This is a genomic window from Paraprevotella xylaniphila YIT 11841 (assembly GCF_000205165.1).
Lineage (GTDB): Bacteria > Bacteroidota > Bacteroidia > Bacteroidales > Bacteroidaceae > Paraprevotella > Paraprevotella xylaniphila.
In genome coordinates this window covers 1-57,671 of the sequence record NZ_GL883824.1, presented here as the reverse complement: position 1 = coordinate 57,671, position 57,671 = coordinate 1, and the positions used below count along the sequence as shown (strand labels likewise).

Sequence of the window (57,671 nt, the reverse complement as noted above, 5' to 3'; positions counted from 1 at the left end):
ATTACGGTGTACGCCTTTTTGCCGGAGTATCCGTGGCTTTACTGCTTTGTGCCGGGGTATTGATTGTGACGATGTGTGTTCCTTTCCGGGCTCCTTTGGAGCCGTCATGGTGTACATTCGACCGTTTTTGGTTGCCTCGGGGATTCCGGCTCTTTATTCCTCTGGCAGGAGTGGCCTTTTCCGCCGGATTGATGTTGGGGCAATACCGGGATGCCGGATTTTACTTGTTTTTGGCTGTCGGTTTTTGGTTGGCTTTATGGGGGCATCACTTCTTTTTTAGGGGAAAGTTGCAAACGGAATTGGCAGTAGGATTCGTTGTTCTCTCGGCAAGTGCGTTGTTATGGGGATTGGGTGGCGATATGGAAGGAATGGAATGGAGCATTGCTTTATGCTTGGGAAGTGGCCTCGGTTTTGTGACTAGCCGGTACTTGCTTTCTTATATTCGTATTTGCGAGCATTGTGAGAGAGGAACGGCACAGACTTCTTACCTTTTGGGATGGGATGCCGGACTTTGGGCCGGGTATTCTGTTTCTTTCGGGTTGAGAACGGAAGTTGGGGAAACGATATATACTTATATAATGGGGGCTATATTCGTGGGAATGGGAATGTTTCATTTGTTTTGGACCAGGCTGTGGTATATGAGAAATAAACGGAAATAATATGTTTTTAAACATGTTTTCGATATTTGTTTAGATTTTATTATGTGTTTTTACAAAAATGTCATATCTTTGATACCCAAATGAGGGCGTTTTGTACACCTGATTAAAAAATATTGAATAATTAACCTAATGGAATGTAAAGTAGGCTATATTAGAGGACACGGATTCAGCACTTTAGAGGAGTTAGGGCTCCCAGTGAAAAAGTGCCAAAAATGTTGTGTGGGCACACTGCTTGTCAATTCCCGGCCAAGAGCCGGTGACAGGTTCGGTGTATGGCGTCATAACGATGTTTATATATTGAGTGAATAATAATCTATTAAAATATTAACCTAATGGAAATATGAAAGGCAGTAACATTAAAAGTAAAATGGGTCGTTTTACCTATTCTGCATGTGCGCTGTTCTTCGCCGGTGGTTTGTTAGTCTCTTGTGAGGACGAGCTTTTGACCGGAATGCCTTCGTGGTTGGGTAGCAGCATCTACGAAGAGTTGGAGAAGCGTGGGAATTATAAAACGATGTTGGAACTTATCAATGACAAGGATGTTTCGACCGTGGATGCAAACGGCGAGACAGAGTATGCCAGAACTTTACGTTTGACCGGTAGTAAGACGTTATTCGTTGCAAATGACGATGCTTTTACCCGATTCTTTCAGAACAATGTGTGGGGGGCCAAGTCTTATAGTGATTTGACACCTTCACAGAAAAAGTTATTGTTTAATTCTTCGATGATAAACAGTGCTTATCTGATAGAATTGATGTCGAGCACGCCTGGCAACGACCCTGCACCCGGGACTGTGATGCGCCGTTTTTCTTCGTTGAACCTGTATGATACGATTCCGCAGTTGCGCGCTTCGGATATGCCGGACAACGAATATTGGCAGTATTACCGTTCCAAGTATTCGGATGCGGGCGCAGAAAGTATGACCGTGTTCAGGGATAATACGACATCCCCGATGGTGCATTTCCTTTCGGCTTATATGTCGAATAAGTCGATTACGAACGATGACTTGAAGTTCTTGACCAATGGGGCTTGCGACAACACTTCAGAGTCGTATATCAACGGGCAGCGTCTGGTGGAGAGGGATATTACGTGCCAGAACGGTTACATTCAGGTGCTGGAAAACGTAATGAATCCTTTGACCAATATGGCCGAAGCTATTCATAACGACGGAGAACTTTCGACATTCAGTAAGATGTTGAATCGTTTTGCCGTACCGGTATATAATGAAGGATTGTCAAATACAGTCGGTGTGGATTCGGCATTTGTGTGGCGTTATTTGAATAACGGTTTTGATTTGGGAGTAGCGGGCGGAAACAATGCTTTGCTGACTTATAAGAATGTGGATTATGATGCAGCCAATGTCTTGTCTTACGATCCGGGATGGAACCAGTATAAGAACGGTTCTTCCAATGCTTCTATGAGCGAAGACATGGCAGTCATTGTCGCTCCTACGGATGCCGCTTTCGAGCGTTACTTCCAGTCCGGTGGTGGTGCCGCTTTGATTGACCGTTATAAATATGTAGACAGCATCCCGAACCACATCATCGTGAATATGTTGGACAACTTCATGAAGTATTCTCTGGTGGCTACAGTGCCTAGCAAGTTCAGTTCGGTGATGAATACGGCCCAATTGGAAATGGGACTTTCTGTGGGTGAACCGGGCGGACAGACGGGTATCGGTTCCTGCCTTATGGCCAACAACGGTGTGGTCTACAAGTCTAATGAGGTGTATAATATTCCGGAATACCAGTCTGTGGCTTTCCCCGCATCTTTGAATGATAACGACCGTAATACCAGAACGGATATCATGCGTTTTATCATCAATGAATTGGACTATCAGGCTTACCTGAATTCGATGGAAAGCATGTTCTTGTTCATTCTTCCCACCGATGAAGCGTTGAAAAACTATGTGGATCCGGTAGATTATCACAAGAACCAACCTACCATTACGGAGTTTTATTATGATTACAGTCCTTCATTGATTGGTAGCCGTATCAAATGTAAACGTTATAATGCAACGAAGAATGCAGACGGTACGTTGACACGAGGTGCAGAAATCACTAACCCTTGGAAAAACGGTAGTTCCGAATCTGATTACGTAACGAATCGTCTGAAAGATATCTTGGAGAATTCCATCATCGTACAGGATAAGTCTGCCACAACTTCAACGGGTAAGAGCGTATGGGTTACAAAGGGAGGTTGTCCGGTCATACTTGAAGGTACGGGGGCAAACATCCGTATTACCACTCCTTATCGTAAGGAACTAGCCGACCAGAATAGTAGTAATAGCCCTTATGAACTGAAAGTCCGTGAGGTGGAAGGTTATTATAATATGGGATCAAATCCCGATGGTAATGGAGAAACCTTTATCGTTGACATGGAGCCTATGATGTCTGCTTCAAAATCCGTTCCTGTTTTATTAAAGGAGTTGGCTACAAAGGATGAACGTTATAGCGAATTTGCTAATATGGTGGAAAATAGCACGTTAGTATCTCGGTTCTATAACATTACTACGAGCGGGTCTTCTTCTACAGGTGTAGCCAAGACCATTTCCAATGGTTTGACCCTCTCGGTCATGGAGAACTATAATTATACAGTGTATGCTCCGCCTACAGCAGAGATAGAGAAAATGTATGAGCATAACTTGCTTCCGGATTGGAGAGACGTGATTGAGTTGGAAGACAAGTTGGATGAAATCGAGAACAGTAATCCGCAGGAGGCTGAGCGATTGGAGGTTCAGATTGATAGCATGAATACATTGATTAACAACTTTATACGTTATCATATTCAGAATAGCTCGATTTATCTGACAGCTCCGGCCTCATCGGGTACTTACGAGACTTCTTATATGGGAGGAAGCCGTTTTGCCACGCTTACTGTGTCGAATAGCGGCCAAGCCGGTTCGGGAAGTATAGTCATCACTTGCAATGATGCCAATAAGATGGAAATTGAAGGGGAAGCTCCCCGGAAGGTTTTGGAAGGCAATTATTTTGCACGTGAGTACCGCTTCCGTTCCGGAGTAAGTTCAAGTGACGGTTCTTCGAGTGGTCCTATTGCATGTACGGATATTGAATCGGCAACCCGTATCTTCAACTCTTCTACGGCTGTTGTACATTTGATAGACAAACCGTTGCTTTATACAGAAGAATTGTCTAATGCTTACAATATGATTTCAGGTAATTAACCTTAATGATAAAGACAATGAAACAATTAAAATATTATTTCTTAATTTGCTGCCTGACGATTGCCACGGTAGTGAATGCTCAGGGAATAACGAGTGTGAGTGGGACGATTTCCGACTCCTTCGGGCCAGTCGTGGGGGCTGCTATTGTGGAAATGGACGCTTCTAACCGTAACATATCTGCCACAGTGACAGACTTTAACGGTAACTTTACCCTGAAAATCAAGAACCCTAATAATAAATTGAAAATTAGTTATGTGGGTTTGAAGACACAGGTGCTTCCTATTAATAAGAGGGTTTACCATGTGACGTTGGAGGATGCCATGGTATTGAAAACAGTGGAAATAAAAGCGAAGAAACGTGTGGAGTCTTCCGGTTTGGCCATTCCCGAGCGTGAGGTGTCTTTCGCTTCGCAGACTATCAATGCCAAGGAATTCGAGGGTTTGGGTCTGACTTCCGTAGATGAAGCTTTGCAAGGTCGTATCGCAGGTTTGGATATCGTGATGAACTCCGGTAACTTGGGTGCCGGTACGACGATGCGTTTGCGTGGTGCGTCTACCATCAGTACGTTGACGAGTAACGAGCCTTTGATTGTGGTGAACGGCGACGTTTGGAACGTGGATCAGAGTAACTTTGATGTACAAAACGCCAATGATGAGCAGTTCGCGCAATTATTGAACATCAATCCTGAAGACATCGAGAGTATCAGCGTCTTAAAGGATGCTGCTGCTACGGCTATCTGGGGTTCTCAAGGTGCAAACGGTGTGATTGAAATTAAGACGAAACGTGGTAAACGCGGAAAGCCGAAATTGACTTATTCTCTTCGTTTGACGGGTACATATCAGCCGGATGGGGTGGATTTGTTGACGGGTGACCAGTATACCATGTTATTGAAAGAAGCATATTTCAATCCTCGTTTGAGCGATGAGGCAGCTAATATCCCTGAGCTTAATTATATCACGGATAAGCGTGTGTTCTCTGAATGGCAGATGTTCAACAACAACACGGATTGGGTGAAAGAAGTGAAGCAAGTCGGTTTGCGTCAGAATCATTTCGTTTCCATAACCGGTGGTGGTGAGAAGGCGACTTTCCGTATATCCGGTGGTTACGACCATGAAACGGGTTCTATCATCGAGCAGAAGTTGGATCGTTTTACGACCCGTATGATGTTGGATTATTACGTGAGTGACCGTATCAAGATTATCAGTGACTTTGCTTTGACTTATACGGACAACCAGAAAAACTCTAATGACTTGTTGAACATTGCTTATAAGAAGATGCCGAACTTGGCTATATTCGAGGAAGATGAGCAAGGTAACTCTTTGGGACGTTATTACGAGATGTTGAAGGCCAAAGACGCATTGGAAGACCAACGTGGGTTGGTGAACCCGATTGCGAGTGCCAAGTATGCCAAGAATTCTTATACGACATACGCCATCGACCCGAAATTGGAGTTGCAATATGACTTCTTGGGTATAGATGAAACCAAGCACCGTTTGACTTATAACGGAAAGGTAATCATGAATGTGTTCAATGCATACGAAGACACCTATTATCCGCGTGAATTGTCTACGGACAACTGGAATGCCGACGGAGTGAGCAAGGCTACAAGCTATAGCTCCAAGAGTCTGGCCTTTACCACTACGCATACGTTGACTTTCGTGCCTCATTTCCTGAATGAAGACCATTCATTTATGACGATGGGACGTTTCCAGTTGGTTTCAGGTACGTCGAGTGACCAAAAGACGGAGGTGGCCGGTTTGCCAAACGGGATAGAGGCTCCGAGTGCCGGTGGTATTACCCCGGGGATGTCCAGTAATTTTAACCGTTGGAGAAGTCTTTATTATACGTTCTCTGCCCACTATGCTTATAAAGAAAGATACATTTTTGACGTATCAGCCCGTGTAGACGGTACAACCAAGTTCGGCCCGGGTAAGCGTTGGGGTGTCTTCCCTGCATTCTCAGGCCGTTGGAACATAATAGATGAGCCTTGGATGGAGGGTACGCGCAAGTGGTTGTCTATGCTTTCTATCCGTCCGGGATGGGGTATGACTGGTAATCAACCTAAAAAAGACTATCTGTATGTCAACCAATATAGTGCCGCCAGTAACTATTTCGGTGCTACCGGTATGGCTCCGAATAACTTGAAGTTGAACACCTTGCAGTGGGAAATGAAGTACACGTGGAACGTAGGTTTCGACTTGGGTTTTTGGGATGACCGTATCAAGGCTGACATTAACCTGTATACTCAGACCACCAAGGACATGTTGATGGAGAACGTGAGGATATCCAGTATCTCTGGTTTCACGAATTATCCTTACCAGAACGTAGGTGACATGAACAATAAAGGTTGGGAAATCAACTTGAACACCAACAAACTGATTCAGAAGGGTAAGTTCTGGATGGACTTGAATTTCACGTTTGCCAACAACAAGAATGAGATAACCCGCATGGATCCCCGTGTATTGGAAACTTTGAACAGTGACTGGGTGGCCGAAAACCGGAAACTCCTTCAACGTGTACAGGTGGACAATCCTTTTGGTGCCATTTACGGTTACCGTTGCAAAGGTGTCTATATGTATAATTATGATACTTATCTGCAGAAGGAACGCTTGGCGGCCGACGGTGATGCGGATGCCAAGGCTTTCATCGCCAATTTCAATAACAATGGGGGATGGACGGCTCCTTTGGTTTACAATGCGAACGGAGAAATCGTGCGTGACATGAAGGGTGACCCGTTGCAGATGATGTTCAATTATGTTTCAGGCGGTACCGGATATGAATTTAAGGGTGGAGATGCCATTTATGAAGATGTGAACCACGACGGTAACATCAACCAACTCGACTTGGTTTACTTGGGTAACTCATTGCCGAAGTTGACCGGTGGTTTCGGGTTTAAGTTCAATTATGGCGACTGGGCTTTGAATGCACAGTTCAACTACCGTGTGGATTACGACATTGTGAACCTTGCCCGCTTGGACATGGAGAGCATGAGTTCCAATAACAACCAGAGCCAGGCTGTGAACTACCGTTGGCGCAAGGAGGGCGACAGAACTTCTATCCCGCGTGCTTTGAGCGCAAGCGGTAACTTCGCGAACTATAATACGATGATCAGCGACCGCTTTGTGGAAGACGGAACGTTCCTGCGTCTGAACTATTTGCAGATTTCTTATAATATGCCGCAGAAGATGGTAAAGAAAATCGGTTTGAGCGGTTTGCGTTTCTATTTGAGTGGTAATAACCTTTTCTGCTTGACGAAGTATTCCGGCGTAGATCCGGAGTTGGGTTACGGAGGATATAGCGTGACGCAAGACAACGCGCAGACTCCGCGTGCCAAGTCATATACTTTTGGTGTCACAGTAGATTTCTAATTGATAATGCTATGAATAAGATGAAGAAAATATGGTTTAAATCAGCTTTTCTGGCCATGGTCGGAATGTCTATGACATCTTGTGGAGACTTTTTGGATATTTATCCGTTGACCATGGTGTATGAAGATAATTACTGGAATGAAAAGAACGACGTGGACCAGATTGTGACAGGTTGCTACACCCGTATGCAGGATGACGATTTTGTCCGCCGCCTGTTCATCTGGGGCGAGAGCCGTTCGGACAACACGCGCAAGGGGTTTCATCCTAAATTCAGCGCAACCTCGGCGGAAGGGTATATTTTGTCGGAAAATATCCTGTCGAATAATGCCTATACCGATTGGTCGAGTTTCTATTCTGTCATAGACCGCTGTAATCTGGTTATCCAAAAAGCACCGGAGGTGGCAGAAAAAGATCCGAATTATTTGCCGAGCGACGTTCAGGCAACGATTGCCGAGGTAACAGCTTTGCGTGCGCTTTGTTATTTCTATTTGGTACGTACGTTTAAGGATGTGCCGTATTATACGGAGGCCATTACCAATGACGAACAGGAGCTGAACCTGCCGGCTACGGATGGGGATGTCATCGTCCGGAACCTGATTAATGATTTGGTGGCTGTGTGGCCGGATGCGTTGAAGGCATGGCCGAAACAGTCCGGTAAGGATGTCAGTTACGGACGTATCACTCAGAATGCCATTTTCGCCATGTTGGCCGATATGTACCTGTGGATAGGGGATTACTCCAATGCGGAGAAATATGCCCAAATGGTAATCGATTACAAGACGGAATATTTCAAGAATAATTATTCTTCCTATTATATGGTGGGTGATTATCCTTTGATTCCGGATAATGACAATACCATCTTGTTGGCAGGTGTGGCTTATGAATATAACTTCGGTGAAGGTGGTGGTCCGGAGAGTATTTTTGAGTTGGATTTTTCCGAAAGTACGACGGATGGTTCAAAGGCGAATGATGTACCGGCCGAGTTTTTCAACCGCTTTTTCAAATCTAATGATAAAGACCCGAACTATGGGCAGTTCGCACCGGCAGAAGACCTTTGGAAAGAGTTATCTTCTCCGCAGATATTCTTGTCGAACAAAGACACGCGTATCAAGGAGTCCATCCATGTGGACAACGAGTCGAATCCGGAAATCGTGACCATTGCCAAATATGCTTATACGAGCATTAATCCGGGTCTTTCTTCCGGTAGTTCTTTGGCTTATGTGGAACGTATGACGAAAAATGATGCCAACTGGGTGTTCTACCGGGTGAGCGACATGATGCTGATTAAGGCGGAAGCTTTGATTTGCATGATGGGAGAAGAAGAATCTGAGCGAAATGACAGCTTGGGACAGGCTGCTTTCGATTTGATCAAGGCGGTTGCCGACCGTTCGGCACCGAATACTTCTTCCTCTTTGGTTTACAGCAATTATTCTACGAAATCGCAATTGATGGATTTGGTGTTCGACGAGCGTAGACGTGAGTTCTTGTTCGAGGGCAAACGTTGGTTTGATTTGGTGCGCCACAGTCGTCGTGACGGCAATACGGAATATTTGGTGGAAGCTGTGCAAAGCAAGTTTACGGAGAATGCGGCGACTGCCACCGGTAAGCTGAAGAACATAATGGCTATGTATTGGCCTTACAATTACGACGAATTGCAGGTTAACCATAATTTGAAGCAAAATCCTGCTTATCCGGAGGCCGGTGACTCTTTTGAATCAACAGGTAAATAATGATTATGAAGCAATTATTGAAAATATTGACATCCATTTGCACCGTTTTATTCTTGACGGTGCAGATGATTCTATTCACCAGTTGCAATGATGACTTGGCAGCCGACAGCTACTATACTTTTACGGGGGAGATGATGAGTGATTATTTGAAGAATCGTGAAGATTTCAGCCTGTTCAAGCGTATTGTCGAGCGTGCCGGCGAGATGGATTTCCTGTCGAGCCGTGGTTCCCGAACGTTTTATCCGGCTATCAATTCCGGAGTGGAAGCCTTTTTGAAGGAACGCGGCTACGCTTCTGTCGAGGACATGCCTGTCGAATTGTGCGATACGTTGGTGAAAGCCTGTTTGGTGGATAATAGCATCAAGTACACTTATAACTTTGCCGAAACGGAGCAAATCAATAATGAACTTGACTTGCCTTTGATTATCGTGACGGACGGGGATACAGTGGACGCGAATGGGATGACGTTAAGTGTCATCAACCGTCGTTCGGCCATTATCAATGAGTTGAAGAATGATTCTGTAGACAACGGAGTGGTTCATCCGGTGGATCGCGTATTGATACCGAATACCAGTTTGGGATCCAGTCTGTTGGATGAAAATCATGACGAATTCACGATTTATTACGAAGCGCTCAAGCGTACGGGATTGTTGGACTCGTTGGTTCACTATCGTGATGACAGTTATGAAATCTGGAAAGAGAATTACCCTGAATTCAAGAAGGAAATTTATTCCGGAGGTATTTTCAACGAAAACGATAAAGGCTATGCCTACCATGCCAAGCGTCCGGATCACCGTTACCAAGGTTTCACGTTGCTTATTGTTCCCGATGAGGTGCTGTATGAAAAATATAGCAATCGCTTCAACGCCAATATGACTTTGGACCAGAAGGTCGATGCGTTGTACGATTTGGCCGTGGAGAAATATAAAGATAATGCGGCTGCCAACATATTCGGTTTGAATGATGTGGATCCTGACGATTCGGAAAGGCGTACGTATAAGGAACGGTATTGGAACAAGGAGTCCTTGACCAGTCGTTACAATCCGTTGAACATGTTCTTGTCGTATCACATTTTGGACCGTTTGTTTGCCAGTACGGCCAAGTTGATAAACTGTTGGGGTACCAATACGGCATACGCCAACCCTACGGAGTGGATTTCCACCTTGTTGGATTATTCCATGATAAAGTTGGAGAGGGTATATGCCACTGTCGACAAGCAGGTAGAGCATCCGGGCAGTTACTATATCAACCATAGTACGGCTACGAGGTATAATTCTTATGACAGGGTGCGGGGTGCTTATTTGACTCAGCCAGGCGCAGAGAACTTCTCGTTGAACGTGTCTTACTTCTATTTGGACGATATTGTGGCTTATGACCAAACGATGCGCAATAACGTGATGAATACGAGGATGCGTATGGATTTTTATACAATATGGCCGGAATTGACCAATAATGACATTCGTTTGTGTGGAAATCCGACACAGGCTTACGGTGGCCACGACAATGACGAGAACGGTGGCGAAAACGGTGGGTTCAATTATTATATACCACCCGGCTATATGAAAAATTGTACATTTAGCGAGAATACCATTTTCTTCGTGCAGCGTCCTAAAACGCCTTGGTGGAACTGGGGCGGGGATGAGATTAACATCTTGGGAACGAGTTACGACGTGACTTTCCCGTTGCCTAATGTCCCTCCCGGCACGTATGAACTTCGTTTGGGATATCCGGGTATGTTGGATCGTGGTATTGCCCAAATTTATGTGGACGGCATTCCGCAGGGGATTCCTATCGATATGCGCTATCGTGCAGACGATGCATGAGTCGGTGGGTTGTATAATGGGACTACCGGTTTCCGGAATTCGGAAGAAAGTACTTCTGGTGTTTACACTACTGAGCAATTGGAAGAGAACGAACGTACGATGAAGAATAACGGTTATTATAGCGGGCCGAAGAGTTGCTTTACGGGGAATGACGGAACGGATGCTCCGAGATACAGCCCGAATAGTTGTACAATGATGTACAATAATGCCTATACTTTCCGTCGTAAGATTTGCGATGTAGAGATAAAACCCCATACAGACCATAAGATCCGTATTCGTTCCGTATTCACGCAAGGGAACAGAGGATGTTTCATTCTTGATTACATGGAATTGGTGCCCATAAGCATTTGCGGTGCCGGAGGTATCGGTGAGGATCTTTACTAATATTCACATTAAAACACTAAAGAAAAATGAAATTGAAATATTATATGCAGACAGGAGTTGTGGCGTTAATCGCCGCAACCACCGGTGTGTCCTGTACGGATACATGGGACGACCATTACAGTGTGAATGGTTCGGTGCCCGGTGCGACCCTGTGGGAAAACATGCTACTCGACGAGAGCATTCGTCCTTTCGTACGGGTGCTTGATTCTTGTGGCTATAAGGACATGTTGAACTCCAATCAGGTGTTTACCGTTTGGGCTCCCGAAATCACGGAGGAGGAAGCTCAGGAGTGGATTGAAACCTATAAGAGAGAGAAAAGCCTGGGAATCATTGATGACGATAATGCTACCTTGAACCAGTTTATCAGGAATCATATCGCCATGTACAATCAACAAGTTTCATCGTTGACGGAGGACGAGACTGTCAAGATGTTGAATGGCAAACGTCTGAACTTGACCAGTTCCATGCTCAATGGCGAAGTGAATATGGTGGGCAATGGTGTGCCCTCTTCCAATGGTATGCTTTATAAGGTGGACGGAGCCGCGACTTTCTTTCCCAACATTTGGGAGCGTATTCGTATGGATAGGGAGGGAGACCAAGGTTTGGACAGCGTGTCCAATTTCTTCCTTTCATGGAACCGTATAGAACTTGACGAAGAGGCCAGTGTGCCGGGCGGTATCGTGGACGGTGAGACTGTATATCTGGATTCCGTGATGTACAATTATAACAGGATATTTGATAATTTTGGACAAATTGATTCGGAGGATAGTTTATATTGGTTCGTAGCTCCTACCAATAAGGTTTGGAGAGAGCATATCGATCAGTATCGTTCCTATTTCGAATTTCACAAGAGTTTAGGTGAAGACGGCGATTCTTTGCAGAACCTCTATTCCCAATATATGTTGATTTACAGCTCGTTCTTCAATGTACGGGAGCAGGAATTGCCTTTCAACGAAGCAAATCCGGATTCCATCGTTGCCACGACCTATATGTCGTATTATCCGGATTTCTCCAAGTTCGAGTGGCCGATGCAGGCAGGTGGTTTGCTGCATGGCCTGACTCCTCAGGATTGTAGCAACGGCCGGTTGTATAAGGCTACGGATTGGCGCATACCTCCAACCAAGCTGATTTATATGCGTCCGATTCAGGTTGAAGCGGAATATGCTAATAATTATTCGACAGTGACGCTTTCGGGCGACTCTACTGCAATCCAGGTAAATGCGGTAGAGGCAACCAATGAGAATTTCAGGGTGTCAACGGGTGGTTACTTAGTGGTAAAGGATTCCCGTTCGGGACGTACCAACCAACCGGAAATTACCTTTAAGATTCCTAGCACGCTTTCCAATTGCCCGTATGACATCAAGGTCGTGTTTGCCTCTCCTTTGGCCGGAGACTCTTTGGCCAAGGAAGACGCACAGTTGAAGCGTCAGTTTACGGCTAAAATCAGATATTATTCGTCGAGGACCGGTGACATGATTGAAGGAAGCAATGCGCGGACTTTGTGCACGGACGTGGATGTCGATGCCACAAGGATGGACACCATAACGGTAACGGAAGGCTTTGAATTCCCGGTTTCTAACTTTGGAGAGGAAGATCCCAGGGTGTTGCTGACCATACAATCTATCAAGGGACGTACGGTACCGGACGGTTACAGTAAGGATTTGGCGATAGACTGTGTGATTTTCGAGCCACGTCCTACATCCGGTTCCGGAAGCGATGAAAATTGATTGTAGAACAATATTAGAGCATGAGTAATGAAAAGATATAGATTCTATTGTTTAGCATTGTTGATGGCAGGCACTTTGGGGGGCTATGCCCAGGAAGAGGCTGCTACCGACACCGTGACTGCGGCCAGACCTGCCAGTCCGATCAAGAAAAATGTAAAGACACGTCCGGTCAGCGGACGAGTGTTCGCGGTGACATCCGGCGCGCCCTTGGGTGGGGCGTTGGTCAGCGTGAGCGGTTACGACGGTTACAGTACGTTGACCGAAGAGGACGGTACGTATAAGCTCGACGTGCCGGAGTACGCCACGGCCTTGAAAATCACGTCGCCGGATTATAATACGGTTCGTGTGGGTATTAACCAATCCGGTAAGTTGCGTGACGTGACGATGTATTCGAGTGTCATGCGTTCGGCATACGGTGCGGATGACAATATCCTGAACACGGTGGTGGCAGACAAGTTCGATTATAGTCCGTCATTGAATATCACGTCCGAAATCGGTGACCGGTTGGGAGCCAATGTCCGTACGATTTCCCGTGGAGGTACGCCCGGTATCGGAAATTTCATGATGATGAACGGTATCAACTCCTTGCACAGCAACGGCCAGCCGTTGGTCGTGATTGACGGGGTTATCGTGGACCAACAATATGACCGCACGATGATCCATGACGGTTTCTACAATGATATCCTGACCTCCTTCAACGTCAATGAAATCAAGAGCGTGAAGGTGATGGCCAACGGTACGTCCATTTATGGAGCCAAAGGTGCCAATGGCGTGATTCTCATCGAGACGAAGCGCAACACGAGTCTGGCAACGAAAATCGATGCCACCGTGTCGGCAGGTATAACCTTATTGCCTAAATCGCTTCCAGTGATGAGCGGTTCGCAGTTCAAGACATACGCTTCGGACTTGTTGAAGACAACGGGTACGAACTTGTCGGAATTCCAGTTCCTGACTTCCGATCCGAATAATTACTACTATAACAAGTATAATAACAATACGGATTGGGACGATGTCATCTACCGTGAGGCTTTTTCGCAGAATTATGGCATTACGGTGCAAGGTGGTGATGAAGTAGCCAGCTATTTTCTTGCGATGGGGTACAATGGTGCGCAGAGCGTGTTGGAAGACAATGACGTGAACCGTTTGAATATCCGTTTCAATACGGACATCAACATGTTCAAGCACCTGTTCATCCGCTTCGATGCTTCTTATAGCAACGTGACGCGTAACTTGAAAGACCAGGGTGCGCCGGAAGGGTATGATGAAGGAACGGTGACTTCCGTCAATTATCTCGGTTTGGTGAAAAGCCCGATGCTGAGCCCGTATGCTTATTCCAACGGTAAGATTTCCGACGTGGCATTTGACAATAACGACGAGGACTATCTGAACCAGGCTTTGGCTTCGATTGGTAATGTGAACTACCGTTTGGCCAACCCTGCTTCTATCAATGAATACGGTACGGCCCAGAACAAGAATTACTTTGAGAACTCTTATTTGAACCTCGCCATTACGCCGAAATGGCAGTTTAACAAGCATTTGTCTATCAGTTCTTTGTTCAGCTATACGTTGACGAATACGAACGACAAGTATTACGTGCCCATCAACGGTGTGCCTGACTACTATGTGTCTTCTATCGGCCTTACGGTAGAGAATGAAATCCGTTCGCTTTACTCTTCGCAGAACTCTATCACGAGCGATACGAAAATAGAGTGGGGCAACCAGTACGGGGCACACAGCATCGATCTTTTGGGAGGATTCCGTTATATGAACGACCGTTATAAGGTGGATTCGCAGTTGGGGTATGATACCGGTAGTGATAAGACACCGTTTATCAACGATACTAAAAACAAGACGACTACCGGTAGCACCAACGAGTGGACTTCGATGAGTTGGTACGGACAGGCCCGTTATGATTACAGGAAGCGTTATTTCGTGGAAGGTAACTTGGCCATCGAAAGTTCTTCACGATTCGGTAAGGAAGCGAAGGAAGGGTTCAAACTGGCCGGTGTGCGTTGGGGCGTTTTCCCCGGAATCCAGGCCGGTTGGGTGTTGTCCAATGAAAGTTGGTTCGATGTGCCGGGAATAGACTATGCCAAATTCACGATGGGGTACGATGTGAGCGGTAACGACGGTATCGACTTTGATGCCACCCGTACTTATTTCAAGAGTATCTTGTTCCAGAATAAGGCCAATGGTTTGGTTTTGGGCAATTTGGGCAATACGGAAGTACAGTGGGAAACCACTCGTCGCTTCAGTTTCGGTACGGAGTTGAATTTCCTGAAGAACCGTTTGAACTTGAAAGTAAACGTGTTCAAGAGTTGGACAGACAACCTGTTGACTTACCATGAGCTGAACTTCATTACCGGTTTGGAGAACAACTGGGTGAACGGTGGTTCTTTGGAGAACAAGGGTTATAATATTACGGTGAACGGCCATATCATTGCCACCCGCGACTGGAACTGGGAACTGGGCGCCAGTGTCGGCCATTACAAGAACAAGCTGACGGCTTTGCCCGACGGACAGGATTATGTGGATGCCGAAGTCTACGGTGCTACCATCCGTTCGCAGATTGGCCAACCGGTGAATTTGTTCTATGGTTACAAGACCGAGGCCACCGCATCCGGTACGCACGTATATGCCACTTCGGAAGAGGCCAAGGCCGACGGATTGTATATCTTGGGCGAGAACGGTATCGACAAGAATTACTTCGGGGCCGGCGACGTGAAGTTTGCCGATAACGGTGACAAGGAAATCAACAAGGCAGATATGCAGGTCATCGGAGATCCGAACCCGGATATTTACGGTAACATCTTCACCTCTTTGAGTTACAAGCGTATCCGTTTGGATGTGAACTTCAATTACAGCTTGGGCAACGATGCCTATAACTACTTGCGTTCGCAGTTGGAAGGCGGAAACCGCTTCATGAACCAGTCGGTAGCGATGGCGAACCGTTGGAGCTATGAAGGACAGGTGACCGACATGCCGACGGTGACGTGGGAAGACCCGATGGGCAATGCCCGTTTCAGCGACCGTTGGATTGAGGATGCCAGTTACTTGCGTTTGAAATCTATCACGTTGAGCTACGAGCTTCCGATTAACAATACTTTCATCCACGGCCTGACGTTCTGGGGACAGGCAAACAACGTCTTTACCGTGTCTAAGTACTTAGGAGCCGATCCGGACTTCTCCATGAGCAACAGTGTTTTGGAACAAGGCATAGACCGCGGCCTGTTGGCTAACAGCCGTAACTTTATGCTCGGTATTAAAATCAACCTTTAATTCAGTCTCTTATGAAACTCAAATCTTATATTTTTCAGATTGCGTTGGCGGCTGTCGGAGCAGGATTCTTAGGATCCTGCGAAGACATGCTGGAGCCGACTTCGGATTATGTGATATACGAAAACGGCAGCCATTTAAAGACACCGGCCGATACTGCCACTTCCCTGATAGGTATTATCTATAAGCTGCAGGCCATCGGTGACCGAACCAACCTGTTGGGCGAGGTGCGGGGCGACTTGGTGACTTTGACCACTCAGGCCAGTGCCGATTTGCGTGCGTTGGCCAACTTCGAAGTGACGGACGAGAACAAATATAATAGCCCGCGTGATTATTATGCAGTGATTAACAACTGTAATTATTATCTTGCATACGCTGATACTAACGCATACGACAATCGCGGCAACCAGATTTTTGCCAAGGAAATGGCACAGGTAAGGTCTATCCGCGCATGGGCCTACCTGCAACTGGCGTTGAACTATGGCAAGGTGCCTTTCTACACGAATCCGTTGCTGACGGAGCAGGATGCCAATGATGTCAGCCTTGACGTGAAAGACCGTAAGGATATTGAAGCCATTTGCGATTATTTCATCAACGACCTGAAACCATACAGCAACACGGAATGGCCCGTTTTGCATAAGGTGGGTAATCTTTTAATGGCCAACTGCTATTTCCCGGTAGACATGGTGTTGGGCGATTTGTATCTCTGGAAAGCTTCTTGCCAGGGGACGGATGCCGGACGTGCATATTACCGCGAGGCTGCCAAATGCTATTTCCGTTGGATTATGGACAAACGTAACGTTGGGGACGGGTTCTCGAAGTCTGTTTACTATCCCAATAGAAAGTTGGCTTGGTGGTCAGAGTTTTACTCAAGCACGGGGACTTCTTATGGGCTTTCTTATTCACTTCCGGGACAGAGTCCTTCCATATATGGAACGGAAACCTTCACCTTTATCCCGATGGACTCGGCTGCCAGTCAGGGATATTATAGCGAAGTGCAGACTTTGTACAATTCATCGACCACAGAAGACGGTGCCCTCATTACTTCTACGAACTTCTGCATCACGCCGTCCTTGCACATGCAGGAAATCAGCCGGTCGCAGTCTTATTCTTTCTTGGACAAGGAAAACCGTCCGATAGATGTGATTCCGGATGAGATTGAGGAGTCACCGGTGTTGGAGGGAGATTTGCGCTTGGGTGCCCAATGGAGGACGAGAACCTTTAACATTACGACGGGAGGAACTGCCAATAAGTTTACGAGGCAGAATATCTACAAGGTAAACCAACGCCACATCGGAATTTACCGTGAATGCGATGTTTGGTTACGTTTGGCCGAAGCCCTTAACAATGGCGGGTTCCCGCGCATGGCATACGCCATTTTGGCCACGGGAATCAGTAAGGACGTGGTAGATGACAGTGTGTCCGTATATTGCAACGATGCCGATTTGGCATTCCTCAACGAGTTGAATTCGGCCAACAATTATTTCAATGTGTTCAAGACGCGTAACGGACGTCTCGGTGAGGAAGGCGGTAGTGTTACCGAAGCTTTCAATACGGTGGGCGTACATTCACGTGGTTGCGGTTATGCCGAGTTGGATCCGGATTATGCTTATCCGATGGTGGATTCTTTGGACAAGGACGGTAACCGTGTCAACGGTTACGTGGGGCAGAGCCGCAAGGACTGGGCTTACCTGAACCTGGCTGAGGAGCAAGCCCGCGTGGACAGCATGATCATCAATGAAAATGCGTTGGAATCCTGTTTCGAGGGCAAGCGTTTTTATGATTTGATCCGTTTTGCCAAACGTTACCGTAATAATGCGTGGGTGGCCGACCCGGTCAGCAAGCGCGAAGGCAAAGAGAATCGTGACGGTTCGCTTTACAACAAGTTGATGGTAGAGAGCAACTGGTTCCTGAATTGGAAAGGACAGATAGGAATGTAATTGTTTTTGTTCGTGACTTAATGTCGGGGCAGGGAATGTTTGGGATTCCCTGCCCTCTTTTTTTTTATATTATAACCTGCTGAATTACAAATGTATATAAATGCTTGTTTTTTGTGCGGAGAATGAAAAATCATTCGGCTTAGATTGAATTTTCGTTTGGCTTAGATTGATTTCCCGTTCTAAGGCAGATGATTCCCAAAGATAAGGACTATGATTTCCGTTTCTGTTTTTTATTGAAATTTTTCCTATTCTGAAAAAGAAATCGTATTTTTGCCAAAATTTTAAAGTAACGCGAAAGTAAACTACGATATATGGCAAACCAATTCGCAGAACGTACACAGCTAAACCTCTCTGAGGTGAACAAAGAGGTGTTGAAGATGTGGGATGACGCAGATGTCTTCCATAAGAGTATGACAGAACGTGAAGGCTGTCCTTCGTTTATCTTCTTCGAAGGTCCTCCTTCAGCCAACGGGCATCCGGGTATCCACCATGTCCTGGCACGTTCTATCAAGGATACGTTCTGTCGTTTCAAGACCATGAAAGGTTTCTTGGTGAAGCGCAAGGCCGGATGGGATACCCACGGGCTTCCCGTGGAATTGGGCGTGGAAAAAGAATTGGGCATCACGAAGGAAGACATAGGCAAGACGATTTCCATCGAGGAATATAACCGCAAGTGCCGCACGAACGTGATGAAATATACGGAGGAATGGACCGACCTGAGCCATAAGATGGGCTATTGGGTGGACATGGAGCATCCGTATATCACTTACGACAACAAATATATCGAAACGCTCTGGTGGCTGTTGCAGCAGCTCTACCGGAAAGGCTTGTTGTATAAGGGATATACGATACAGCCTTATTCGCCCGCCGCCGGTACGGGGCTGAGTTCGCACGAGTTGAACCAACCCGGTTGTTACCGCGACGTGAAAGACACGACGGTGACGGCACAGTTCCGGATGCTCGATCCGCGCCCTGAAATGACGGGGTGGGGCACGCCTTATTTCTTGGCATGGACTACTACGCCTTGGACGCTTTCGTCCAACACGGCATTGTGCGTAGGACCGAAAATAGAGTATGTATGCGTGCGTACTTATAACATGTACAGTGGCGAACCCGTAACAGTGGTACTGGCTAAGGCGCGTTTGGGAGCTTATCTTAACCCGGAAGGCGAGAATATGCCGTTGGACGGTTACAAGCCGGGGGACAAAGTGATACCTTACCAGATTGTGGGTGAGTACCTCGGGGCGGATTTGGTCGGCATGGCCTACGAACAGTTGTTCCCTTGGGTAAATCCCGGAGAAGGGGCTTTCCGTGTCATCCCAGGAGATTACGTGACTACGGAAGACGGTACGGGTATCGTGCATATCGCCCCGACTTTCGGTGCGGACGACGCGCTGGTGGCCAAGGCTGCCGGCATTCCTCCCATGCAGTTGGTCAACCGCAAGGGCGAATTCCGTCCGATGGTGGATTTGACCGGTAAGTTTTACCTGTTGGACGAGTTGGATGAAGATTTCGTGCAACATAAGGTAAACGTGGATGAATACAAGAAGTGGGAAGGCCAGTTCGTGAAAAACGCCTACGACCCGAAGAAGACCGACAAAGACGAGACCCTCGACGTGGCACTCTGCATGGAACTGAAGCAGCGCGGCATAGCGTTCAAAATCGAGAAACACGTGCATAACTATCCGCATTGTTGGCGGACAGACAAGCCGATCCTTTATTATCCGCTCGACAGTTGGTTCATCCGTAGTACGGCTGCCAAGGAGCGGATGATAGAACTGAACCGTACCATCAACTGGAAACCGGCATCCACAGGAACCGGGCGTTTTGGTAAATGGTTGGAGAACCTGAATGACTGGAACTTGAGCCGCAGCCGCTATTGGGGTACGCCGTTGCCGATCTGGCGGTCGGACGACGGCGAGGAAACCTGTATTGGTTCGGTAGAGGAGTTGTATGCCGAAATCGAGAAAGCGGTAGCGTCCGGACTGATGGCTTCCAATCCGCTGAAAGACCGTGGCTTCGTCCCCGGCGATTACAGTCAGGACAATTATGACAAAATAGATTTGCACCGCCCGTTTGTGGACGAGGTCGTTTTGGTAAGCCCCGCGGGCAAGCCGATGAAGCGTGAAGCAGACCTCATCGACGTGTGGTTCGATTCCGGTGCCATGCCTTACGCCCAGATTCATTATCCGTTCGAACATAAGGCGGAGTTGGATGGCCGTACGGTTTATCCGGCCGATTTCATTGCGGAAGGTGTGGACCAGACCCGTGGATGGTTCTTCACGTTGCATGCCATCTCCACGATGGTATTCGACAGTGTGGCTTATAAGGCTGTCATATCCAACGGCCTCGTGCTTGACAAGAACGGGAACAAGATGTCCAAGCGTTTGGGCAATGCAGTGGATCCTTTCGGCGCGATAGAGCAGTACGGTTCGGATGCCGTACGTTGGTATATGATAACCAATTCTTCGCCGTGGGACAACCTGAAGTTCGACGAGGCCGGCGTACAGGAAGTCAGTCGCACGTTCTTCGGCAAATTGTTCCAGACTTATTCTTTCCTGACGATGTATGCCAACGTGGACGGTTGGCATTACGCCGAAGCCGATGTGCCCATGGGCGAGCGTCCGGAAATAGACCGTTGGATTTTGTCCGAGTTGAATACGTTGGTGAAGAACGTGGATGCCTGCTATGAGGATTATGAACCGACGAAGGCCGGACGCCTGATTCAGGATTTCGTGATAGACAACGTGAGCAACTGGTTCGTCCGCCTGAGCCGCAAACGTTTCTGGGGCAGTGCGATGGGCACGGACAAGCTTTCGGCTTACCAGACGTTGTACACGTGCTTGGAGACGGTGGCCAAACTGATGGCGCCCATCGCTCCGTATTATGCCGACCGTTTGTATCATGACTTGACGGCTGCAACGGGCCGTGCAGAAGCGAAGAGCGTGCATTTGGCTGCATTCCCGGTTTGCGACGACGCAAAGGTGGACAAGGCATTGGAGTACCGTATGGAATTGGCGCAACAGATTACGTCCATGGTCTTGTCCTTGCGCAAGAAAGAGCGGATTATCGTGCGCCAACCCTTGCAGTGCATTTCCATACCGTCGGGCGACGCGGAACGTCGTGAAAGCATAGAAGCCGTGAAGCAGTTGATTCTGGACGAAGTGAACGTCAAGGAATTGCAGTTTGTGGAGGGCGATGGCATGTTGGTGAAGAAAGTGAAGTGCAACTTCCGTACGATGGGTAAGAAGTTCGGCAAGTTGATGAAGAACGTGGCCGCTGCGGTGGAAAACCTGACGCAAGAACAGATAGCCGGATTGGAGCGAGAAGGCACGCTCGACGTGGTTTTGGAGGGCGGCGAGGCGGTAACCATCGAAGTTGCCGATGTGGAGATTTTCAGTGAGGACATTCCCGGTTGGACGGTGGCCAATGAAGGCAGCCTGACGGTGGCACTTGATATTACCGTGACGGATGCGCTTCGTGTGGAGGGAACGGCCCGTGAATTAGTGAAGCGTATACAGAACTTACGTAAGGAAAAGGATTTCGAGATTACCGACCGTATTGCCGTGACGCTCTCCCATGCGGAACAAACGGACAAGGCCGTGGCGGAATACAGAGACTACATCTGTGGCCAGGTCCTGGCCAATTCGCTTACGGTGGCGGACAAGGTGGATGATGGCGTGGCCATAGACTTAGACGATTACACCGTGGAGATAAAGATAGAGAAAGAGTAAGTGAGCATTATTAACCCTAAAATAAGAAGTATTATGACAGAGAAAACACGTTATAGTGATGAGGAATTAGCCGAGTTCAAGGAGTTGATACTGAAGAAACTGGCAGTGGCACGTGAGGAATATGAATCCATTATGGGCACATTGATGAACACGGACAACAACGGGGTGGACGATACGTCGCCTACCTATAAGGCTTTGGAAGAGGGAGCCAATACGCAGACCAAAGAGGAGCTTTCGCTGTTGGCCTCGCGCCAACAGAAGTTCATCAAGGGGCTTGAGGCCGCCTTGGTACGTATCGAAAACAAGACCTATGGGATTTGCCGTGAGACCGGTAAATTGATTCCCAAGGAACGTTTACGTTTGGTTCCCCATGCGACATTGAGCATAGAGGCTAAAAACATGAAAAAGTAATGAGGACAGAAGGAAGTAGCGGTCGGGGATGGCTCACCCAAGGACGTTTGGCCGGGCTGATTATCTTATTGGTGTTGGTCATAGACCAATGGATTAAGATTGCGGTCAAGACTCAGATGTATATGCATGAGAAGATTCATGTGACCGATTGGTTCTACATTCTCTTCACTGAAAACCCCGGCATGGCATTCGGGTGGGAGTTTTTCGACAAGCTTTTCTTGACGTCTTTTCGTATTATCGCCGTGGCCGTCATTGCGTATCTCCTTTACAGGGCGATACGCAAAGGCGTGCCGACGGGTTTTGTAGTCTGTTTGTCATTGGTCTTGGCCGGTGCTGCCGGGAACATCATAGATTGCGTGTTCTACGGATTAATCTTCAACAATCCTCCCGCACCGTTCACTGCTCATTTCGTACCTTTCGGGACGGGGTACGAAAGTGTGTTCCACGGGCGCGTGGTGGACATGTTTTATTTTCCCATCATCGACACTTATTGGCCGGATTGGATGCCATGGGTGGGAGGGGAGCATTTCATCTTTTTCAGTCCCATATTCAATTTTGCGGATGCAGCCATCAGTTGCGGTATCATTGCCTTGTTGATTTTCTATCATAAACGTATTTCCCAATAATCCTTAACTGTTTCATGTCAAAGTCGTTGCGTAAAGTTTTTGGCGCTGTGGCAGCCGTTCTTTTGTTTCCGGCATGTAAGCCCGGCGTACCGTCCGGTCTGATTCAGCCTGAGGAACTGGAAGATTTGCTTTATGATTACCATGTCGCACAGGCTATGGCGGAGACGGGAGGGGACAGCATGAACTTTAAACGTTACAGTTACGTGCAGGCCGTGTTTGAGAAGCATGGGGTGAGCGAGGCCGAATTCGACTCCACGATGGTGTGGTATGCGTCGCATGCCACTTACTTGAATGACATTTATAAAAAGTTGCAGGAGCGTTACAGCACGCATGTTTCGGCGTTGGGAGCTTCTACCGGGAAGAACGACATCTTTGCCCATTTGGATGCACGGGGGGACACGGCCAATATTTGGCAGGAGCGTGCGTTCAGAATCCTGAAACCGAGTTTTATGGAAGACCGTTTGCTGTTTACCATGACAGCCGATACGACTTTCCGTAAAGGGGATGCCCTGCTTTGGCGCTTCGATGCCCGTTATATATCCCACGGACGGCAAAATGAGGCATACGCCGGTTTTTATGTGAAATACGACAATGATTCCACGGCAGGCGTTACGCAAAGAATTTATTCCAATAACCTGATGCAGCTTCGTTTGGAAGGAGACACGGCTCATGCGATTCGGGAAGTGGGCGGGTTCGTGTATTATAAACCTTCGGACGAAGACAAGGAATCCCGCCTGTTGTTGCTTCGCGACATCATGTTGGTTCGTTTCCATCTGCAGCCGGTGGTTGTGGATACTGCGGCAGCTGTGGCGAAGCCGGATAGTATGGACGCATCGTTGAAAGATTCGGTGTTGCGGGTGATACCGGCTGATACGGTTTCCCGCCGTCTTTCTCCCGCCGAATTGAGGGAAAGCCGTCCGGTGGAACGTTCCATCCACGTGGTGAAGGAAAAGCCCTATCGTGTGGTTCGTAAACCGGGGGCTACGGGAGCGGGACGAAGAGGACATTGAAACAATAAGGAAACAAGCGGCCTTGAAACATATTGCTTTCCATAGAGTGTATTGGCCATCGGGGTGTTTTGAGACCATGCCGGTGATAACGGTCGATGAGAAAGGCTTTTATCAATTCCATTATATCCTGACGGAAGAAATGCCGGCTGTGATATGGAATGGAGGCGTCGGTTTGTTATTGCCTCCCGGGGCCGTTCCGCAACCCGGGGACAGTATTGACGCGTTGTTGCGGGAAACAAATCCAGATGTAAGTCCGCATGCTTTGCGGCTTTGGAGTGCCGATGGATTGCCTGCCGATGCGGATATTCTTACTCCTGTCTTCCGATGGTATCCCGTCTTCTGAACTCGGCGCAAACGATGGCTGTGGCTACGGCTACGTTCAGGCTTTCCGATGTGTTTCGTTCGAGAGGATAGTTGGGGATGTACAGTTTCCGGTTGATGAGCGACGCGATGTCCCGGCTGATGCCATTGCCTTCGTTCCCCATGACAATCAGTCCGTTGGAACTTAGTTCCGTACCATACATGTCATTCCCGTCCAGAAACGTTCCGTAGACCGGTGTGTCGGTCTCGGCTGCCCGCAGCAAATCCGTCAGTGAAAGGTAGTGTACGCAGACACGTGCCATGGCTCCCATGGTGGCCTGTACGGTTTTGGGATTATAAAGGTCGGCCGTGTCGGGAGAGCAGAATATATGTTCGATACCGAACCAGTCGGCTATACGGATAATCGTGCCCAGATTGCCCGGGTCCTGCACGCCGTCGAGCCCAAGGCAGAGTTGATCTTTCAGTATGTGTTCCGGTGCCCCTTCGGCCTGACGTTGGTGGAATACGGCCAACACGTCCTGCGGATTCTTTTGCAGGCTGGTTTTTTGAAGCTCCTCGGCCGATACTTCTTGGATTTCACATCCTTTACGGGCGAGTGTTTCCACAACTTCCCGCCGTGTGTCCAGCCATTCCTTCAGGGCTGCGAGAAAGGTGCAGTCGAAAGCCGGTAGCAAGTCGTCTACCAGTTTATGTCCTTCGGCCACGAAGAGTTGCTGTTCCTTGCGGAATTTTTTCTGCTCGAGAGAGCGGATGAGCTTGATTTTGTTTTTGCTGATCATTTCGATTCCAATTATACTGCAAATCTAAGAAGTTATTTTCGAATAGCGTGTACCGGCTTTTGTTTTTGTGTCCGCCTAAACCGTTTTATTGGGAAAAATGATGTATTTTTGTATTTGAAATGGCACTTATGCGGAAACTTTTATACAGTATGGCCGGGGGAATCATCATGGCGTTGCTGGGCGCTTGCTCAGCTACGAAATTCATACCCGAAGGCGAATATATGTTGGAAAGCGTTTCTGTGAAGTCGACGGATAAATCGCTCGATGCCACGTCGTTGAAAGGATACATTCGTCAGCATCCTAATTCCAAGTGGTTCAGCCTGCTGAAAGTCCCTATGGGGCCGTATGCCCTGTCCGGGCGGGACACGACTAAGCGAATCAACCGTTTCTTGCAACGGGTAGGAGAGGCGCCGGTAATTTTCGATACGGTACAGGCTAACCGTTCGGGAGAAAACATGTTGGCGGCTGTGAACAATTTGGGGTATCTTCATGCCCGGGTGAATCAGAAGCGTGCGGTGAAAGGGAAGAAGGTAAGGTTGGCATACGAGATTGTGCCGGGAGAGCGTTATAGGGTGAGAAACATCCGTTACCTTATAGAGGATTCTGTGGTGGAACGTATTGTCCGCGAACAAGCTTCATTGTCATCCTTGCAACCCGGAATGCCTTTCGATTTGAATGTGTTGGACGGAGAGCGCAGCCGCATCAGCAGTCGTTTGCAAAACAGCGGATATTATAAATTCAACAAGGAATATGTCCGGTTTGAAGCGGATACGTGCGTGGGGAACCAAAAGGTGGATTTGGATGTGGTGATACCTTTGTACCGGGCATCAGCGGAAAGCAATCCGGAACTTCACCGACGTTATAAAATTCACTCTGTTTCCTTTTCCGGCGATGCGGCGGCTTCTGACACGAGCCGTGATACTTCCCGATTGGACAGTATGGTCTATCGGGGTTTTCCTATCTATTACAAGCATAAACTGGCTTTTCGCCCTTCTGTCTTTACCAATAACAATGCAATCGAGCCGGGGCATCTGTACCGGGAGCGCGACGTACAACGGACTTATAGTAACTTCGGCCAGTTGGGAGCCGTGATGTTTTCCAATATCAAGATGGTGGAGAACGATTCCTTGCCGAATATGCTGGACGGATTCGTGACCGTGCACGAGAATAAACCGCGTTCGTTGGGAGCGGAATTGGAAGGTACCAATTCGGCAGGTGATTTGGGGGCGGCCTTGCTTCTGACTTACCAGAACCGGAATCTGTTTCGAGGCTCTGAATTGCTGTCCCTGAAACTTCGTGGGGCATTTGAAGCCATTACCGGTCTGGAAGGGTACAGTGACCAGAATTATATGGAAATCAGTGTGGAAGCCGGCCTGACATTCCCTAATTTCAGGTTGTTTCGCTTCAATGGCCGCGACCGTGGGTTGATGCGTGCCACTTCGGAGATCTCATTATTATATGATTCCCAAAACCGTCCTGAGTTTCATCGGCGTGTTTTGACTTCAGCTCTGCGTTACCGTTGGCAAAGCCCGAATGGTTTGCTCCGCCACCGTATCGACCTGATAGACTTGAACTACGTGTTCATGCCTTGGATTTCCGAAACATTCCGTAAGGATTACCTGGAAGACGAAACCGACCGGAATGCTATCCTGCGTTACAATTACGAAAATCTTTTTATCATGAGGTTAGGCTATAGTTTTACCTATAATTCGCAACGCAATGCAACGAGTATTGTGGATTACGGTAGCAATGCCTTGGGCATCCGTTTTAATGTGGAGTCGGCCGGCAATGTACTGTATGGTTTCTCTAATCTCTTTGGAGCCAACCGGAACGACCAAGGGCAATATACATTGTTCAATATAGCGTATGCACAGTATTTGAAAGGAGATTTCGACATCAGCAAGAGCTTCCGTTTCGACGACCGTAACTCGTTGGCTTTGCATTTTGGCGTAGGGGTAGCCTATCCATACGGAAACTCTACCATCCTGCCTTACGAGAAAAGGTATTTCAGCGGAGGAGCCAACAGTGTGCGAGGGTGGTCGGTCAGGGAATTGGGACCCGGACGTTTTACCGGGGGAGACGGACGTATAGACTTTATCAATCAGACCGGTGACATCAAATTGGACCTCAATGCGGAATACCGTACCTATCTGTTCTGGAAATTGCATGGGTCATTTTTTGTAGACGCCGGCAATATCTGGACTATCCGCGACTATGCCGAGCAGCCCGGCGGACAGTTCCGCATGCGGAGTTTCTGGCGGGAGATAGCCGTGTCTTACGGATTGGGATTCCGTTTGAATTTCGATTATTTCATCTTACGTCTGGACGGAGGTATGAAAGCCATTCATCCGGCGTATGATGATGTCCGTCATCATTACCCGATTATTCATCCGGACTTTAAGCGGGATTTCACTTTGCATTTTGCAGTGGGCCTTCCATTCTGACAAGCCATCGGCGGCCTTCTTTCCGTAAAGGGATGAGATATGCGGCTTCCGGAACAATACGGCCTTTTTGCTGTTCCAACGAATCGGCGGCAAGTGCTTGGCAAACGATGCAACGTACGAGTGCCGTGCTGTCGTTGATTTGTTGGCATTCTGTTGAACTTACGTATGCTTCTTCCGGGGCAGACCGTACGGCTTCGAGGTCGTGTTCGGTGATGTTCGACGCGCGGAAAGCCATCCATTTACGGGAATCCTCGGTACAATTCCCGTATGCTTTGTCGAAACGCAGGTTGAAATAATTTTCCGCAAATTCCTTAGCCCTGCTGTTTACTTGTTCCTCTTCTTTGTTGGTGCATCCGGCTGCTCCTAATCCTGTAAGCAGGCATAAAACCAGAGGCCACCTTTTCCTTTTCGTCATTTTTTAATGCTTTTACGTCTTTCAGTGAAGTACCGTTTGGCCTCACCGTCTGATTTCGTAATTTTACAACGCAAATATATGTCTTTTCCGGCGATGGCCAATGAAAAGGAGAAACATTTTTGACGAATCCTAACTATTTAATCACAATAAATCACTATGAGATTACAGAATTTGTTTTTGGGGATGCTCTTTTGAGGGGCGGCTTTTCATTCGGTTTGTTCCGCAGCGTCTCCGGTGCTTCAGGCGAAGCTGTATCCGGCTGTGTATAAATCTTCTTCAGGTCCGGTCCGCCGGGTGGCTGTGACGGTAGGCTATGACGGACAGGTCACAGAGGCGGAATTGGCGTTGGGCAGGTTGGTGCAGCATGTCCGTTTGGAAAAGGGGGAAAATCATTTTGTATTTGATATTCCTGACGCTGGCGTGGACCGTACATTGCCGTTGTCTTTACGCACCGGGCAGGTGTCTTTGGCTTCGGATGAAATAAAAGTACCGGTAGCCCGGCATTGGCAGATGAATCTGGTGCAGCATACACATACGGACATCGGCTATACTCGTTCGCAGATGGAGATTTTGGCAGAACATTTGCGTTACATAGATTATGCTTTGGATTATTGTGATGCCACGGATCATTATCCGGATGCCGAGCGGTTCCGATGGACTTTCGAGGTGTCTTGGCCCGTGAAAGAGTATTTGAAAAATCGTCCGGCTTCCCAGGTCGAACGTTTGAAACGCAGGGTGAAAGAAGGGCGAATTGAGTTGGGTGCCATGTACCTGAATTTTGATGAGTTGCCGGACGAACAGACCTTGGCTGCATCCTTGGCTCCGTTGAAGTTGTTCCGGGAGGAAGGGTTACGGACGGACTTGGCCATGCAAGATGATGTAAACGGAATAGCCTGGTGTTTCAGTGAATATTTTGCCGACGCAGGAGTGAAGTACCTGAATATGGGGACGCATGGGCATCGGGCATTGATATGCTTCGATAAGCCCACGGTATTTTGGTGGGAGTCGCCATCGGGGAAAAAAATCCTGGCTTACCGTGCGGAACATTACCATCAGGGGAACTATTGGGGTGTGCACAACCCTGATGATTTCACAAAGTTCGAGCAATGCGTGTGGGATTATCTGGGGCAACTGGAAGCTAAGGGATACCTGTATGACATTTGTGCCATTCAGCATTCCGGGTATCTGACCGATAATGCTCCTCCTTCCACCCGGAGTTGCGAGATGGTGAAACGTTGGAATGAAAAGTACGAATGGCCTAAATTACGTTCGGCAGTCGCTACGGACTTTATCAAGACCGTGGAGCGTGATTATGCCGGGCAGATACCCGTCATTCGGGGAGCGTGGCCGGACTGGTGGACGGATGGGTTTGCTTCCGGAGCACGCGAAGCGGCTGTTTCCCGTACTACCCATTCCCATGCGATTGCCGGGCAAGGCGGTTTGGCTTTGGCAAAACTGGCCGGAGCCGAGTTGCCCCACGGGGTGATGGGGAAGGTGAGTGGCATGAACGAAGCCCTGCTTTTCTATGATGAGCATACGTTCGGGTATTGCGAGAGTGTGCGTGACCCGTATGGCCGGGAGACGTGGGAGCAACGCTCGCTGAAACAGTCGTATGCGTGGGAGGCTTACCGGCATGCCGGATTGTTGGGCGAGGCGGTAATGGGGCTTTTGCAGTCTTTTATTCCGAAAACGGATGAGCCTTCCGTATTGGTTTTCAATACATTGAACTGGAGCTATAGCGGAATAGCCAAGGTGTATGTAGACCATCAGCTTTTGCCGCGCGACAAAGCTTTTGAGATTACGGATGCGTCGGGACGTAGCGTTCCTGCTCAGGCCGGTGAGAGCCGTTCGGACGGAACGTATTGGTATATTTATGTCCGGGATGTACCGGCTTTGGGCTTCATCCGGTGTCGCATAGACGTGAAAGACGAGCCATTGCCGTCCGAAGCATCCGCAGGGAGTTTGTCCGGTACGCATGTAGAGAATGAGTGGTATGGTCTTGATTTCAATCTGCAACGGGGCACCATTTCCCGACTTTACGACAAAGACCTGCAACGGCAGTTGTTGACGGAGGATGCAGAATGGGAGTTGGGAGAATTCATTTATGAGACGATAGACGACCGGGGCGCTTTGGAGCGATATACGTACCCACGCTTTACACGCAGGCATCCGGAGAAAATGCGCTTCGAGGCGTACGAGGAAGGGGCTATATGGGATACTTACCGTTTCAAAGGAGAGACGGCAGCCGGGATAGGGCATGATAATCTGACGGTGGAGTACCATATATATAAGGTAGAGAAAAAGATAGAAGTGGTTTACAGTTTGCGTAAAAAAGCAGAGGCAGAGCCGGAAGCCGTATATGTGTCTTTTCCGTACCAGATAGAGGGCGGCAGAATCTTTCTGGACGTGCCCGGCGGAAATATCGAAGCCGGGATAGACCAGATTCCCGGCTCGTCTAACGATTGGTACACCGTGCAGAATTTTGCAGCGGTACGCAGTTCGGAAGTCCAGGTCGTAATGGGAAGCCCTGAAATACCCCTGATGCAATTCGGTGCCATCAATACCGGACGTTATCAGTCTGGTGCCGTACCCCAGACTACTAATATGTATTCCTGGCCGATGAATAACTATTGGACTACCAATTTTAACGCAGACCAGACCGGAGGTTTGCAGTGGAGTTATTTCATCACTTCGTCGGCGGACACGACAGCCGGATTTGCCACGCGTTTTGCTTGGGAAAACCGGATTCCTTTCCTGACCCGGGTACTTCAGGCCGGCGGCCGTGAAGGTAAGGCTGCGCCCTCTTGCGGAACTTTTCTCACGCTTCGCCCGGATAACCTCTTGTTGGTCAACATGTCACCGGTGGAGGGGGAACATGCCGTGATGCTGCATTTACGTGAAACGGATGGTCGGCCGGCAGTCTTTGCTGTTACTTCCGATTGTGTGAAGATACGGAAAGCCACGGTTTGTGACGTGACAGGAAAACCAATCGACGAGAAGGGGAAAGCGGAGTTCAGGCCGTGGGAGAGTAAATTTATTAAATTGAGCTGGTAAGGCAGGAGGGCGGGAAAGAAATATTTGTCCGTTCTTTCATGTTTTCGTATATTTGCATAAACAAAAATACGGATATGCTGAAGTTTATTTGTCTGGGGAGCGGCAGTAGCGGAAACAGCTACTTCCTCTTCTCAGAAAATTATGGGATATTGATTGATGCCGGAATTGGGATACGAACACTGAAAAAACATTTTAATACTTGCGGGCTTTCTTTGAAACAAATAAAGGCCGTATTGATTACGCACGACCATGCAGACCACGTCAAAGCTGTCGGGAGCTTGGCGAATGAATACGGGATTCCGGTCTATGCCACCGAACTTGTGCACGGCGGAATCAAGCGTAATTATTGCGTACATCCTAAGTTGAAGGAAGAAAACATACGTTTCTTGCAGAAAGGACAGACCTTGGAGCTAGACCATTTTGTAATCACGCCTTTCGATGTGCCTCATGACAGTGCGGACAATGTGGGCTACAGCGTGCAATACGGAGATGTCAATTTTTGCCTCATTACCGATGCCGGACATGTGACCGAACAATTCGGTGGCTATATCGCCCAAGCGAATTATCTGGTATTGGAGGCCAATCATGACGAAGACATGTTGATGATGGGGCCGTATCCGGCTTATCTGAAAGGACGGATTAGCGGTGATTACGGACATTTGAGTAATAAGGTTGCGGCGCAGCTGTTGGCGGAGCATGTTACGGACAGGCTTCGGCATGTATGGTTGTGCCATATCAGCGAGGAGAACAATCATCCGGAACTGGCGCGAAAAACGGTTGATACTTGTCTCCGTTCCGCAGGGATTGTCTCAGGAAGGGACTTTGAACTGGAAGTGTTGAAGCGCCGTATACCTTCCGAAATTTACGAATTGGAAAAAAAATAAGAAAAAGAGGGGCGAAAGTTTGGAGGGTTAAATAAAAAGCCCTACCTTTGCACTCGCAAAATCAAAGATGATGCGTCCTTAGCTCAGTTGGTAGAGCAATTGACTCTTAATCAATGGGTCCAGGGTTCGAATCCCTGAGGGCGTACTTCAAAAATTGTTTGCGTCCTTAGCTCAGTTGGTAGAGCAATTGACTCTTAATCAATGGGTCCAGGGTTCGAATCCCTGAGGGCGTACAGAAGGCAGCCTTAGGGTTGCCTTTTTTGTTGACAGGTGAGCGGTTTATGGATTTTGTAGGCTGATTTGTTGCTTGTTTTATGTTGAAATGCTATCTTTGCATGAATTTCGAACCAATAAAAACAAAAAAGAAAAGACATGCCTAAAATATCCGTTCGCGGTCAGGAAATGCCGGAGTCACCGATTCGCAAATTGGCTCCGTTGGCCTTTGAGGCTAAAAGTAGAGGGATACATGTGTACCATTTGAATATCGGCCAGCCTGATTTGCCGACTCCGCGAGCGGCCATAGATGCTATCCGACACATAGACCGGACGGTTTTGGAATATAGCCCGAGCCAGGGATATTTGAGTTACCGGGAAAAGTTGGTCGGATATTATGCCAAATACAATATCAATCTTACGGCGGACGACATCATCATCACGTCGGGAGGTTCGGAGGCTGTATTGTTCGCATTCCTCTCTTGCCTGAATCCGGGCGACGAAATCATCGTTCCCGAACCGGCATACGCTAATTACATGGCATTTGCCATTTCGGCGGGGGCGGTCATCCGTACGATATCCACTACGATAGAAGAAGGCTTTTCGTTGCCGAAGGTCGAGAAGTTCGAGGAGCTGATTAACGAACGTACGCGGGCCATTCTGATTTGCAATCCGAACAACCCCACGGGATACCTCTATACGCGCCGTGAGATGAACCAGATTCGCGACTTGGTGAAGAAGTACGATTTGTATCTTTTTTCGGATGAAGTGTACCGTGAGTTTATCTATACCGGTTCTCCCTATATCTCGGCTTGCCACTTGGAGGGGATAGAAAACAATGTGGTGCTGATAGATTCCGTATCCAAGCGGTATAGCGAGTGCGGCATACGTATCGGTGCGTTGATAACGAAGAATGTGGAGGTTCGTAAGGCCGTGATGAAATTTTGCCAGGCCCGTTTAAGCCCTCCCTTAATCGGACAGATTGCGGCGGAGGCTTCGCTCGACGAGCCTGAAGAATACGGACGGGAAGTGTATGACGAATATGTGGAGCGGCGTAAGTGCTTGATTGACGGGTTGAACCGTATCCCTGGAGTGTATTCTCCCATCCCCATGGGGGCTTTCTATACGGTGGCCAAGCTTCCCGTAGACGATGCCGAGGAGTTTTGTGCATGGTGTTTGAAAGACTTTGATTATGAGGGGGAGACTGTGATGATGGCTCCGGCGGCAGGATTCTATACTACGCCCGGTTCGGGTAAGAACGAGGTGCGCATAGCTTACGTGTTGAAGAAAGAAGATTTGACGCGTGCCCTTTTTGTATTGCGCAAGGCATTGGAGGCATATCCCGGCCGTGTAGCGGAATAAGACGGCAAGAGGGATGAATTTCAATTTGTTTATAGCCCGAAAGCTGTTCCGTGAGCACGGTGATGTGAAAAAAGTATCGCGTCCGGCCATATTGATAGCTACGTCCGGAGTGGCTGTCGGTTTGGCCGTGATGGTTATTTCGGTGTGCGTGGTGTTGGGCTTCAAACAGGAAATCAGTTCGAAAGTCGTTGGATTCGGTTCTCATATACAGATTCAAAACTATGCGTCGGTCACGACGAATTCCCCTCAGCCTATTGCGATACCTTCTGCTTTGATGAAGGAGGTCGGGGACGTGGAAGGGGTGGCGCATGTGCAGCGTTTTTGCAATAAGGAGGGAATACTCAAGACGGATGCCGATTTTAAAGGTATCCTTTTGCACGGTGTGGGGGTGGAATTCGATACATCTTTCCTGAAAGCCCACATGGAAGAGGGGGAACTACCGTCTTTTTCTGATACGGTGGCTTCCAACCGGATTGTCATATCCCGGCAGATAGCCGATGAATTGCATTTGGAAGTTGGCTCTAAAGTGTTTGCCTATTTCTTCGAGAACTCCGTGCGTACCCGTCGTTTTACGGTGTCGGGTATTTATTGTACGCATTTGACGGAGTTCGACAAGGCTTTGGTTTTTACGGACATTTATACTTGCAACCGTTTGAATGCGTGGGCTCCGGACCAATATAGTGGAATGGAAATCGCCGTGAAGGACTTGGACCGTGTGGACGAAGTTGCTAGTGTGTTGGTTAAGCGTATGAATCGGGAAACGGACGCTTATGGTGGTTCGTATGTGGCCATGACGATACAGGAACTTTATCCTCAGATATTTGCATGGCTCAGTCTTTTGGATGTCAATGTGTGGGTCATTTTGGCTTTGATGGTATCAGTAGCAGGGTTTACGATGATTTCCGGTTTGCTTATTATTATATTGGAACGCACGAATTTTATCGGGATCATGAAAGCATTAGGAGCGACCAACCGTGGCATCCGCCATATTTTCTTGTATTTTGCCGTGTTCGTCATGGGGAAAGGATTGCTTTTGGGAAATATAATAGGTATAGGCATAGTGCTTCTTCAGCATTATGCAGGAATATTCCGTTTGGATGCGTCGATATACTACGTGGATTCGGTACCGGTTTTGTTCAATTTCTGTTATGTGTTGGCTATCAACGTGGCAACTTTGGTGATATGCGTGTTTTCGCTTATCGTTCCGAGCTTCTTGGTTTCCCGTATTCATCCGGCTCGGTCTATTCGTTTTGAATAAACGTACATTATGGGAGTGGTTCGTTTGTGTTGCATTTTTGTGAAAAATGTTATAGGAATATAATGGTCGCAAAGGGGAAAATGCTTATCTTTGTCCCAAAATCAAATATGAAGTAATCGTATGGAATTTGTTTATTTGGGGATAGTCATATTCCTGTTTGCCCTTTCCACTTTTGATTTGTTCGTGGGGGTCAGTAATGATGCCGTGAATTTCTTGGGTTCGGCCATCGGTTCAAAAGTAGCGCGTTTCAAGACCATATTGATAATTGCCGCAGTAGGTATTTTTGTGGGAGCCACGACGAGCGACGGTATGATGGACATTGCAAGGCACGGCATTTTTCATCCAGAGTTCTTCACTTTCGAAGAGTTGATGTGCGTCTTTTTGGCAGTGGTTGCTTCAGATGTGATTTTGCTCGACATATTCAATACATTGGGAATGCCCACTTCCACCACGGTGTCGATGGTTTTCGAGTTATTAGGAGGCAGTACGGCATTGGCGTTAGTCAAGATGCTCCATGATTCTTCGCTTACCTACGCCGGTTTGATAAATACAGAAAAAGCTTTTACGGTTATTTTAGCCATTTTTCTTTCTGTCGCCATTGCTTTTGTTTTCGGAATGTTGGTGCAATGGATTTCCCGTCTCATTTTTACTTTTCACTATACCAAGCATCTTAAATATACCATAGGTTTGTTTGGAGGACTTTCTATTACTTCCATTGCTTATTTCTTGTTGGTAAAAGGTTTCGGCAGTGCTTCGTTCATGACTTCCGATATTAAAGTTTGGATTGCTGAGAACACACATACGATATTGATTTCTTTCATTATCGGATTTACGGTGCTGATGCAAGTCCTGCATTGGTGTAAGGTCAATGTTTTCAAGATTATAGTGCTCTTTGGTACGTTCTCTTTGGCTATGGCTTTTGCCGGGAACGATTTGGTGAATTTCATCGGTGTGACTTTAGCCGGTTTTTCTTCTTATCAGGATTTCTTGGCAACTCCAGGGGCAAATCCTGCCACCCATATGATGGGCGTGCTGAACGAACCGGCCGGTACGTCTGTCTTTTTCCTTATCGGGGCAGGAGTTATTATGACGATAGCTTTGATGACGTCGAAGAAAGCACAGAATGTCGTAAAGACTTCCGTCGACTTGTCCCGTCAGACAGCAGGCGACGAAATGTTCGGCTCTTCCCGTTTTGCCCGTCGGTTGGTGAGGAGCGTGATTAACAGCAACGAGTATGTAGTGGACCATATTCCTGCATGGATGAGGAAATGGATCAATTCACGTTTCAATCAGGATGAGGCTATTATTCCGAATGGTGCGGCGTTTGATTTGGTACGCGCTTCCGTGAACTTGGTGTTGGCCGGCTTGTTGATCGTAGTGGGTACGTCTCTGAAACTACCGTTGTCTACCACCTACGTGGCGTTTATGGTGGGTATGGGTTCGTCGTTGGCCGACCGTGCATGGGGACGCGAGAGCGCCGTGTTCCGCGTGACCGGTGTGATATCTGTGATTGGCGGATGGTTTATGACGGCCGGTGCGGCTTTCTTCTTGTGTTTCATCGTGACGTTGCTTGTGCATTTCGGTGGAGTGGTGGCCATGGTATTGCTCATTGTCGTGGTCGTGTTCATGCTTGTTCAGAATAACCGCAGCTATAAGAAGAAAATGGCGGCAGTACAGCGGGATGAGATTTTCACGGAGTTGGCGCAAACCAATGATAAGGATGAGGCTTGGGTGCTGTTGAACCGGCATATCAGTGCTTATCAATCGAAGATGGTAAAATATATATCGGGAGCTTACATGCAGACGACTTCCGGTTTGATTGCCGAAGATGTGAAAGTGTTGCGGCGGACTTTGAACCATTTGGAAGATGAACGGAAGAATTGGAAGGTAATCCGTCGGAAAGAATTGGTGGGATTACGTAAAATAGACCCGCTGCAAGCTGTTGAAAAAGATACATGGTTCCATTTGGCATGTAACAGTTGCGAACAGAGTTTATACTGCCTGAAGCGTATGTGTGAACCTTCATTAGAACACGTGGACAACAATTTCAATCCCATGCCTGAGGAATACGTGAAAGAATTCATGCCGATTCGGGAAGGGGTGGAAAAATTGATGAATGTCATTGCCGGCATGATAGAGACGAATAATTATGATAATGCGTTGCAGGTTCGGCAGTTTGGAGATGAGATGAAAGCCCAGTTGTCCCAACTCCGCAAGATTCAGCAAGACCGTATACGCAAGGGAGATATGGACAATCTGAAGATTGAATATCTTTATATGAGTACTTTGCAAGAGACACAGGAAATAATCGGCCACATGCGTCATTGGGTTCGTGCATGCCGCAGGTTCCAACAAGAAAAAGGTGTTGTAACGGTATTGTAACACGGGTTTCATATTCGTGCAACAACTAACTTGTAATTTTGCAATCGGAAAATAATAATCTAAAGCGGTAAGTCTGATGAATACAAATTACAGGATTCTCGTGGTGGACGATGAAGAAGATTTGTGCGACATCCTAAAGTTCAATCTGGAGAATGAGGGGTACGAAGTAGAAACGGCCAATTCGGCCGAAGAAGCACTAAAGATGGATTTGGCCAAGTTCCACCTTTTGCTGTTGGACGTCATGATGGGAGAAATCTCTGGTTTTAAGATGGCCAAGATGCTCAAGCAAGTGCGTGAGACTCGTGATATACCTATTATCTTTCTTACGGCACGTGATACGGAGAACGACGCTGTCACCGGATTCACTTTGGGGGCGGACGACTATATTTCCAAGCCCTTTTCCCTGCGCGAAGTGCAGATGAGAATCAAGGCTGTGCTTCGTCGTACGGCGCCGCAACAGGCGGTACCGGCTGCTTATATCGGTTTTAAGGAGTTGAAATTGGATCTTAACAAAAAAGAGGCCGTGCTGTGCGGCGAGGCGTTGCAGTTGACTAAGACCGAATTTGAGATTTTGCGCTTGTTGTTGGAAAATGAGGGCCGTGTGTTTTCGCGGGCTGAGATACTGCGTAGGATATGGAACAACGATGCCGAGGTGCTGGACCGGACGGTAGATGTGAACATAACCCGTTTGCGTAAAAAACTCGACGGATACGGAAAGTTTGTCGTCACCCGTTTGGGTTACGGATATTGTTTCGATACCTCTGTGAAAGATTGAGATGAAAAGAAAGTCATTGTCATTCAGCCAATATCTGTTTTTTTCCGTTATCGCTATTTATTGTGTTTTCGTAGCAAGTTTCTTGTATTATCAGTATCACCGCGAGAAGACGCATAAAGTGGAGTTGTTGAATTCTACGCTGACCATGTTCAACGTGGATTTGTATGATCACATGGCTGATACGGCCTTTTCAGTGAAAGATTATGTGGCGCGCTATCGTACACGGCACCATCTTCAGAAACTGCGTGTCACGCTCGTAGACCGCCATGGAAAAGTGATTTTCGATAATGATATTTCCTCCGAACATGTGAAGGATAATCACTTGGACCGTGAGGAAATACGTGAGGCATTGGCCGCAGGGAGCGGATATTCCATCAAAAGAACCTCAGAGACCCTTGGAGAGGAATTCTTTTATTCGGCGAATTATTTTCCGGAGAAAGAGTTGTTCGTGCGTAGCGCATTGCCTTACGATACGGATTTGATTGCCATGTTGAATGCCGACAAGGGGTATTTATGGTTTTCATTTTTGTTATCTGCCATTTTGTTCCTCGTCTTTTATAACTTGACGGCTCGTTTAGGGGCTATGATTACTCAGCTTCGCCTTTTTGCACGTCGTGCCGATCAGGACGAGGCTGTGGATACGAATGACTTGAAGGGATTGGGAAATACCGATTTGGGGCAGATTTCACGGCATATCGTCGATATTTATACACGGTTACGCAAGGCGAAGGACGATCTTTTCCGCGAGCGTGAGAAGCTTATCACACATTTGCAGATTTCCAATGAAGGACTGGCCGTTTTCAATCCGGGCAAGGATGTGGTTCTAGCTAACGGGCTTTTCATGCAATATGTGAATCTGATATCCGACAAGAACATCGGAAGAGTGGAGGATGTCTTTCAAGTGAAGGAATTGCAGCCATTGTTTGATTTTATAACGATGTCCCGCAAAAGTTTTACGCAGGGAGATCTTAGGCAGAAGTTGTTGGTCGTGGATAAAAACGGTTATGTGTTCAACTTGTCTGTGGCTCTTTTTGTGGATAACAGCTTTGAGATTTCCATTTCTGACATTACGAAACAGGAGGAACAAGCCCGCATGAAGCAGCAGATTACACAAAATATTGCCCATGAGTTGAAGACTCCCGTGAGCAGTATCCAAGGTTATCTGGAAACGATTCTGAATAATCCGGGACTTTCGCCGGATATGCTTAAGAAGTTTTTGGAGCGTAGCTTTGCGCAAAGCAACCGGCTGACGAACCTGTTGCAGGACATATCTACTCTGACCCGTATGACGGAGGCCGGTCAGATGATAGAGGTGACGGATGTGGATTTGGCTTCCATGATTCATAATATCGTGGCGGAACTGGCCTTGAAACTGGAGGAGAAGCAAATGACTGTGGGGATAAATGTTCCGGACAAGTTGGTGCTTCAAGGGAATTCTTCTTTGTTGTACTCTATTTTCCGTAATTTGATGGATAATGCCATTGCATACGCCGGAAACGGTACGCATGTGAACATCGTGTGTTATTCGGAAGACGAGGATGGTTATTATTTCAGTGTGAGCGATAATGGAGTAGGAGTGCCCTCCGAACATTTGGGACGCATCTTCGAACGTTTCTACCGTGTAGACAAGGGGCGTAGCCGGAAATTAGGAGGTACGGGCCTTGGGTTGGCCATCGTAAAGAATGCCGTGCTTTTCCATGGGGGGAATATCAATGCAAAGCCTTCGGGCGGCGGGCATGGTTTGGAATTCCTTTTCACGTTGAAGAAAAAGAAACTCTAAGGAGAAATTGTATTGAGTGGAGGATAAGAAAAACGGTTTGCAAATTCATTGAGTTTGCAAACCGTTTTGTGACTCCGACAGGATTCAAACCTGTAACCTTCTGATCCGTAGTCAGATGCTCTATTCAGTTGAGCTACGGAGCCGTTCTTGTTTTGATTTCGTGTGCAAAGGTATGGCTTTTTATTTAAATGTCCAAATGTTGAAGGATATTTTTTATATGAAAATCGCTATCCTTTTCGGGGATAGCGATTTTATCTTGCTTATTCTTGCAGTGGCAAGCATGTTAGTTATTGAATCAAGTCGATGCTGCGTTTTACGAAGTTGCTTAAGGCTTCGCCTGTCAGCATACCGTTTTGCAGCAATGCCAAGTCGATAAGCTGATGTACCTTCTTGTTGTTCTTGCCATAACCGGCCAGTACGTCGTTTTTCTTTTGTTCTTCCGCACTGATGTCCTGATGGCATTTGTCCAATTCATCCTTTTGTGCCTGGTCGATCTCTTCGGGCTTTTTGCCTTCCTGCTGCTGATGGAGTACGGCCTCGCGGGCATGCAGCCCTTTCAGTTCTGCTTCAATCGGCTTTAGTTGCTCAGCTGTAGAGGTTTCGCTGTCGGCCAATACTTCCTTAATCAGGCGGTGGTCCGTATTCAGTACCAGTGTGTACATATCTGGCATTTCACCATAGAACGACATGCCCGGCTGGATATGCGCCATGTCTTTCATACGACGCATGTATTCACTTTGCGTAATCATGACAGGCATACCGTTTTCTCCCATGCCTTGTGCCTCTACGTGGAATTCCGTTTTGTCCAACTTCGGCATCTGGAAATTGAAGATGGCCGAAAGGTTGGCACCCTTTTCGGAGTCCAGTTCTGTCTTGTTGGCATCCTCTTTCACGATAAGGCGGTCGATGATGTCGGCATCCACGCGGGTGAAACGGCTCTTTTCAAACTTGCGTTCCAACATGGAGACGATGGGAGTGTCCAGTTGTCCGTCGAGCAGCAATACGCTGTAGCCTTTGTTCTTGGCTGCTTCGATGTAGCTGTACTGTGCTTCCTTGTTTTGGGCATACAGGTAAATCAGGTTACCTTCCTTGTCCGTCTGGTTGTCTTTAATCAGTTGCTGGTATTCTTCGAACGTGAAGTATTTGCCATCACAATCCTTAAAGAGGGCGAAGTTCTTGGCCTTGTCATAGAAATCGTCCTGCGTCAGCATACCGTAGTTGATGAAAATCTTGATGTCATCCCATTTCTGCTCGAATTCCTTGCGGTCGTTCTTGAAGAGGCTTTGCAGGCGGTCGCTCACTTTCTTTGTGATGTAGCTAGAAATCTTCTTCACGTTGCTGTCGCTTTGCAGGTAGCTGCGGCTGACGTTCAACGGGATGTCCGGTGAGTCGATGACTCCGTGGAGCAAAGTGAGGAAGTCAGGCACGATGCCTTCCACGCTGTCCGTTACGTACACCTGGTTGCAGTACAACTGGATCTTGTTACGTTGCAGTTCGATGTTGTTCTTGATTTTGGGGAAATAGAGCACGCCCGTCAGGTTGAACGGATAGTCCACGTTCAGATGAATCCAGAACAGAGGCTCGTCGCTCATCGGGTACAATTCGCGATAGAACTCCTTGTAGTCCTCGTCTTTCAAATCCGACGGTTTCTTGGTCCATATCGGGGTAGTGTTGTTGATGACGTTGTCTTCTTCCGTGTCCACCTGTTTGCCGTCTTTCCATTCCGTTTTTTTGCCGAAGGCTACAGGTACGGGCAAGAAACGGCAGTACTTGCGAAGCAGCTCCTCAATCTTGTTCTTTTCCAAGAACTCTTTGCAGTCGTCGTCGATGTACATGATGATGTCCGTTCCGCGGTCGGCTTTTTCTGTTTCTTCTATTTCATAGGAAGGGCTTCCGTCACAGCTCCATTTCACGGCCTTTGCCCCTTCTTGATAACTCTTGGTCACGATTTCCACTTTCTTGCTCACCATGAAAGAAGAGTAGAAGCCCAGACCGAAGTGGCCGATGATGGCGTTGGCATCCTCTTTGTATTTATCCAAGAAGTCGTTGGCACCGGAGAACGCGATTTGGTTGATGTATTTGTCTATTTCTTCTTCTGTCATACCCAATCCCCTGTCGCTCACCGTGATGGTGCCATTGTCCTTGTCCACTTTGACACTGACTTTCAGTTCGCCCGTTTCGCCCTTGAAGTCTCCTTTGTTGGCCAATGTTTTCAACTTCTGCGTGGCGTCTACGGCGTTCGACACGATTTCACGGATAAAGATTTCATGATCGCTGTACAAGAACTTTTTGATGACGGGGAATATGTTCTCGGTCGTTACCCCAATGTTTCCTTTTTGCATGATATTTATTGCTTTTATTGTATGAAATTATCTTCTGTTCGGCTTTTTGAAAGCCACTGATGAAGAAACAAAAAAAGTGCCAGACGAAAACATCGTCCGGCACTTTAACATATATTTATTGTTATTCTTGGACAAGGCCATGCGTGATCTGGAGTTTGTCTCCCTCGGCGGCACGTACGGTCAGGATTTCGCCATCCCGCAGTTCGTCGTTGATGACCAGTTCGCAGATGGCATCCTCCAGATAAGTCTGCAGGGCGCGTTTCAACGGACGCGCCCCATATTGTACGTCGTATCCTTTGCGGGCAAGGAACTCCTTGGCATCCTCTGCCGTTTCCAACGTATAGCCCATTTCCTTCACGCGCTTTACGATGGGTTTAAGCTCGATGTCTACGATACGTTTGATGGCCTCCAAGTCCAGTTGGTCGAAATTGATAATGTCGTCCAGGCGGTTCAGGAACTCCGGTGCAAACTGTTTGTGCAACGCCTTTTGGATGACTTCGCGGCCGTATTTCTTGTCGGCAACCGACGTATCCGGGCGGCTGAACCCGATGCCTTTGCCGAAATCCTTCAACTGGCGTGTCCCGCAGTTCGATGTCATGATGATGACCGTGTTCCTGAAATCCACCGTCGTGCCGTTGCTGTCCGTCAGTCGTCCTTCGTCCATCACCTGCAACAAGATGTTGAACACGTCGCTATGTGCTTTTTCCAACTCGTCGAGGAGTAGGATGGAGTAGGGCTTGCGGCGCACTTTTTCCGTCAACTGTCCACCTTCTTCATGTCCCACATATCCCGGAGGAGCCCCCACCATACGGCTCACGGTGTGCTTCTCCATGTATTCGCTCATGTCGATGCGTATCAGGGCGTCGGCACTGCCGAACATGTATTCGGCCAACTTTTTGGCCAAGTACGTCTTGCCTACTCCCGTAGGCCCGAGGAACATGAACGCCCCGATGGGTTTGTTCGGGTCTTTCAGTCCCACGCGGCCGCGTTGGATGGAGCGCACCAACTTGTCGATGGCCTCGTCCTGTCCGATGACTTCCCGTTTCAGGTTGACGGCCATGTCCTTCAGCTTGTGCCCTTCGGCCTCACCCATGCGCTGTACAGGGATGCCTGTCATCATGGATACCACTTCGGCTATCTGGTCTTCGTCCACAGTGACCCGCTCGCGGCTGAGTTTCTCCTCCCATGCCGCTTTCATGCGGTTCAGTTCCTCCTGCAAGTTGGCTTCCTGGTCACGGTAGTCGGCGGCCAGTTCAAAATTTTGGTTCTTTACCGCCTCGTTCTTCAAGGCATGTACGGCATCGATGCGCTTTTCCTGTTCCTCCATCTCTTTCGATACGGGAGAGTGGGTGATGTGTATGCGCGACCCGGCTTCGTCCAACGCGTCGATGGCTTTGTCCGGGAAGCAACGGTCGGAAACGTAATGCTCCGTGAGCCGCACGCAGGCACGGATAGCCTCGGGCGTATAGCGCACATTGTGGTGGTCTTCGTAACGTTCCTTGATATTATCCAGTATCTGTACGGTTTCCTCCGGAGTGGTCGGTTCCACCATGACTTTCTGGAAACGGCGTTCCAAAGCACCGTCTTTTTCGATGCTTTTCCGGAATTCGTCCGTGGTCGTAGCCCCGATGCACTGTATCTCTCCCCGTGCCAGTGCGGGTTTCAGCATATTGGCCGCGTCCATGCTGCCCGGTGCCGAACCGGCACCGATAATCGTGTGAATCTCGTCGATGAAAAGAATCACGTCCGGATTCTTTTGCAGTTCGGTGAGAATGCTGCGGATGCGTTCTTCAAACTGCCCGCGATACTTCGTGCCGGCCACTACGGCCGCCATGTCCAAGGCTATCACGCGTTTGTCGAACAGGATGCGCGATACCTTTTTCTGTACGATGCGCAAGGCCAGTCCTTCCACGATGGCCGATTTGCCCACGCCCGGTTCACCTATTAATATAGGGTTGTTCTTTTTCCGTCGGCTTAGGATTTGCGACACGCGTTCTATTTCTTTTTCGCGACCCACCACCGGGTCCAGGATTCCGTCTTGGGCGGCGCGTGTCAGGTCGGTACCGAAATTGTCCAAAACCGGCGTGTTGTTGGCCGATTTCCTCTGCGGTTGCGCCGTCTGCGTGGCCGTGCTGCCCTGTTCGTTCATCGGGTTTCCCGTTGAGGATTTGTTTTCATATTCGTCTTCCTCTTCCTCGTCCGGAAAACCGAAACCGGACTGGATGTCCGATTTTTCCGTTTTCTGTGTGAGCAGGTTCAGGATGTCTGTATAATGGATGCTGTTTTCCTCTAAGATACGGCATGCATTGTTGTCTTTTTCTTTCATAATGGCTAAAAGTATGTGTTCGGTGTCGGCCACCTGGGCTTTCAGCATGCGTGCTTCGAGCAGGCAAAGGCGCATGATTTTGGAAGCCTTTTCGTTCAAAATGATTTCATGGTCCTCGTCCGGCATTTCCTGCATGGCGGAACCTTGTATGGATTGCTCTGCGCGCAGTTTCACCGAACGGAAGTCCAGATTGAGCAAGCGGAGAATTTGGATGGCCTTGCCTTCCCCGTCCCTGATCAGCCCGAGTAAAAGGTGTTCCGGAGCCACACATTCATTGTGCAGCCGCTGCGCCTCCTCCTTGCTGTAGATGAGTACTTCTGAAATCTTGGGTGAAAATTGATTGTTCATGCTATGCAAATTCCTTCTGATTAATGACTCTGATGGCAAAATTAACTATATTATTGGAACTACAATACAAAACGCATGCCAAAAATGCTCAGAACACATTAAGTTTTTCTAAAAAGCGGAGAGGGGGAGTGGCTTTAGTATTTATTGTGCGAGTGAAAGGAAAGAGGTGGACAGGGATGATTTTTCAAGCTCTAACAGGAAACTTTTGGCTGCGAGCCCGCCGCCATATCCTGTAAGCGTGTGGCCTCTGCCGACCACCCGATGGCAAGGGACGATGATGGAGATGGCGTTCGCCCCGTTGGCGTTGGCTACGGCGCGTACGGACTTGGGCATCCCGAGCTGCGTTGCCATGTCGCCGTAAGACAGGGTTTCCCCGTAGGGGATTTCCAATAACTTCTGCCACACTTTTTTTTGAAAGTCCGTGCCTGTGAATAACAGCGGAAGGTCGAACGCCGTGCGTTTCCGTCCGAAATATTCATCCAACTGCCGGGAGGCTTCCTGGATGATGTCGGATGTCCGTTCTTCATATCGGGCTTCCAGTAATGTTTGCAGTCTCCGGTCTACCCGTCCCGGATGTTTCTCTTCCACCCAGTTGCAGAGGCACAGGTGGTTTCTCCATGAGCCGAGCATCAGCTCTCCACACGGGGAGTGATAGCGTTGTACCAGAATCGAATGGCTTGTATTCATGTATTTTTTATTTGTGGTTTGCGGGTCGTATGTTGGGCAGGAACGTGGCGATGATGCCCAATAGGGGCAGGAGCGTACTGGTCCTGAAGATGAATTCGATGCTCGTACGGTCGGCTAGCCAACCGAAGAATGCGGAACCGATGCCGCCCAGACCGAACATCAGCCCGAAGAAGAGGCCTGAAATCATGCCGACTTTGTCCGGTTTCAGGTCGGTGGCGTACACCAGTATGGCAGAGAAGGCCGAAGCGATGACCAGACCTACGATGATGGCCATGGCGATGGTCCAGTACAGGTTGAGGTATGGCAGTGCGAGCGTGAAAGGAGCCGCGCCGAGGATGGAGAAAAGTATGACATACTTCCGCCCGTAGCGGTCGCCGAGGAAGCCGCCCAACAGCGTGCCGACGGCCAACGCGGCAAGGAAGGCGAACAGGCAGAACTGCGATTCCTGTACCGTGATGCCGAATTTCTCGATGAGGAAGAACGTGAAGTAACTGGTCATGCACGAGATGAAGAAGTATTTCGAGAAAATCATGACGACCAGGATGGACAATGCCTTGCGCACGGTGGTTCCCGGCAGGTTGCAGGATGTGGTAAGGCTTGTGCGGGCGGACGAGCGCATCCGGCTTAGCTTCAGGCTGTACCAGTATCCTATCCTTACGAGCAGCGTGGCGGCGAGCAGTGCGGCTGCGGCGAACCATCCCACGGCGTGCTGGCCGTAGGGGATGAGGATGAGTGCGGCAAGCAGCGGCCCGATGGCGCTTCCGCCGTTCCCGCCCACTTGGAATATGGATTGCGCCAGGCTTTTCCTGCCTCCTGAAGCCGTCTGTGCCACGTGCGAGGCTTCGGGGTGGAACACCGAGGAGCCGCATCCGATGACGGCCACGGCCAACAGGATGGCCGCGAAACCGGAAGCCACGGCCAACAAGAGCAATCCTGCTAGCGTGAAGCACATTCCGGCGGATAAGGAGTAGGGTTGCGGGTGGCTGTCGGCATAACGACCCACAAAGGGTTGCAGCACGGAGGAGGTCAGTTGGAAGACGAGCGTGATAATCCCGATTTGGGCGAACGTGAAGCCGAAGTTGTCCTTCAGCAGCGGGTACATGGCCGGGATGACCGACTGTATCATGTCGTTCAGCAAATGGCAAAAGCCGATGGAGAACAGTATCATGTAGGCCGTACCTTCTTTGATGTCGGGGTGGCCTTTTACTTTGTCCAGAAATTGTTTCATTTATATGACGGTTTGAATGCCGCAAAGTTATGCTTTTCTTTTCAAACGGCCAACGGGAGGATGTTTTTGACCGGGGCTTTTCCGTTTTCCTGTCCGTAGCTTTTTTCTATTTTGGAAGTTTGAAAGGTGAAATGGGGATTGATGTGGCAAAAAGTAAGCATTCCGGACCGTATGGGGATGCGAATGAGAAACGGAAAAGTCCGTTGCAGCCATTTTTTTCTTTGGTGTTTTTACTTTTATTAGCATTATGGCCTTGCTTTTTGCCTTTTTGAAGCAAAATTAAGAATCGCTCTAAGCCAAACTTTTTTCCGTTCTCTGCAAGAAACATTTTTTTTCTCCGCAAAGCTTTTCGTAAATGTCCGCAAGGCGGTGCGGAATCGGGCTGCAAGTGGTGTGCGGAAGAGGGAAAAACGCCTTTTTTTCTTCTATTTGGTGGTCGTGCGTGGTCAAAATCCGGATGACACGGCGTGTGGAAAGTGCTGTTTGCGGCTTACATGCGTGGTGTGCCTGTGCGCAAGGTCTGCTTTTTTGTCGTGCAAAAAGTAACCGGAAGAGGCTTTGTGGCTGACAAAAAAGTTTCTGTGGAATGCGCGAGAATCGTTTTTTCCGGCCCACACCTGTCCGTACGTCCAAATTCGGCCATCCTGCAAGGGGTGGATTGACAAATTGCAAAATGGCAGTTCCCGTCTTCATGTTACGTTTCGGGTGAAATCCGGTTTGCGTTTAAAAGAAATGAAGATAATACTTTTTTACCTAAATTACAATGCTTCAAAAGGTTATAGATAGTGAAAAAAGCTATATTTGCAAAGTCCGGCAGAACTGGGAAAACGCCGGACATAGGGACGGCTTTTGCAGCGTCCTGACCGGCAGGGCGCATGGCAACAAGCTTCAAGCCTTTCCCATATAAATAAGGAAATTTGATAAAAACAAGCTGAATTCGGAAGCTTATAGGCGTTGAAAATAAAAAAACATGAGAGATTTAAGAGTGTGGGCGTATTGCCTTTTGGGACTGCCCGTGTTGGCTTGCGGGCCATCAAAAAACAACCCCGGAAATGATGCTGGGGCGAAGGATTCCGTGTTGGTGGAAAACGTAGTGGAAAAGCAAGAAACGGACTTGACGGACGACCCGCAGAAATTGGCGGACTTTGCCGTGGAATGTTTCAGGACCAACGAGCGTGAGAAATTGCTGCCATACGCGACGGAAAGATGCAAAGGCCGTCTGAATGAAGACATGGCAATCGAGGCACAAATGAAGGACGACAGGGGCATCAGGGAGATGCGTGAACGGTTGCTGTCTACAAGTTACACTTGTTCCCAAGTGAGCGACATGGGCAGCGCGGGCAAGCTTATGAAGTATTCTAGCAATCCTTCGAAGTATGACATGAAAGTATTGCTCGAACAACAGGACGGCAGATGGTTGGTGGATCATGTGGGGCCGGACAGGTAATCAAAATCAGAATCGGACAGCGATGAAAAGTAAGGTTTTCATATCGGCTTTGGCCGTGGTGCTCGCATGCTTTCCGGAGCCTGCCGAGGCGCAATTCTTTAAGAAGTTGGGGAAGGCCTTGGAACAGGTAGAAAAGAAAGTGGACAAGGTTTTGGGCACAGGCGCAGAAGCAGGCACGGCGGAAGGAGACGCGGCGGGGACGGTGGCTCCCGGCGGGACGACCGTGTCCAACAACCTGAAAGGGTTTGCAGTAGACTACAAGGGCGTGACGTGGCAGGAAGATTTCTGCGGGTTGGATTTTGTCATTACGAACAAAGGTGATAAGACCGTGCGCGTCTATTCGTTCGACAAGATGAAAGCGTTCGGTGCGGACGGGGCGGAATATGCCGGCCGTAGCATCGTGGGCAATGCCGTGACCTCGTTGGGCAACGGGGATTTCGATTTCGAACCCGGCGTGCCGGTGAAGTGCGTTTACGCCCTTTTCGACGTGCCGGGACAAGGCACGAAGATGAGCCTGTGCCAGTTGAGGCTCACCACGTTCGACAACGGTTACCACGACAGCTTCGTGGAGTTCCGCAACGTGCCTCTTCCGCCCAGGCCCGCGACGATATCTACGCCTTTTAAAGGTGTCTGGACATTGGGCGGCACGAACCTGGAGGGCAAGCTTATCTTGGACTTCCCCGGCAAGTCGGTAGACGGGATGGATGCCTTGAGCAACGGCATCAAATGCTACGGCACGGTGTATGTGGGCTACGGTAGCGGTGCGTCGCTGCAAGTCGACGAATGTTCCATCATCTCGTGGAAGGGAGAAGGAAACAAGGCTACGGTGGAGTTTGTCGGCGGTCGTGACGGCAATACCTATCAGGCTGTGATGACTTATGCTCCGTCGGACGGGACAATCAGTTTCAGCGAAATACGGATAGTTCGGGAAGAAGGCATGGCAGAATGCTTCGTTTCTGAAGATTTGGTGTTTGAGAAATAGGCCGGCGTGGCTGGGATGAGAGGCCGTGGGTGTTCAGTATGCCTGCGGCCTTTTTACTTTTTCTTTGCTTTTTCTGGCTTTGTCTTTTCTGGGTAAACCATTAATTTTTGGCTGTTTTCTTTCGTATTCTCTCAAAAAGTAGTAATTTTACATGCTTTTTGGCAAGTGGTATTTATAATAGTAACAGATATAAATAATGTTAGACCAAGACAGAATAATAAAGGTGAACATTGAAACCGAGATGCGTAAATCGTATATCGACTATTCAATGTCCGTAATCGTATCCCGTGCTTTGCCTGATGTGCGCGACGGATTTAAACCTGTGCATCGCCGCATTCTCTATGGAATGAGGGAATTGGGTAACACGCACGACAAACCATATAAGAAATGCGCCCGTATTGTAGGAGAAGTGTTGGGTAAGTATCATCCGCATGGAGATTCTTCCGTTTATGGCGCATTAGTGCGTATGGCACAAGAATGGAGCATGCGTTATACGTTGGTGGACGGTCAGGGAAACTTCGGTTCCGTCGATGGGGATAGTGCTGCTGCCATGCGTTATACAGAGGCTCGCCTGCAGTTGATGGGCGAAGCGATGATGGATGACTTGGAAAAGGAAACCGTGGACATGATGAACAACTTCGACGACACGTTGAGGGAACCCACGGTTATGCCGACAAAAATACCGAACTTGTTGGTAAACGGTGCCAGTGGTATCGCAGTGGGAATGGCCACTAACATCCCCACGCATAATTTAGGAGAAGTCATTGATGCCTGTGTGGCTTATATAGACAACCGCGACATCGACATCGACGGGCTGATGGAGCATGTCAAGGCTCCTGATTTCCCTACCGGGGGCTTTATTTACGGCATGCAGGGCGTGCGCGAAGCCTACGAGACGGGACGCGGACGTGTGGTCATGCGCGCACGGGCTGAGATAGAGCCGGGAGAGAATCATGACAAGATTGTCATTACGGAGATTCCTTACGGGGTAAACAAAGCGGAGCTGATCAAACAGATTGCCGATTTGGTAAACGAAAAGAAGATTGAAGGCATCAGCAATGCCAATGACGAATCCGACCGTGAAGGCATGCGTATCGTGGTGGACGTGAAACGCGACGCCAACGCAAATGTCGTGTTGAACAAATTGTTCAAGATGACCCCGTTGCAGACGAGCTTCAGCGTGAATTGCATCGCTTTGGTGAAAGGGCGTCCGCGTTTGTTGTCCCTGAAGGATTGTATCTCTAACTTTGTGAACCATCGTCATGATGTGGTCATCCGTCGGACGCAGTATGATTTGCGCAAGGCGGAAGAACGTGCCCATATTTTGCAAGGTTTGATTATTGCGAGTGACAACATCGACGAGGTCGTGCATATTATCCGCAGCGCCCAGAATCCGCAGGCCGCCATCGAAGGTTTGATGAGCCGTTTCGAGTTGGACGAGGTGCAGGCCAAGGCCATCGTGGAGATGCGTCTGCGTCAGTTGACCAACTTGATGCAGGAACAGTTGCGCAACGAATACGATGAACTGTTGAAACAAATCGAATATTTCAAACAGATACTGAGTGATGAAGACCTTTGCATGAAAGTAATCAAGGATGAATTGATTGAGGTCAAAGAACAGTTCGGTGACGAGCGGCGTTCGGAAATCGTATATTCGAGCGAAGAATTCAATCCTGAAGATTTTTATGCTGACGACGAGATGGTCATTACCATCAGCCACATGGGATACATCAAGCGTACGCCTTTGGCTGAGTTCCGGGCACAGGCCCGTGGCGGCGTGGGCAGCAAGGGAACGAGCACGCGTGATACGGACTTCGTGGAATACATCTATCCTGCCACGATGCACAACACGATGCTCTTCTTCACGCAGAAAGGGCGCTGTTTCTGGATGAAAGTATATGAAATACCGGAAGGTGCCAAGAACTCTAAGGGACGTGCCATCCAAAATATGTTGAATATAGACCCGGATGACGCTATCAATGTTTGTTTGCGTATCAAGAACCTGAACGATGCGGAATTTTGCCGTTCGCATTATGTGGTGTTCTGCACGAAGAACGGTATCATCAAGAAAACCTGTTTGCAGGAGTATTCCCGTCCGCGTGCGAATGGTGTCAATGCCATTACGATTCGTGAAGACGACCGTGTCATCGGTGTGCGCCTGACCAATGGCGAGAATGAAATCATCATCGCCAACCGGAACGGTCGTGCCATTCGTTTCCACGAAAGCAAAGTGCGTGCCATGGGACGTACGGCTACTGGTGTGAGAGGTATGACTATCGACGAGGACGGTAGCGACGAAGTGGTAGGCATGGTATGTGTGAACGACCCGCAGACGGAAACCATTATGGTGGTCAGCGAGCAAGGCTATGGCAAACGTTCGGACATAGAGGATTATCGTGTGACGAACCGGGGGGCGAAGGGTGTGAAGACACTGAACATCACGGAGAAAACCGGTAAGTTGGTGGCTATCAAAGTCGTGACGGACGAGAACGACCTGATGATTATTAACAAGAGCGGTATAACGATACGTTTGAAAGTGGCTGATGTCCGTATTATGGGACGTGCCACGCAAGGTGTCCGTTTGATTAATCTTGAGAAGCGCAATGACCAAATCAGTAGCGTATGCAAGGTACAGACGGAGGACGAAGAAGAAGAGACGGAAATGTTGAGTGACGGTGTGGCTCCGGTAATGGATGAGTTGGAAGGCAGTTCTGATGCATCGGTTTCAGAGTCCCGTGACGAAGAGACTGAAACGAATGAATGAGTTTAAAACTTTTAATTTATAAAGTTATGAATAAATACGTATTATCAATTGCATTGCTGGTTGCTTCAACCGGTGCTTTCGCGCAGAACAGACTGGTGAAAAAAGCTCAGGGATTGATTAACAACAATCAAATAGAGGAAGCCCAGACGTTGTTGACCGAAGCTTTGAACAGCGGAGAAACCAAAGACATGGCTTTGGCTTGGGATGTTCAGGGAGATTTGTACCAAAGGCTTTTTGCAGATGAACTGAACAAAGCGGCTGCTCACCAGCCTTTGGATACGGCAAAGTTTGCTAAAAACCTGTATGCTTGTCTGGACGCATACGAAAAATGCAACGAGTATGACGAGAAAAAGGAATATGCGGAAAAGAACAAAGGCAACTTGATGAAGTTCCGTACTTTCTTGATGTACGTCGGTCAGTTTGACTTCCAAAATCAGAATTTTGCGGGAGCTTATAAAGCATACGATGCATGGTTGACTTATCCGCAGAATCATAAACTGGTGGCTGATGAACCGAAGGTGTTGAACGATAGTGTGTTTGACAAAAATCAGGTAGCTTATTATGCCTGTCTGGCAGCTTACCAGGGTAAGGATTTCGATAAGGTCGCTACTCATTTGGAAGAGGCATTGAAGTATGACAAGGAAGCCAAGACGGTAAAGCAGTTACATTTGATGACACTTCTGGAAAAGGGTGATACGGCCCAATGGATTGACGCTTCGAAGAAGTATGCAGCAGCAGATGAAGTGATAGCCCAGAATTTGTTGGCTTATTACACCGAAAAGAAGAATGATGCGGCTTCGTTGGAGTTTGCCAACAGTCTTTTGGCTGCCGACCCAAACAACAAGATTGCCAATTATTCAAAAGGTGTAGTATTGTTTGGTCAGGAGAAATTCGAGGAAGCCCTTCCGTTCTTTGAGAAGAGTACGGAGATAGATCCTACTTTTACGGATGCTTATTACAATGCCGGTGTATGTTGCTGTAATACAGGATATGGCATCAATGAAGCAATCGGTAAAACTAAAAATCTGAAGAAAGCTGAATACGATGCTAAAATCGCGCAAGTGAAAGATTGGTATAAGAAAGCAGAACCGTTCTTCCTGAAAGTCAAGGAACTTGAGCCTGACAATCCGCAAAGGTGGGCTTCGCGTCTGAAGACGGTGTATTACATTACCGGGGAGAAGGCTAAAGAAGCAGAGATGGATACTTATCTCAAGTAATCGGTAGGAGATAATGACAAAGTAAGAAAGAATTGGGGTGGTGTTCAATGAAAGTGTGGGCATCACCCTTTTGTTTTATATAGGATGAGTAGATTGAGTTTTTGGGCAACGGTTTGTATGTTCGGGGTTTGTTGTCAGACGTCGGACGGTGCCAATGTGGTTCGTGAAGCGCGTAAAACCATTAAGAACGCCAGATACGAGGAGAACGGAGATGAGGCCAAGAAGGTAAGGGAGCGGTTGGATGCCGCAGAGAAGAGCCTGATGGATGCGCTGTCCGGCGAGAAAAAAGTGGTGAAGCGTGCAGAACTTTATTATACGGCGGCATTGGTGCAGTGCAGGTTGAATGACATTGAAAATGAAAAAATCTATTTGAAACGTGCGTACGATACGGTGCTTTATTATAATAGTATCTACAATGCCTATAAATATTTCGAGAAATGTGATTCCGTAGAGTTGTCTTCAGAGTACAAAGGGCGTTTCAAGTTCCGTTCGTCTGTTCGTAAGAGGCTGTTGGAACATCGTGCCAATTTATTGAATGGCGGACGCTTCTATTCGAGAAAGAAGAATTATACGGAAGCATTCCGGTTCTTGGATTTATATTTGTCTTCGGCCGAATATCCGGCATTGAAGAGTGACTTCTTGAATCAGACGGATACGATGTATTCTCGTGTGGCCTATTGGATTATAGCCACGGGATACCATATCGGGGCCTACGACGGCGTGATACGTTATGCTCCGACGGCTTTGCGTTACTCCAAGAACCAACAGTATGTGCAGGAGTATCTTTGTAGGTCGCACTTGGCTTTGAATGATACTGCAGCTTGGGTGAAGGAATTGAAAAGGGGGATTGTGAACTTCCCTGACCATACATATTTTTTCACCAGTTTGCAGGAGTTTCTGAACCGTAAGGGGAAATACGACGAAGCGTTGTTGTTTGCAGACCGGATGATACAATACGACCCGAAGAATGCTTTGTTCTGGTATGCAAAGGCATTGGTGTACATGCGTAAAGATGACTATAAGAATTGTATAGCTAATTGTGATGTGGTTCTGACTTTGGACAGCATGAATATTGAGGCCAATTATTTTAAGGGGCTGGCTTATTGCAATATGGCCAAGGCTTCTTCCGATGCGATGAAAAAATCAGAGTTGAAAAGTGTCGCATATCGGAAATACAGAAAGGAAATGATGACGTATTACGCATTGGCAGAGGAGCCTTTGGAACAGGTGCGTCGGTTGTCTCCGGACAAGGCTTCCCGTTGGGCGCCTTTGTTGTATCAAGTTTACCTGAATCAGAACAAGGGAGCGGAATTCGATGAAATGGAACGTATTATACGGGATATAAAGAAACCGGAAAAATAGATATGGAAAGATTAAAGATATATATGGCTCCTTTGCAGGGGCTTACGGAGGCTCCTTACCGCAATGCTTTTGAGAAACACTTCGGTGGAGTGGATGTGTATTACACACCTTTCATCCGTTGGGAGCACGGTGGCCTGAGAAGAAAGGATGTACGTGATTTGCATCCGGATGCAAACAAAGTGGGGCATCTTGTTCCTCAAATCATAGCGGCTTCGGCCGAAGAGGCAGAGCTGATTCTGGATCAGGTAGTCTCCTATGGGTATCAGGAGGTGGATTTAAATATGGGGTGCGCTTTTCCCATGTTGGTGAAAAAGGGAAAGGGGTGCGGTCTCCTGCCTGAACCTGAACGGGTGAGAGGATTGTTACAGGTCGTGGAACGCTATCCGGACATCTCTTTTTCCGTAAAAATGCGTTTGGGATATGAGAATGCGGCAGAGTGCATGGAGCTTCTTCCTGTGTTGAATGAGACTCGTTTGTCCCGGGTGGTGGTGCATGCAAGAACAGGGCGGCAGCAATATAAGGGGGTATGCGACCGTGAGGCTTTTCTTCGTTTTGCCCGTGAATGCCGTCATCCGGTAGTTTATAACGGCGATGTCACGACGGTAGAGTTTCTTAGTGAATTACAGCGGGGAATGCCCTTTTTGGAAGGCGTCATGATGGGACGTGGGTTGTTGGCAGCCCCTTGGGTAGCTATCGAATACCATGAGGGCGCGGCGTGGAGCATGGAGCGGCGCATGTCGTCCTTGCGGGCGTTGCATGCGGATTTGCTGGACCATTATGTCCAGACACTCGAAGGGGGCGAGAAGCAACTGCTGACGAAGATGAAAGCTTTTTGGGAATATATATATCCCGAAGGTGACCGTAAATGCCGCAAGAAAATTCATAAGGTACAGAAAGTAGCGGATTATACACAAGCCGTCTTCCAACTTTTGAGCGGATATTAAAATAGTTATCGAAATCATTAATCTTATTTCATGAAAAGAACATTGTTTATAGGCATGTTGGGCTTTTCTGCGTTGATGGGCGGTTATGCCCAACAAGGAGAGGGTGCCCGTAAAGGGCGCGTAGTGCGCGAACCGTTGGTACATGACCCTGTCATGGCGAAAGAAGGAGATACATATTATCTTTATTCTACAGGACACAACGTTTCGTCTTTCTCGTCGAAAGACTTATCCGAATGGACAATCCGGCACGGTGTTTTTCCGGCTCCCCCGCAGTGGGCAATGGACAGTATCCCAGAGTATAAAGGGCATACGTGGGCACCGGATATCATTTATTATAAGGGGAATTATCATCTCTTTTATTCTTGTTCCGCTTTCGGAAAGAACACTTCTGCCATTGGCCATGCCTATCGCAGTACTTTGAGTCCGGCATCTGACGAACCGTGGACGGATACCGGCGCGGTTATCGTGTCGCATTCCCATGACAACTTTAATGCCATCGACCCGAACATCGTCGTAGACGAAAAGGGAGACCCTTGGATGGCATTCGGATCCTTTTGGGGAGGTATCCAATTGGTACGGTTGACCGAGGATTTGACTTCTACTTTGAAACCGGAAAAATTGTACACAATATGCACACGCCAGTTCGAGGGGGCTTCCGACATACCTTCGCATCCCGTAAATTCCGTCGAGGCCCCGTTCATCTTTAAGCATGGCGGTTATTATTATTTGTTTGTGTCCTATGATTTCTGTTGCCGGGGGCTGAAGAGCGATTACAAGGTTGTGGTGGGCCGTTCCGCCCGGGTGACCGGCCCTTATGTGGATAAAGACGGAAGGGAACTGACGCGAGGCGGAGGAAGCCTGGTCGTAGACTACAGTGATGAATTTGTGGCCATCGGGCATAGTGCGGCTTATCATTTCGATGGAAAAGATTATTTCATGGCCCATGGTTACAGCCGTTCGGATGATGGAGCCAGTAAATTATTTTTTCGGGAAATGACATGGGATGAAGAGGGCTGGCCGCTTGTTTCTGCAGAGTGAAAAAAGCCTTGGGTCAATCTCAGGAGAATGAGAAATCGTTCGGCTGAGATTGATTTTCCGTCTTCCTTTTGTTTTTTCGTCAGTTTGCCGTGTCACTTTTTTTGCTTAAAAGATTTGGATTGTATTCCATTTTTAGTACCTTTGCGAAATAGATGAAAAAAACGTATAGCTATGAAGCTTAGGATAAAAGGGTATATTGGAGCGTTAATGATGGTGTGTGTGTGCGCAGCCTGCGAGGACGATACGGACAAGGGAGGGCCTGACGCGGACCAACCCAAAGAAGCCACATACCTTTTATATATGGTAGGGCAGAACGATTTGAAACAGTATTTGAATGCCAACATCAGTGATATGAAAATCGGATACGGTAAATCCGACATCAATGCCAATGTGTTGGTGTATGCCGACATCAGTTCGGTGCCGACATTATACCTGATAGGGAAAGACAATAGCGGAAAAGTGCAGCAGACGACTGTGAAGACTTATCCCGACCAGTATTCGGTGGACCCGGAAGTGATGAAGGAAGTCATCAATGATGTCTTTACGTTGTATCCGGCCCAACGAAAAGGCGTTGCGTTCTCTTCTCATGCCAACGGCAGCCTTTATACGCCGGATACGGTAAGAAAGCGTGCTTTCGGAGATGAAGAAAATGGCTACAGCATGAATATTACGGATATACGTGAGGCTCTTGAGGGGTGTCCGTATATGGATATGGTCATGTTCGACGCTTGTTTGATGGCCAATATGGAGACGGTGTATGAGCTGAAAGACCGGGCGCATTATTTCCTTGCGGCTCCCAACTCCATTCCGGCAGAGGGATTCCCTTATGACAAGGCTTTACCCTATCTGCTGAAGATGGATGCGGCCGGGTTGGCACGTGCTGCCCAGGCTTATATGAAACATTTCCAGAATAACGATGTGGAGTGGGATGATTTCGTATCCATCAGTGTTTCAGATCTTTCGCAGATGGATGCCTTGGCCTTGTATATGGATTCTTTGTTTCAGGATGAGGCAGTGCAGTATCATTTGATGAAGGTGGACCGTGACGGTTTACAGATGTTCGAGACGGGCTTTCCATTATATGATTATGGAGAATGGGTGGACAGTGTAGGGCTTTCGAGTCCTTACGTCCCGAAAATCAGGAATATTTTGGACGAGGCGGTGGTTTATAAAGATCATGGTGATTACAGTACGGTAAACGATTATACCGCGATGCCGGAAATCCCGATAAAGGATGGCGCGTTTAGCGGTTTGAGTACCTATGTGCCCCCGAAGGTATCTCAGCTTTTGCAACCGGGTTATGATATGTTGATGATGCGGTTTTTCACTTCTTTGAAATGGTACCGCGATGCAGGTTTCTGGCGCGTGCCGCTTTACAATATATTTGAACCGGAGGCTGAAGAATAAGCCAATCCCCGCCAGATGTGAACTGCCCCCCAAAAGTTAG

General features: G+C 48.1%; 34 protein-coding genes, 3 tRNA genes and 1 pseudogene (1 of these 38 running past the window's edge). 31 read left to right on the top strand and 7 right to left on the bottom strand.

The features are described 5' to 3' along the window. The 13 genes and pseudogenes from HMPREF9442_RS02760 to HMPREF9442_RS02700 form a co-directional block, all read left to right on the top strand. A protein-coding gene (locus HMPREF9442_RS02760) for an MFS transporter (RefSeq protein WP_253270998.1) crosses the window boundary here: on the top strand, positions 1-659 show its 3' portion. Its footprint begins 496 nt before the window's first position; the window shows 659 of its 1,155 coding nt (coding positions 497-1,155); the start codon falls outside the window, past its left edge; the stop codon is at positions 657-659. Between the two features lie 340 nt (positions 660-999). Beyond that, positions 1,000-3,843 carry a hypothetical protein gene (locus HMPREF9442_RS02755; RefSeq protein ID WP_008625116.1) on the top strand — a complete coding sequence of 948 codons (2,844 nt, stop codon included), beginning with the start codon at positions 1,000-1,002 and terminating at the stop codon, positions 3,841-3,843. Positions 3,844-3,848: 5 nt separating this feature from the next. Then, on the top strand, positions 3,849-7,211 hold the full coding sequence (locus HMPREF9442_RS02750) for a SusC/RagA family TonB-linked outer membrane protein (RefSeq protein ID WP_008625110.1): 3,363 nt from the start codon (positions 3,849-3,851) through the stop codon (positions 7,209-7,211). An 11-nt stretch (positions 7,212-7,222) separates the two neighbouring features. Then, complete coding sequence (locus tag HMPREF9442_RS02745; protein WP_008625107.1) at positions 7,223-8,941, top strand: RagB/SusD family nutrient uptake outer membrane protein; 1,719 nt, start codon at positions 7,223-7,225, stop codon at positions 8,939-8,941. A 5-nt stretch (positions 8,942-8,946) separates the two neighbouring features. Then, a pseudogene (locus HMPREF9442_RS02740) lies at positions 8,947-11,148 on the top strand (fasciclin). 26 nt (positions 11,149-11,174) lie between these two features. Further along, a complete protein-coding gene (locus HMPREF9442_RS02735) occupies positions 11,175-12,875 on the top strand; it encodes a fasciclin domain-containing protein (RefSeq protein WP_008625104.1) in 1,701 nt (566 codons plus the stop codon). 63 nt (positions 12,876-12,938) lie between these two features. Continuing rightward, complete coding sequence (locus HMPREF9442_RS02730) at positions 12,939-16,154, top strand: SusC/RagA family TonB-linked outer membrane protein (protein ID WP_008625102.1); 3,216 nt, start codon at positions 12,939-12,941, stop codon at positions 16,152-16,154. Positions 16,155-16,165: 11 nt separating this feature from the next. Further along, positions 16,166-18,091: a RagB/SusD family nutrient uptake outer membrane protein gene (locus HMPREF9442_RS02725; protein ID WP_008625100.1), complete on the top strand. Its 1,926-nt coding sequence runs from the start codon at positions 16,166-16,168 to the stop codon at positions 18,089-18,091. A gap of 311 nt (positions 18,092-18,402) precedes the next feature. After that, positions 18,403-21,825: an isoleucine--tRNA ligase gene (ileS, locus tag HMPREF9442_RS02720; RefSeq protein WP_008625098.1), complete on the top strand. Its 3,423-nt coding sequence runs from the start codon at positions 18,403-18,405 to the stop codon at positions 21,823-21,825. A gap of 33 nt (positions 21,826-21,858) precedes the next feature. Continuing rightward, a complete protein-coding gene (locus HMPREF9442_RS02715; protein ID WP_021979778.1) occupies positions 21,859-22,236 on the top strand; it encodes a TraR/DksA family transcriptional regulator in 378 nt (125 codons plus the stop codon). Then, on the top strand, positions 22,236-22,862 hold the full coding sequence (locus HMPREF9442_RS02710; RefSeq protein WP_008625095.1) for a lipoprotein signal peptidase: 627 nt from the start codon (positions 22,236-22,238) through the stop codon (positions 22,860-22,862). Before HMPREF9442_RS02715 ends, HMPREF9442_RS02710 begins: the two co-directional genes overlap by 1 nt. Positions 22,863-22,909: 47 nt before the next feature. After that, complete coding sequence (locus tag HMPREF9442_RS02705) at positions 22,910-23,872, top strand: DUF4296 domain-containing protein (RefSeq protein ID WP_253270996.1); 963 nt, start codon at positions 22,910-22,912, stop codon at positions 23,870-23,872. Further along, positions 23,823-24,215 (top strand): hypothetical protein, encoded by a 393-nt coding sequence (locus HMPREF9442_RS02700; protein ID WP_253270995.1) that lies wholly within the window; start codon positions 23,823-23,825, stop codon positions 24,213-24,215. The genes HMPREF9442_RS02705 and HMPREF9442_RS02700 overlap by 50 nt, the downstream gene beginning before the upstream one ends. On the opposite strand, the gene HMPREF9442_RS02695 is transcribed toward HMPREF9442_RS02700, so the two are convergent. Then, positions 24,181-24,972: a TrmH family RNA methyltransferase gene (locus tag HMPREF9442_RS02695; RefSeq protein WP_008625093.1), complete on the bottom strand. Its 792-nt coding sequence runs from the start codon at positions 24,970-24,972 to the stop codon at positions 24,181-24,183. The genes HMPREF9442_RS02700 and HMPREF9442_RS02695 overlap by 35 nt on opposite strands. 119 nt (positions 24,973-25,091) lie before the next feature. Here HMPREF9442_RS02695 and tamL point away from each other — a divergent pair, with 119 nt between their 5' ends. Beyond that, positions 25,092-27,416 (top strand): translocation and assembly module lipoprotein TamL, encoded by a 2,325-nt coding sequence (gene tamL, locus HMPREF9442_RS02690; RefSeq protein ID WP_008625086.1) that lies wholly within the window; start codon positions 25,092-25,094, stop codon positions 27,414-27,416. On the opposite strand, the gene HMPREF9442_RS02685 is transcribed toward tamL, so the two are convergent. After that, on the bottom strand, positions 27,382-27,831 hold the full coding sequence (locus HMPREF9442_RS02685; RefSeq protein ID WP_008625078.1) for a hypothetical protein: 450 nt from the start codon (positions 27,829-27,831) through the stop codon (positions 27,382-27,384). The genes tamL and HMPREF9442_RS02685 overlap by 35 nt on opposite strands. 234 nt (positions 27,832-28,065) lie before the next feature. Between HMPREF9442_RS02685 and HMPREF9442_RS02680 the strand changes: the two genes are divergently transcribed. The 9 genes from HMPREF9442_RS02680 (at position 28,066) to phoR (ending at position 39,539) form a co-directional block, all read left to right on the top strand. Then, positions 28,066-30,885 (top strand): glycoside hydrolase family 38 N-terminal domain-containing protein, encoded by a 2,820-nt coding sequence (locus HMPREF9442_RS02680; protein ID WP_008625070.1) that lies wholly within the window; start codon positions 28,066-28,068, stop codon positions 30,883-30,885. A gap of 74 nt (positions 30,886-30,959) precedes the next feature. After that, entirely contained in the window at positions 30,960-31,769 is an 810-nt protein-coding gene (locus tag HMPREF9442_RS02675) for an MBL fold metallo-hydrolase (protein WP_172604631.1), read from the top strand. A 72-nt stretch (positions 31,770-31,841) separates the two neighbouring features. After that, positions 31,842-31,914: transfer RNA gene (locus tag HMPREF9442_RS02670), tRNA-Lys, on the top strand. Positions 31,915-31,929: 15 nt separating this feature from the next. Further along, positions 31,930-32,002 (top strand) — tRNA-Lys (locus HMPREF9442_RS02665). Positions 32,003-32,141: 139 nt separating this feature from the next. Then, entirely contained in the window at positions 32,142-33,344 is a 1,203-nt protein-coding gene (locus HMPREF9442_RS02660; RefSeq protein ID WP_008625064.1) for a pyridoxal phosphate-dependent aminotransferase, read from the top strand. Between the two features lie 13 nt (positions 33,345-33,357). Further along, complete coding sequence (locus HMPREF9442_RS02655; protein WP_008625062.1) at positions 33,358-34,602, top strand: ABC transporter permease; 1,245 nt, start codon at positions 33,358-33,360, stop codon at positions 34,600-34,602. Positions 34,603-34,722: 120 nt separating this feature from the next. After that, on the top strand, positions 34,723-36,984 hold the full coding sequence (locus HMPREF9442_RS02650; RefSeq protein ID WP_008625061.1) for an inorganic phosphate transporter: 2,262 nt from the start codon (positions 34,723-34,725) through the stop codon (positions 36,982-36,984). A gap of 76 nt (positions 36,985-37,060) precedes the next feature. Then, positions 37,061-37,759, top strand: coding sequence for a two-component system response regulator PhoB (gene phoB / locus HMPREF9442_RS02645; protein ID WP_008625051.1), 699 nt, complete (start codon positions 37,061-37,063; stop codon positions 37,757-37,759). Position 37,760: 1 nt separating this feature from the next. After that, positions 37,761-39,539: a two-component system sensor histidine kinase PhoR gene (gene phoR / locus HMPREF9442_RS02640; RefSeq protein WP_008625050.1), complete on the top strand. Its 1,779-nt coding sequence runs from the start codon at positions 37,761-37,763 to the stop codon at positions 39,537-39,539. A gap of 69 nt (positions 39,540-39,608) precedes the next feature. Here the strand turns inward: phoR and HMPREF9442_RS02635 are convergent. The 5 genes from HMPREF9442_RS02635 to HMPREF9442_RS02615 all read right to left on the bottom strand — a co-directional run bounded on the left by HMPREF9442_RS02635 (position 39,609) and on the right by HMPREF9442_RS02615 (position 46,470). Beyond that, positions 39,609-39,682 (bottom strand) — tRNA-Arg (locus HMPREF9442_RS02635). A 144-nt stretch (positions 39,683-39,826) separates the two neighbouring features. After that, positions 39,827-41,881 (bottom strand): molecular chaperone HtpG, encoded by a 2,055-nt coding sequence (htpG, locus tag HMPREF9442_RS02630; protein WP_008625049.1) that lies wholly within the window; start codon positions 41,879-41,881, stop codon positions 39,827-39,829. A gap of 121 nt (positions 41,882-42,002) precedes the next feature. Next, the gene (locus HMPREF9442_RS02625; protein WP_008625048.1) at positions 42,003-44,555 is read right to left on the bottom strand and encodes an ATP-dependent Clp protease ATP-binding subunit; all 2,553 of its coding nucleotides are present in this window, start codon (positions 44,553-44,555) and stop codon (positions 42,003-42,005) included. 141 nt (positions 44,556-44,696) lie between these two features. After that, on the bottom strand, positions 44,697-45,242 hold the full coding sequence (locus HMPREF9442_RS02620; protein ID WP_040602529.1) for a methylated-DNA--[protein]-cysteine S-methyltransferase: 546 nt from the start codon (positions 45,240-45,242) through the stop codon (positions 44,697-44,699). 7 nt (positions 45,243-45,249) lie between these two features. Further along, complete coding sequence (locus HMPREF9442_RS02615) at positions 45,250-46,470, bottom strand: MFS transporter (RefSeq protein WP_008625046.1); 1,221 nt, start codon at positions 46,468-46,470, stop codon at positions 45,250-45,252. A 970-nt stretch (positions 46,471-47,440) separates the two neighbouring features. On the opposite strand from HMPREF9442_RS02615, the gene HMPREF9442_RS02600 reads away from it, so the two are divergent. The 8 genes from HMPREF9442_RS02600 (at position 47,441) to HMPREF9442_RS02565 (ending at position 57,631) form a co-directional block, all read left to right on the top strand. Further along, positions 47,441-47,917 carry a hypothetical protein gene (locus HMPREF9442_RS02600; RefSeq protein ID WP_008625039.1) on the top strand — a complete coding sequence of 159 codons (477 nt, stop codon included), beginning with the start codon at positions 47,441-47,443 and terminating at the stop codon, positions 47,915-47,917. Between the two features lie 22 nt (positions 47,918-47,939). Next, positions 47,940-48,899 carry a hypothetical protein gene (locus tag HMPREF9442_RS02595; RefSeq protein WP_040602524.1) on the top strand — a complete coding sequence of 320 codons (960 nt, stop codon included), beginning with the start codon at positions 47,940-47,942 and terminating at the stop codon, positions 48,897-48,899. 196 nt (positions 48,900-49,095) lie between these two features. Beyond that, a complete protein-coding gene (gene gyrA, locus HMPREF9442_RS02590) occupies positions 49,096-51,663 on the top strand; it encodes a DNA gyrase subunit A (RefSeq protein WP_008625036.1) in 2,568 nt (855 codons plus the stop codon). Positions 51,664-51,689: 26 nt separating this feature from the next. After that, entirely contained in the window at positions 51,690-52,880 is a 1,191-nt protein-coding gene (locus HMPREF9442_RS02585; protein WP_232038300.1) for a tetratricopeptide repeat protein, read from the top strand. Positions 52,881-52,964: 84 nt separating this feature from the next. Then, the gene (locus HMPREF9442_RS02580) at positions 52,965-54,242 is read left to right on the top strand and encodes a tetratricopeptide repeat protein (protein WP_253270994.1); all 1,278 of its coding nucleotides are present in this window, start codon (positions 52,965-52,967) and stop codon (positions 54,240-54,242) included. A gap of 2 nt (positions 54,243-54,244) precedes the next feature. Then, the gene (locus HMPREF9442_RS02575; RefSeq protein ID WP_008625033.1) at positions 54,245-55,186 is read left to right on the top strand and encodes a tRNA-dihydrouridine synthase family protein; all 942 of its coding nucleotides are present in this window, start codon (positions 54,245-54,247) and stop codon (positions 55,184-55,186) included. Positions 55,187-55,216: 30 nt separating this feature from the next. After that, entirely contained in the window at positions 55,217-56,224 is a 1,008-nt protein-coding gene (locus HMPREF9442_RS02570) for a family 43 glycosylhydrolase (protein WP_008625032.1), read from the top strand. A gap of 171 nt (positions 56,225-56,395) precedes the next feature. Beyond that, positions 56,396-57,631, top strand: a complete 1,236-nt coding sequence (locus HMPREF9442_RS02565; RefSeq protein ID WP_008625022.1) for a clostripain-related cysteine peptidase — start codon at positions 56,396-56,398, stop codon at positions 57,629-57,631. Positions 57,632-57,671: the final 40 nt, after the last annotated feature.

Excerpts from the sequence above, each read along its gene's own strand:
- HMPREF9442_RS02600 (WP_008625039.1), top strand. The coding sequence starts at position 47,441 with ATGAGAGATTTAAGAGTGTGGGCGTATTGCCTTTTGGGACTGCCCGTG.
- HMPREF9442_RS02585 (WP_232038300.1), top strand. The coding sequence starts at position 51,690 with ATGAATAAATACGTATTATCAATTGCATTGCTGGTTGCTTCAACCGGT.
- HMPREF9442_RS02725 (WP_008625100.1), top strand. The coding sequence starts at position 16,166 with ATGAAACTCAAATCTTATATTTTTCAGATTGCGTTGGCGGCTGTCGGA.
- HMPREF9442_RS02750 (WP_008625110.1), top strand. The coding sequence starts at position 3,849 with ATGATAAAGACAATGAAACAATTAAAATATTATTTCTTAATTTGCTGC.
- HMPREF9442_RS02730 (WP_008625102.1), top strand. The coding sequence starts at position 12,939 with ATGGCAGGCACTTTGGGGGGCTATGCCCAGGAAGAGGCTGCTACCGAC.
- HMPREF9442_RS02575 (WP_008625033.1), top strand. The coding sequence starts at position 54,245 with ATGGAAAGATTAAAGATATATATGGCTCCTTTGCAGGGGCTTACGGAG.
- HMPREF9442_RS02755 (WP_008625116.1), top strand. The coding sequence starts at position 1,000 with ATGAAAGGCAGTAACATTAAAAGTAAAATGGGTCGTTTTACCTATTCT.
- phoB (WP_008625051.1), top strand. The coding sequence starts at position 37,061 with ATGAATACAAATTACAGGATTCTCGTGGTGGACGATGAAGAAGATTTG.
- HMPREF9442_RS02650 (WP_008625061.1), top strand. The coding sequence starts at position 34,723 with ATGGAATTTGTTTATTTGGGGATAGTCATATTCCTGTTTGCCCTTTCC.
- HMPREF9442_RS02620 (WP_040602529.1), bottom strand. The coding sequence starts at position 45,242 with ATGAATACAAGCCATTCGATTCTGGTACAACGCTATCACTCCCCGTGT.
- HMPREF9442_RS02660 (WP_008625064.1), top strand. The coding sequence starts at position 32,142 with ATGCCTAAAATATCCGTTCGCGGTCAGGAAATGCCGGAGTCACCGATT.
- tamL (WP_008625086.1), top strand. The coding sequence starts at position 25,092 with ATGGCACTTATGCGGAAACTTTTATACAGTATGGCCGGGGGAATCATC.
- HMPREF9442_RS02565 (WP_008625022.1), top strand. The coding sequence starts at position 56,396 with ATGAAGCTTAGGATAAAAGGGTATATTGGAGCGTTAATGATGGTGTGT.
- phoR (WP_008625050.1), top strand. The coding sequence starts at position 37,761 with ATGAAAAGAAAGTCATTGTCATTCAGCCAATATCTGTTTTTTTCCGTT.
- HMPREF9442_RS02710 (WP_008625095.1), top strand. The coding sequence starts at position 22,236 with ATGAGGACAGAAGGAAGTAGCGGTCGGGGATGGCTCACCCAAGGACGT.
- HMPREF9442_RS02735 (WP_008625104.1), top strand. The coding sequence starts at position 11,175 with ATGAAATTGAAATATTATATGCAGACAGGAGTTGTGGCGTTAATCGCC.
- HMPREF9442_RS02625 (WP_008625048.1), bottom strand. The coding sequence starts at position 44,555 with ATGAACAATCAATTTTCACCCAAGATTTCAGAAGTACTCATCTACAGC.
- ileS (WP_008625098.1), top strand. The coding sequence starts at position 18,403 with ATGGCAAACCAATTCGCAGAACGTACACAGCTAAACCTCTCTGAGGTG.
- HMPREF9442_RS02655 (WP_008625062.1), top strand. The coding sequence starts at position 33,358 with ATGAATTTCAATTTGTTTATAGCCCGAAAGCTGTTCCGTGAGCACGGT.
- HMPREF9442_RS02675 (WP_172604631.1), top strand. The coding sequence starts at position 30,960 with ATGCTGAAGTTTATTTGTCTGGGGAGCGGCAGTAGCGGAAACAGCTAC.
- HMPREF9442_RS02570 (WP_008625032.1), top strand. The coding sequence starts at position 55,217 with ATGAAAAGAACATTGTTTATAGGCATGTTGGGCTTTTCTGCGTTGATG.
- gyrA (WP_008625036.1), top strand. The coding sequence starts at position 49,096 with ATGTTAGACCAAGACAGAATAATAAAGGTGAACATTGAAACCGAGATG.
- HMPREF9442_RS02715 (WP_021979778.1), top strand. The coding sequence starts at position 21,859 with ATGACAGAGAAAACACGTTATAGTGATGAGGAATTAGCCGAGTTCAAG.
- HMPREF9442_RS02695 (WP_008625093.1), bottom strand. The coding sequence starts at position 24,972 with ATGATCAGCAAAAACAAAATCAAGCTCATCCGCTCTCTCGAGCAGAAA.
- HMPREF9442_RS02745 (WP_008625107.1), top strand. The coding sequence starts at position 7,223 with ATGAATAAGATGAAGAAAATATGGTTTAAATCAGCTTTTCTGGCCATG.
- htpG (WP_008625049.1), bottom strand. The coding sequence starts at position 41,881 with ATGCAAAAAGGAAACATTGGGGTAACGACCGAGAACATATTCCCCGTC.
- HMPREF9442_RS02685 (WP_008625078.1), bottom strand. The coding sequence starts at position 27,831 with ATGACGAAAAGGAAAAGGTGGCCTCTGGTTTTATGCCTGCTTACAGGA.
- HMPREF9442_RS02595 (WP_040602524.1), top strand. The coding sequence starts at position 47,940 with ATGAAAAGTAAGGTTTTCATATCGGCTTTGGCCGTGGTGCTCGCATGC.
- HMPREF9442_RS02580 (WP_253270994.1), top strand. The coding sequence starts at position 52,965 with ATGAGTAGATTGAGTTTTTGGGCAACGGTTTGTATGTTCGGGGTTTGT.
- HMPREF9442_RS02615 (WP_008625046.1), bottom strand. The coding sequence starts at position 46,470 with ATGAAACAATTTCTGGACAAAGTAAAAGGCCACCCCGACATCAAAGAA.